The organism is Roseateles albus, assembly GCF_028595345.1.
Classification (GTDB): Bacteria; Pseudomonadota; Gammaproteobacteria; order Burkholderiales; family Burkholderiaceae_C; genus Paucibacter_A; species Paucibacter_A albus.
In genome coordinates, this window is sequence record NZ_JAQQXT010000007.1 from 1 (window position 1) to 56,409 (window position 56,409).

Below are 56,409 nucleotides of genomic sequence, written 5' to 3' on the forward strand. Positions count from 1 at the left end.
ACATGCCCACGTTAATCACTCCTGATTCCCCGCTCAGCCTTGAGCAGGACAGTGTCGATACATGGGTCAGTTTTGCGCGATCGCGGCCCTTGCAGGTGGGTCAGTTTTCAGTGATCGCCAACAGAGCTGAGTCTTTGATGAGCCCGCCAAACCTAGTTGGTTTGCTCCCGGGTGAAACCATTTATGGCTGGTGCGCGGCCCAACACGTTTCCTCAACCAGCAGGTCAGCCGAACGGACCTCGCTGCAATTGTTCGGGTCGCCACACGCCGCAAAACAACAGGACCTTCCGGCGGCGATTGCAAAGTTGCCGCTTGTCGATGGACGCGACCCTAAAGGATCGGTACAAACATTACTCACCCAGCACACGGTAGCTGCCTTTTACTGGCCCTTTCTTGGGCCGGTCGCGCGGGAAAAAGTGCTAACAGCCATTTTGATGGGTGGCGAGAATTTTTGGCGCCGCACGCTTTGCGCAAGCTCTCGCAGCCGTCCCGTTGACCACCCCCTGAAATGGTGCGCCGATTGTGCTTGTGCCGACGAGGAAGGCGAAGGGCGAGCCTATTGGCATGTGCAACATCAGTTCCCCTGCAGCAATGCATGTTTGCTTCATGGCCGACGACTTCAGGTATCGGAACATCGGCCAAAGTCATGGTGCCTTCCCGGCGATCGAAGTGCGCCTGTAGCCGAGTCTTTAACACCGAGTTCCACGGAGTGCATTGCGGCGGCGGTCGGACTAATTGCGTCTGAACAGCGGGCCATCGACTTTCAGGGTCTTCGGAATGCAGCGCTTCTGCGCTTGCGAGAAATGGGCATCATCGTGTCCATCGACGGCGCCAAGCACGACCGCCTACTTCAATGGTTTGAGCGATCCGATACTGCTCGGTGGTGCCGTTCGAATGGGTCCAGCTTGCAAGCCCTCGTGAATGGCCATTGGCTGCCCAGCATGCTTTGGCGACACCGCCGCAACCATCCGGTTCAATGGGTGGTGCTTTGGTCTGCCCTGCAATGGCGCAGTTGCCAGGAGGCGGCCGCCAACTTCGAAAGCGCTGCTCGGGGCGACGTTCCTGGCGCCGATGGTCAATTGGCGCTTTTCCCTTTGGACAAGGCACTCATCACTCGCGCACCGCAGCATGTGTGGCTGGCGTTTCTCTCCAGCCAGAGCTACGCAGAGGTCATGGAGGCGCTAAAGGTGTCAAGATCTGACATCGTCCGGTGGCTTGAGTCCGACCCTGAATTGAGACAGGAGTGGCGTGCGCAACTTCGCGCAACCAAGCAACGCGAATGTGAGGCCCGGCTGCGCTCGATGGTCGATTCAGCAACCGAAACATCGCGACGCGACTTGGAACTGAATCGCAGCGCCGAGCTTAAATGGATGAGGGAGTACGCCCCTCAAAAACTTGCCGAAATGTTGCGCTCGCTGCCAGCCCGTTTGGCAGCGCAGTCAACCCTGTTCGACAAGCCTCGATCCGAAGCTATCGGCTGCTCCAAAAAAGCAAAAAATCCAACCAATCCCACCCAAAACCCCAAAGTCGAATCCATGGATAAAAGATGCCTCAACTGAAATCCGGAATCCAATCTTTGCATAGGCAATTGCCCTTGAACGTTCCGACGCTCTTACCTGACGAATGCGGCAAGGGCTTCATCGGAAGAGTCTTTGGTTGGAATGGCGCCGTTGATCATCTCTCGATGGACATTTGGCGTAAAAGCGGCTGGGGAAGGCATTACTCGCCTTTTGAGTTTCTGATTGAAGTCACCGGATTACCTCGCTCGACCCTCATCTGCGAGCACACGCACCTCCCCTACTTCCGCTTCGTAAACAAGACCTTCGCCGGCAGCAGCTATGACTGCGCAAGCACCGACGTTGCCAGCTGCAGTCGCCTACATACGTTGAACACCCCGCGAGGCAATGCTCGGCTGTGTGAGAAGTGCGTTCTGAAGGACCTAAGCGAGGAAGGAGTTTCTTATTGGCGGCGGACGCATCAACTTCACGGTATCAGTCATTGCGCTGAGCATGGCCACCCCTTGCTGACTGCAGAGTGCAACCATGCCTTGCTTTCACCACCTAGCCAATTCCTTGACAGTGGGGAGACGCGGCCAATTGCCCCTTCGATTTTGCAGGCTGCGGCAGGGCCTTTCATCAAACGATTCGTAGCGCTTTCTGCTATGACGCTGACAATGAAAGCACCTCGTCATCCAGCTCAGCTGTCTCGAAGTCTCGAGATTCGTGCCCGACACCACGGCATCCGCGTCTCGCCTCAAGGCCGTGTCTCAAACTTGAGTGACCGAATAATTGAAATGGCGGCGGGCCCATGGCTTGATGAGAATTTCCCAATATTGAAGAACAAGCGCCCCGCCGAGTTTGTCAGCGCCATTGACGGCACCTGCATCAGTCGCCATGTTGCCCATCACACCGTGTCGTACCTGCTCGCCATGGCTGCGCTCTGGGATACCACAGATGAGGCCATGACGGCTTGCTTTGTCACTGAAGCTCCCGGCGTCGCCGGCCATGACGCACAAGAAGAACTGCGCCAACAAGAAGCAGCCTTCCGCTTGTTTCTGAAAGATGTAGGCGTCCTCCGAGCCATCAAGGCGCATAACCTATCCAAGGAAAACCTAAGCGCCAGCATGCAGCACTATTTGCGCCGCGCGGCATTGGAGAGCAAGTGAACGCCCTGGCCTGCCTTTCGCCTGAATGCAATGCGGATACGCTGGAGCGGGCCACCCACCGCCCTGATCTTGCCCGAAAACGTGACCTGTCGCGATGCGCCGGTCCCCCGCACGAAAGGGGCTCCTACGAGCGCATTGAGTGTGCCGATTGGCGCTGACCACCCCGCCAATTTTGAATCGCCAATCTTCGTGCCCAAGCGGCCGGCCTATAGCTGCATGGCGGAGTCTTCCGCCTTACGAAAGAAAGAGCCGCCGTTCAGATGTGCAGAGTGAGCGACTCCAACGTGCCCAAAGCCGCCGCAGGGCATTGTCATTCGCATGGACTGACGCTCACGCTGTTTGGCCCCACCTGATCTGCTCTACCCACACCATGCCGAGTAGAGCCGATATGACGAGGGTCAGGTCTTGACTGGAAATTCGAGACTAGGCTCCGATCTTGTGCAGGCCAATTGCTACTTGGCGTTTCAGGCGGTCGACCGGCCAACCTGCCATTCTTCAGGGCGCCGTCAGCTCGAAGCTAAATTCTTCAAGTTTCTTGCTGAAGCTCATATAGCTGCCCAGGCTGCTGTCGGCATTCAGCTGGTGGCATTGGCGACCGGTGCGCATGAAGCCTGTGGCTATGACTTTGGTATTGCGTTCCAGACAAAGTAGTACCCGCGCTCCTTCTTGCTTGACGACCCAGGTATCCAAATAACTGACCTCTGCGCTACTGTTTGTGTTGCAGGTTAGGGGCCCGGTCGCAAGGCTGCTGGAACCCGTGTCTCCAACCTTGGCCGTCTTGGAAAAACTCCCCTTATTCAAAGATGCGTCACACATGTCGCCTACTGTGGTCGCAATGTTCCACATGGGCGCTAGCCTTTCGAATTGAATATTGCTAGGGTCAAAGACAGACTCGTCACCTACGCTTTCCGAAAAGCCGGGGAAGCTCAGTGTCATGGCATGGGTCATGTGGCTGATTTGTTTGCCCGTTTCCGAAAAGGTACCCGCAACCGACTTCGGAGCGATCGTCAGTACCATCGATGCAGCTGTGCCAGTCGGCACGCGAGCGCCCGAAACGGTGCCGCTGAGGGTCCAAGAATTTGCCTTGGTGAAGTACTGCGTCATGGCCAACTGCAGATCGTAGCTGACTGCTTTGGGCGGTTCAGGCGCGGGGTCGCCACCGCCACCGCAAGCTTGCAGGGAAATAAGGACTGCAGCCAGGGCGGCGGTAGCCACGAGTCGTGCAGTCGATATCAGTTGTTCGGACACGGGGTTTCCTCGGGAAATCTAACTATTTGTTGTTGACTGACTGCAGTCTCAAGTGGGGAAGACAGGGCTCTGGATGGTGGCCCTCAGCTTTCACCTTTAACAAACTTTGCCTGAATCCGATCGCAAAGCAATCAGCACCAAATAAGTAGCGGGCAAGGCTACTTTGAGTAGCCAAAAATAGAACTAGGGCGCCTCCGCGATCAAGCCGAGGGTCAAGTCCCTATTCGTAAATCCCCTCCGGTTGCCGATGATGAAAATGTGCGGGGCAGGCTTTGATTATCGGTCTCCGATAGTGGCGGAGGTGCGAATGCTCTGGACACTTGCCGCCCCCCCAAACCTCGCGCCCTCAAGGCCCACGCAAATCTGACAGTTGCGCGATCAAGGTCGCCGGTGGGCCATAGGGTCAGGTCTTGCAATCAAGCAGATACCATCGCAACTCGACCAAGGCAAGAGCATCCGAGCGGATCCGCAGGGCCGGTACGGACTGCAGGGGATTGTCGACAGCTTCACACGCACCTGCGGGGATGGCCGGGTAGCAAATTCCGGCACACCCGGGTGCATAAGGCAGCACTTCAACGGCGCAGCTGGCACGCCAAGGCAGCCAAAGCCACAATGAACGGCCCTTCTTTAAGAGCGTGGCCACGTGCATCTCTATTCTGCCGATTCCAAGGAACAACTATGAACTCATGCAGCGCCGTGCAGGTTTTTAGGCGCAGCTCAGTCGCCCTGATTTCCATGCTGGCCATGCTGGCACTTGGTGCCTGCTCCACGACGGGCCCCACCGTCATCGAGAGTTCCAGCACGACCATGAGCAGACAAGCCGACCTCTACGACAGCCAAGCCGGTGATCTGCAACGAAGCGGTGCCGGCCGGGCCGGCTCAGAGCTGCGCCGCCTGGCAGACAAACAACGCTTGGATGCCAAAAACAGTGAGCCCAAAGGCTTCACTGAGGGTGCCGTTGATCTGCTGATCAACAGCCTCTTTCAGTCTTGGCTGGCATCATCGCCCAAAGGCCTGCAGAAATAGCTCGGGGCCGTCGCGGCCAAGCAGCGAGTCAAACGGCGAGTCAAGCCACGTTCTCGCGCACCTGAAAGACATTGCCCGATGGGTCGTGAGCATCGCAGGCCCGAAAGCCTCGGGCCTGCCACTCCTTGCTTTTTGGCCCCCACCTGGCCACCCAGTGCGGCGGCCGCTGTTCGCGCCTGCTCAATCGACGTAACGGGCAGGCAAATCTTGATCGGCGTGGCCTCGCGCAGCTGCGGCGGCACGGCAATTTGAATTTGCGCCGCGATCTTCTTGGGGATGCGTGAATTACCAGCTGAAAGCCAACGGGTCAAATCGGTGTCTGGGGGAAGTCGGCTTTGGGCACACTGCTGCCGCAGATGACGAGGGAGCGAGCGGCTCCTATAGGGTCGACCCCGCCTATTCGACGGGTCAAGCAGCAGCCATTCGGCTTCGGTTGACCGACGATTTCGTGAACGGCTCCTCTGGATGACCGCAGCACATTCGAGACCGGACATCTGCGCCGCAAACTCTGCTCCGGTCAGTGACTGCTGGGTTGCCGGCACCGTGAGTCCGGCGCTCGACCTCCAATAACTGCAGTCGCTGCAGTGACGCCATCCGGCCTGGGGCTTGAACTTCGGCTCCGGGCATGGTCATTTGAATTCGGCTTGTTTACATTTTCAGCCAGCATTTTGGACGGTCAAAATAGTGGCGAAGCTGCTTGTGGAGGATGCCCTGCCGACTTTTCCGAACTCTATTCCGGGCCTTGCCACCTTCTCAAGGGCTTCGGGGCGTGCTTTTCCGAACTATCTTGTCGAAAGTTCGAGTTGATCAAAAAATCAAGTTCATAGGAAAAAGCGCCTCTTTCCTTTTCCGAACTCTATTCCGTCGGACCAGCTCGTGGTACGACGGAATAGAGTTCGGAAACATGGCATAGAGTTCGGGAAAATTGACCCTATTCTGAACTACCCAAAAGAATAGAGATCGGGAAAGCTATTGCGGGCTTAAGCACCGCCAACCCCAATTGCCCCTATAGGAGCCGCTCGCACTCCTTCACGACTGTCGCGCTTTTCGGGCGCAGCATGCACAATCCGCGCCACGCCCATGCTTTCAAACACCGCCATGCCGATCCATGATTGACGAGACGCGTCTGCAGGCGCTAGTCCGAATGGATGTGGCGCAGCGCCTGCGCAGCAATGACCTGAGCCTGACCGTGGGCAATTTCGTGTTGGCGCTGCTGGTTGCCGCCAGCCTGCACAAGGCAGCGCCGCCGGCCTGGGTGGCCAGCTGGCTGGGCTTGCAGTTGGTCAACCTGGCCTTTCATCTCTGGCTGGGCATGCGCTGGTTGCGCAGCCCGCTGACGACAGCCAACGCGCCGCTCTGGCTGCGCCGGGTGACACGCACCTCAGCGATCAACGGCGTGCTGTGGCTGCTGGCGATTCATCTCTTTTGGCCCGGCGGCAGCGATGCGCAGCGCATGTTGCTATTGGCTTGGATGATAGGCATCAGTTCCGCCGCACTGCATTCCCTGCATGCCTATTTGCCGGCCTATTTCGCCATGGTGGGGCCTGTCCTGCTGGGGCTGTTGCTGACCGTGATGGTGCATGGCGCGATTGACTCTTGGGCCATCCTGGCCGTGCTGCTATTGGGCTCCACGCTCTACATTCACTTTGCTGTTTCCCTGCGGCGCCTGCTGTGGGACTCGCTGCGCCAAGCCCATCAGCTCGCTCATCTGACCGAAAGCTTGAAGCTGGAGAAGGACCTGGCCGTCAAGCTGAGCCAGTCGCGCAGCCGCTTCCTGGCCGCCGCCAGCCATGATTTGCGCCAGCCCGTGCATGCGCTGTCGCTGTTTGTCGGCGCGCTCAAGCAAAACCCCAGCCCGGCGCAGTCAGCGCAGATATTGCAGCATGTGAGCAGCGCCGTCGACGCCATGGGGGCGATGTTCAATGCTTTGCTGGACATCTCCAAGCTGGACGCCGAGCAGTTGCAGCCGCAGTGGCAGACGGTCGATCTGCGCGCGCTGCTGAGCCGCATAGCGGCCGACCACAGCCTGCAGGCGCAGGCCAAGGGTCTGCGCTTTGTTTGCGATCTGCCGCCCGTTGAAGGCACACAGGCCGAGCTGATGGTGCGCAGCGACCCTGCCTTGCTGGAGCGGGTGCTGCGCAATTTGCTCTCCAATGCGCTGCGCTACACGCGCCAAGGCGGCGTGATGCTGCGGGCCCGCCGCCGCCATGCCCGCATCGAGCTGCTGGTGGCCGACAGCGGGGTGGGCATTGCCCGGGCGCGCCGCGCCGAGGTTTTTGATGAGTTCGTGCAACTGCAGGGCTCGAGCCAAGGCCTTGGCCTGGGTCTGGCGATTGTTCAGCGCTTGTCCGGCCTGCTGCGCCTGGGGCTGCGGCTGCGCTCACGGCCGGGTCGGGGCAGCTTATTCACGCTCATGCTGGAGCCGCTGGAAGAAAGCAATGGCCTAGGCGGAGCCGCAGCACCCGCACCCGCCGCTCAGCCCCAATTGCAGGGCGAGATGGTCATCGTGCTGGATGAGAGCGCCGAGATAAGGCAGGCCATGAGCACCCTGCTGTCGGCCTGGGGCCTTGGCGTCGTCAGCGCCGCCAGTGTGGCCGAGCTGATGCCGCAGCTGATGAGCGTTAGCGCCTCACCGCGTCTGCTGCTGTGCGACTACCACTTGGTCGGTGGCGAAACCGGTAGCGAAGCGATTGCCCGGCTTCGCGAGCTGTTCAACAGTGACATTCCGGCCCTGCTGCTCAGCGGCGATACCGGCCCCGAGCGCGGGCGCGAAGCGCTGGACCAGGGCCTGACCCTACTGCACAAGCCGGTCTCGCAAGCGCAGCTGCGCGCTGCGGTTGGCCAAGCCTTGCTGCCCCTCAATACGACATCGTCTGGCTGACCAATCCGGCCGCCCGGGCCGCCTCGACGGCCTGCAGGCGGTGCACCACGCCTAAGGCTTTGAAGATGGCGGAGACATGACCCTTGACGGTCTTCTCCTCCATACCCAACTCGCGCGCAATTTCCTTGTTGGACTTGCTATTGCACAGCTCCTGCAGCACCTCGCGCTGGCGCGGCGTCAGGCCACTCAAACTCGGCTCGGCCGGGCTGGCCTCGGGCGCCATGGCCATCAGCGGCGGCACATAGATTTCACCGCCAAGAACAAGCGTTAGCGCCGCCAACAGCGTAGCCGGACTGGCGGACTTGGGGCAATAGCCACGCGCGCCGGCCTTGAGCACGCGGCGCACATCGGCGGGGTCTTCCGACGATGACAGCACCAGGCTGGGCAGCAGCGGGTAGTGCCGCTTGAGCTGCTCCAACAAAGCCATGCCGGCCATACCGGCCATGCGCAGATCCATCAGGACGGCGTCCACATCGGGGTGCTGAGCCAGGCAGTCCATGGCGGCGATGCCGTCACTAGCCTCCAGGATCAGTTCGGGCGCCCCTAGGCTTTGCAGCGCGGCGACGACACCGGCGCGCACCAGGGGGTGGTCATCGACTAACAACAGTTTCATGCAGCGCACTCTAGCAGCCGGCGCCGAGGCCGGGTAGGTCCCGAGACCAGGTCTTGGGTCCAAGGTCCGATTGTGCATGCAGTTGCGAGATTAGAAACTCGCACTCGTTGAAACCGAGCTTTAGGCCCAGCGCATTCGACGCAGCGCACGAGCACGGGCACGCAGGCCGCCAACCACACAGTTTTTTTAACCAGGGAGTCGATATGAACAAGCCAACATTGCACCTTCGTCATTCATCCAGGGCCGCCGGCATGCCGCGCCCACTACCGCTGTGCCTGGCCATCGCCGTGCTGTGCAGCGCGGGCCTCGCCGATGCGGCCGATCTGACCTGGAAGGGCGGCAAGACCAACGGAATCGACAGCCTCACCGGACGCATGAGCGTCGGCAAGAACTGGACCCCCGTCGCCCAGCCTGTGTCGGGGGATACCCTGCGCTTCGGCAGTTCGAGCTACACGACGGTCGTCAATGATCTGGCCAACCGCACCTACAACCAGATTTCTTTCGATACCGGTGCGAGTGCCTACACGCTGCAGGGCGTGGGCAACAACATCTGGCTCACCAATGGCATTGTCAATCGCAGCAGCAATGTGCAGGTGTTTGACTGGTCCAATACGGCGGGCTTCATCATTACGGCGAACCAGACCTGGGACGGCGGCACGGCCGGTATGACCATCACCGGTGGCATGGACCAGCAACGTGATCTGACCCTGTCCAACAAGGTCGTCTACAAGAATCTCGACTCCACCTCGATCAGCGACGACCCCAATTCGACCGTCAGCCTGACGATCAATTCCGCCAGCAGCTACAGCACCGGGGGCTCCCTCACCCTCGGCGGCGGCTTCCCGACCAGCAACGGCACCATCAATGTGCGCGGCAAGGACAGCAGCTTTATCGTCGGCACAGACCTGTTGCTGGGCTCCGCCGGCACCGGCACCTTGCTCATCGACTCCGGCGCCAGCGCCTCCAGCAACGGTCTGATCATGGGCATGGGCACAAGCGGCACCGCCAAGCTGACGGTGGACGGCGGCAAATCGAGCTTCAGCACTGGCAACGCGTCGTACAACAACAGCGATTTGATCGTCTCGGGCGGTGGCACCTTCACCGCCACCGGCAATATGGGCGCCTTCATCCTCGATTCGAGCAACAGCGTCACGGTGAAGGACACGGGCACGCTGTTCAAGGTAGGCCAAGGCTTTGGTCTGGGCACCCGAGGCAACGGACTGATGCAGGTCAGCAATGGCGCCACGGCCGACATCAACATTCTTGAAATGGGGTCCAGCATCTATGGCGGCTTTGGCGTGCTGGAAGCGACAGGACATGGGTCAATCGTGAAAGCCCAGACCGTCAGCGGCAGCGCAGGCCTCTTGAACGTCTCCAAAGGGGCCAAATTTCAGGTGACGGATTGGATGAAGATCGGGCAGGCAGGGGACGCCAGCTTCGTGGCAGCCGTGGGTGACGGTCTATTGAGCGTTAGCAACACCCTCACCGTGGGCTCCGGCGGCGCCGGCCGGCTCGATATTTTGGGCGCCGGCCTGGTCGACGCCGGGCAACTGGTGATCGGCAATCTGGGCGTCGTCAATCTGCAAGGTGGCACGCTGAAGATGGGCAGCTTATCTATGGGCGGGGCACTGAACTGGGAGTCCGGCACGCTTAACTTCGGCGGCAACATCAAGTCCAGCGATATCGCCTTCCTGGGCGGCGCGCCGCTGCTCACGGCCGGCAAGACGCTCAAGGGTGACGGTGAAATTCGCGTCAGCCCCGGCTACAGCTTAGGGCTGAGCGGCGGCAATCTGCAGGCCTTGAGTTTTGTCATCGACGCGCAGGGCGCCGCCACGGTGAGCAGCTTCAGCAAATTGAGCGCTGCAAACATCAGCAACCAAGGCAGCCTGACCCTAGCCGGCGGCCGCATCGAAGGCGCGCTGCTCAATAACGCGGAGATGTTGGGCTCGGGCACGATCGCGGGGACTGGCGGCTTTAGGAATAACGGCTATTTCGAGCAGACCGGCTTCCTGGAACTCAGCAATAGTGGCTCGAACGAGAACACCGGCTCCTGGAATCTGCAAAAAGGCAAAACACTGACCCTGTGGGACTCCACGCTGAGCAACGGCGGCACGATGAACTTCGACGCGGCCAAGGTCGAGGCGGCCGGCGCTAAGGGTGGCAGCTTCGTCAATGCGGCAGGCGGCACCATCACCGGCAATGGCTCGATCAGCGCGCCGTTTCAAAACGACGGTCGTTTGATCGTGCAGGGCGGCAGCTTTGCACTGGCCTATACGCTTAAAAATAACGGTCAAATCCTGCTGAACTCGATTGACGCCAGCGTCACCGGCAACACTATCACCAACTCTGGCCGCATTGAGGGTCTGGGGCAGATCAGCAACAGCATCAACAATCTCGGCACCATCAATGCCAAGGGCGGCACGCTGACCTTGAGCAGCACGCTGAGCAATTCAAGCGGCGGCATCGTCTCGGCCAGCCGTGATGCGACGATCTTTGCCGCCAAGGGCATGACGCCCAACGCCGGCAAGATCCAGCTCTCTGGCGGCACGCTGGACAACGGCGGCTTTGCGCTCACCAATGCCTCAGGCGGCACCATCAGTGGCTATGGCGATCTCCGCAGCGGACTGCTCAGCAACAACGGCAAGATCTTGCTGAGCGGTGGCAACTCGACGATCTACGCCGACATACTCAGTACCGCTGCCAGTCAGATCATTCTTTCGGGCAATAGCAACAGCACCTTCTACGGCAATGTGGATGTGCAAAGCGGCGCCGAATTGCGCGTTTCAACCGGCTCGGTCGCGACCTTCTTCGGCACCGTTCAGCAGCGCACCGGCGCCAAGTTCAGCGGGGCGGGTGCCAAGCGTTTCGAAGGCACGCTGACGGTGGGCGCATCGCCGGGTCTGGGCAGCGATGAGGGCGATGTGGAGTTCGGCGACAGCAGCACCTACCTGGCCGAGATTGGCGGCATTACCGCCTGCACCTTGCGTTGCGGCAGCGATGAGGCGTTCAAGAACAGCAGCTTCGACAAGTACATCGTGGCCGGCAATCTGAGCTTGAACGGCACGCTCAAGCTGACGTCCTGGAACGGTTTCGTGGCGCAAAAGGGCCAGAGCTTCGACCTGCTGGACTGGGGCACGCTGACCGGCACTTTCGCCGACATCGATGCCACCGGCTTCAAGCTCGCGGCGGGGACGCAGCTGGACTACAGCCAGCTCTACACGAGCGGCGAAATCCGGGTGATGGCCGCCCCGGTGCCCGAGCCCGAGACCTATGCCTTGCTGTTGGCTGGGCTGGGGCTGCTGGCTTGGCGCCGCCGCAAGTTCGGCTGAAGCTCAGTCGAAGTTCAGGGCCGGCCGCCGGCCCTTCCATCCCAGACAACCCTTGCCAGCCAGGAGCTGCCATGCTTTCACTTTCAATGAGCCCTGCCGCGCGCAGGCTGAGCGCGCCCTTGCTGGCGGCGCTGAGCTTGGCGCTGCCGGGCGGCGCGGCCATCGCGCAGACCGGCGAGACAGCCAAGTTAGCCCCGCCTGCCCCATCATCTCAGGCCATCGAGCAAGTCGTCATCAAGCTGCTCAAGAGTCGTCCCGAGCTGGTGCGCGAGGCGCTGGACGAGCTGCAGCGCCGCGAGCTGGCTGGCAATGCCCAGCAGGAACGCAAGGCCCTCGCAGCTGCTGCCAAAACTCTTCACGACGAAGCGGACGCAACGGTCTTGGGCAACCCTGCAGGCGATGTGACCCTGGTCGAGTTCATCGACTACCACTGCGGCTACTGCAAGAAGCTGGCACCCAGCATCGAGGCGCTGATCCAGCGCGACGGCCAGCTGCGCGTGCTGGTCAAGCACCTGCCCATCCTGGGGCCGGAGTCGATTGCGGCGGCGCAGCTGGCCTTGTCGGCGGGCAAGGGCGCCACGGCCCAGCAGGTGCACAAGGCCTTGCTGAGCGCCGAGTCCATCGACGCGGCCAGCCTGCAGGCCATCAGCCGCCAGTTCGGCCTCAAACCGGTGGACGTGGTGGCAGTGAACCGCCAGCTCGGTGAGGTACGCGTGCTGTCCGAGCGGCTGGGCATCCAGGGCACGCCGGCCATCGTCGTCGGCGATGTGATGTTCCGTGGGGCCGTAGGCACCGAGCAACTCGCCGCAGCGATCGACGCGGCGCGGCGTGCCCAGTCGGCCAAGGCAGCCAAGGCGGGAAGCAAGCCGGAGGCTGAAATCCGCCGCGTGCCGCGCCCCGCTTGATCTGCGCCTGTACGCAACCTCACCCTATTGCACTCACCGGAGTCATCACCATGAATTGGTTTTCTCGCTTCTTCTCGACGCTGCTGGCAAGCAGCGCCTTGGCGTCGGCGCACGCCGCTGATACCTCTTACAACCTCGTTGCCAGCAATGGCCAATGCCTGGACAGCAGCGGCGCCCTCAGCTCCTGCGGCGGGGCCGAGCAGCGCTTCGCCTTCGGTGCTGACGGCACGGTCTATCTGGCCGGCGGCGAGGGCAAGCGCTATTTGCAGGGCAATCTGTTTGCGAGCAAGACGGTCAGTTTCAGCGGAGCGCTTTCCACCGGCAACGCCAGCACCTACTGGAGCCGACCCGGCGGCAATCAACTGCAACTCAGCCAATCCCGGGCGATGTCGGCCATGTGCTTGTCATGGCAGTTGGTGAACACGGTCAAGCCAGGCCTCAGCAGCGGGAATCCGGGCGTGTTGAGCGCCGAACTCGCGCTGTGCTCGGCCACCGCAGCCAACCAGAAATGGACCTTGGCCAACCCCCTGCCCGTCGACTTGGCCGACTCCAGCAAGACGCAGGTCAGGAGCAGCACGCGGGGCTGCTTGCAGCAGACTGATTTCACATCCCCGCTGTCAGCCAGCAAGTTGACAGTGTCGGCCTGTGCCGGGGCGGCAAAGAGTGAGTACTTTCGCTTCACCAACCAGGGCTCTATCGTGTTGAACGGCTATTGCCTGACGGCATCGGGAGGTGCTGGCACGGCGGTCGGCTTAAGCAGCTGCGGCGAGACGGGTGTGCCGCCGGCGGCCAATCAAAAGTGGAAGCGTGGCAGCAACTCCAGCATCGTGTCACCCAGTGGCCTGTGCCTGAGTCAAAAAGGGGCCGGTGTTGAGCTCGCGGCCTGCGATGCCGGCAATGTGTTCCAGTACTGGAGTACCAGCAGCATCGTGGCAAGCACCTGGCCGCAGGGCGTGCCCGTGGCCGACAAGCCCACAACCTATGTGCCGGGCCAGACCTTGAGCAATGGTCAGGTCAATACGATCGTCAACTGGATTCAGCGCGAAACCTCGATCAGCACCACCCCTTTCTGCTACAAGACTGCGGCCTACGACCGTGGCGCCGGCATTGCGCCCGGTTGCGCCGACGGCCAGTACAAAGACGGCGCCTTGTGCTACAGCAACTGCCGCAGCGGCTACCATCCCGTCGGCCCGGTGTGCTGGAGCGACCAGTCTCTGTCGTACTCGTCGCCCGGCTTGTCTGGTTGCCGGGACGGCTACACCAAGGTGCTCGGCGTTTGCTGGCTCAAAAAGGCCTCCTACGGCAATGGCGCGGGCCAGGCCGCGAACTCCTGCAATTCCAATCGTGTGATGCAGGCCGGCCTGTGCTACGTCAAGCCACGCGATGGTTACCAGTGCAATGTCACCAACTGCAACCAGCGCTGCGCCGCGGGCATTGCCGATTGTGGTGCCGCGGCCTGCGCCAGCAATGCCAACCAGTGCGTCAACACCATCAGCAATATGGTGGTCAGCTCGGCCATGATGATCGGCTCCTTCGCCACGGCGGGCGCGCTCGGCGAAGCCAAGATAGGGGTGATGGCCGCCAAGGAAGTCTACCGGGCAGCCAAGACGGCCGAAGAACTGGCGACGGCCCTGCTGCTGCTTTCGAATGACATCAATAACTTCCTGAACCTGGCCGAGAAAGATCTGGCGTCCATTTCCAGCGCCGACATCGAAGCCCAGATCATCCGCCAATACCCTAAAGGCAAGGCCGACTACAAGCACATTGCGCGGGAATGGGCGGCACGGCAACTGCTGTTCTACATCGCCGACCTGATCAAGGACCTCGACATGATCATCATCACGGCGATCGACCCGACCGGTATTGTCAGCGTCATCGACGCCTTCGCCAAGCCGCCCTGCATGGATCACAAGCCGATGCCTTGATGATGGGGTAACCCTGCGGCGACCGGTGCGGCCTCTATTTCGGGCCGCACCAACTTCACCGGGGCTTCTGGACATGCTTTTCCGAACGCACTTGGCGAGAGTTCGACTTGATCAAAAAATCCAATTCATAGGCAAAACTAACTCTTTCCTTTTCCGGACTCTCTGCCGTCGAACCAGTTCGTGGTTCAAGTCAATAGAGTTCACAAAATGGAAAGAGAGTAGGCAAATTCCGCCCATGAAAACGCGATCCGCGATTGATCGAGATTAAAAAAAGTATCGCCGCTCGTGGAAGGCGGTCATGCCTCGACATGGCGGCGCCGGCCAAGCACCCAGGCCAGCGCGGCGGCGCCGGCCAGCATCAAAGCACTGCTGGACGGCTCGGGCACAGGCGGCGTGAAGCCGCCGCCGTTGTTGCCGAAGTCCCAGTTGGTGTTGAGGGCGTCCGCCGTGGCCGATTGGGTGACCTTGCCGTAGAGCGCCGATGCCGAGCCCAGGCCCGCCTGCTCCGCACCGGACTCCAGCGTCGCGCCATAGGGCAGTTCGATCGAGCTGATGTAGCCGGTGTCGAAGAAATTGGCAGCAGCATTGTTGCCGGCGGTGGACCACTGGTTCAGGCTGATGGCGAAAGCCGTGCCGTACTGGAACAGCAGCTTCTTGTAGGCGGTCCTGCTGCCGGTCCAGCCTGGGTCGCCCGCATAGGTCGACAAGGTGAAGCTGCTTTGGTAGCTGACGCCTGCGCTGTCGGTGAACGAAGTGCTGGCTTGGTCCTGTGTTTGGGCGGCGTAGTTCGGCGTGCCGACCGGAAAGCCACCTTCGAGCGTCAGCCCGACGAGGATCGCGCCGTAGCTGCCGGTCGGCCGATTTGCCGTGGCGGCGATGAAGAATTGCTGGTTCCACTGGGCCGAGGCATAAGCCTGGAGCGAACTATTGGGCGAGATGGACGGGCCGCCTACATCCACCGTCGAAGCCGCGATCTGCGAGCGCATCTTGACTCCCGCCACCTCGGCCTTGCCGCTGTACGAATAGCCGTACTGGCCGCTGTTGGTGATGATGTCGTAGAGCGGGTCGAAGCCAGGCGCGGCACCGGGATCGATGGCGAACGTCGTGGCCGCAACGCCGGTGGTCTTGGCGCCCCCGAAGCCGTTGTTATAGGTGTTGACCTGAGTCCCGGCGAGGCTGAACTGCACGTCACCTAGCAAGGGGCTGTTGTAGTAGGTCTGGATATAGCCGTAGACGTTGGCGTAGGCATTGAAGGGCAGCGGCACCGCGCTGGCGGGTGATGCCGCGGCCAGCGTGAGCAGCGCGGCCACAAGGACACGCGCGCTGAGGTTCAAGGCTGGGGCGGGTACAAAGAATGAGGGCGAGAGTTTCATGATTTGCCTTTCTGGGCGGATGAAGATGGGGTTCGTAAGCCGGCCGTGATGGCGGCTATGTGCGCTTGTGTCTCAACCCAGGCGGCGCTGCCTGCGGCGGTTTGCCAGCCAGCCGATGCAGCCAAGCCCAAGGCTCAGCATCAGCCAGGCCGACGGCTCGGGCACGGCGACGGTGACGTCCCCGAAAGTCGAGTAGCCCATCTCCGGCGCGTTGGGCCCGTGGAAGACCAAGCCGCTGATGGCGTCGCCAGCCGATGCCACCGTGCTGCTGAAGCTGCTGCCCCCGCCGCTAACCGTGATATTGATCGTGCTGGCGGCGCGGTTCCAGACCATCGTGGTGGTGTACGTGGCGCCGGGCACATAGTCGCCGGACTCGGTGGCTGCACGCCCACCGTCGCCGATCAGAATCATGGTGTCGCTGGGCTTGAAGACTTCGTTGTAATGCTTGGCCATGTCGAAGATCACATTGCCTTCCATGCCGCAGGGCGAGCACGCCCGGGTCACGTAGAACCAGCCGGGCGAGATGAAGCCGGGATCAAACCGGCCCGGCGTATAGGCCGAAGGCACGAAGGTGACGCTGATCGACAGCGGCTGGTCGGCCGTCACCAGGAACGGGTAGAACAACAAGTTGCCCGGGTCATTGGCCCCGGCGACGAGTTGCAGGGCGCCCCAGTCAGAGGGCGCGACAACGGTGGTGCCGGCAACGGCGATGCCGCCGCAGGTCAGTGCCGCAGCGAGCGCCAAGTGGCGCACAAAAGTGCGGGGGGTCAGGGTCGAGAAGGACATATGAAGCTCCTGTGGTTTTTGAAGTGGCGGGGTCTGCGGTCGCGGGCGACGCGCCGGTCAGCGACGGCTGCTTGCCGCTGCGCTCTGCGCGTTCTGCGGCTTTGGGCACTCGCTGGAATCGATGCTATGCAGCCGCAATTGGCCGTTCTGTGCGATGCCGCACGCAGGGCGGCGACTGAATTTGCGCTGGGTCAAACAGGACGCTAATGGCGCAGGCACTGGCACAGGCATGCCGGGCGGGGCTGGGCTGGGCTGGGCTGGGATGGGATGGGCGGCAAGGCTGCATGCATGCGCCGGCCGCAGATGGAATCGCCCATGTTCGCAAACGCACAGACCACTTCAACTGCTGTATCGAGCATCACGGTGAGCTTTGGTCATCAACAAGAGGACCGAATTCCTGGCTCGAGGATCAATTTAGATATTGGGGAAGAACATGACTTTCAGCATCAAAAAATTGAGTTTTGACGGCAAGCGATTTATTCAGAAGCCGCCGCCCTTGAAGCGTTCAAGGAAGTGTTTTGTGGCGGCTTGCGCAGCAATGGCGCTGGGCATGGCTTGCAATGCGCAGGCGAATGTATGGATCACACCAAGCCCGGTGGACACCATCACCACGCTGGTCATCAATTGGGGCTGGGACAGCGCGGGCGGGACTGAAACCTATTTTGGCAAGAGCTGGAACGCGACCATCACCACCACTGAAGTCGGCTCGACTTGGACGGTGAATACCTGGTATCAGCATCTCGACGGCCCGCACGGTGAGGCCCACGAACCCATGCATTCGCACTCGATCTCTTTCCTGGAACCCGATGGCGGCGGGTCTGGGCGTCTTTGTGGCCGGCCGACGCAAGCTGCTCGGCTAAGGACTAGCTTCAGTGGCTGGCATCCCGGCAAAGCTGGTTTGCACTGCCACTTCCCAATGTCCGCAAGGACAAGTTGAAGGAGAACCTCATGAACTTATCGACACGAAGCCCACTCTTGTGCCTGAGCACCCTCACCGCCTGTTTGATGCTCCAGGGTGCTGCCTGGGCGGCCAACAGCGTGACGCTGAACGCACCCTTGGCTGGCGATGCCGTCTATGCCTGGAATTCGAAGTTCGGCCCCTATGGCTACACCGTAGGCGGCACCGAACTTGGTGTGGGCCTGCAAATGGCCCCGCCCTATGGCAATGACTACACCGTAGGCATCATCGAGATCCCGATCACCGCGCTGCAAGGCGGCGACTTACTCGGCGCACAGTTGCAACTCAACACCGTCGGCAATTTCGGCACCGGGTATTACTACGGCTCGGTGGCCATCTCTTGGCTGGACACCGGCGCCCGCAGCCTGACCGGCGATGTGGTCGCCGATGGGCTTGGCGCCATCGTCAGCGGGGGTTCGGGAGGCTGGTCGGTGTGGAGCAGCTACACCCCCGAGGGCGCGATGCTCAAGCAATTCGACGTGGCGAGCGCGGTGCAGGCCGATTTGCACGCCGGTCGTAGCTTCAGCACCTTTGTGCTGAACGGCTCGCGCGATACCTACGGCAGCATCTATGCCGCCGAAAGCGGCTTGTCCCTAGGCCCGCGCTTGCTGGCGGACACCACGGCAGCGGTGCCTGAACCCGGTAGCGGGCTGCTGCTGCTCGGCGGCGTGGCGATTCTGGCCAGCCTGCTTCACCGCCGCCGCAGCAGTACACGCTGAAGCGACGCATGCGCCGGGGCTCTGGGCCTGCATTGAGACGTGAAGTCGAATTGCGCGCGGCCCGGCGCTACGCTGCACCTGGCTCTTAACGCGACTTGCCTTGCGCAATCGCCTGGTTCGAGTAGCGGTCGGGGAACTGCTCCTTGAGCTTTTGACCCGACACGCCGTTGCCGACGATGTCGCCCTTACGGATCGCTTCGTCAAGTTCGGCCCGCACCTGCTCACGTGTCTTGACTGCAGCGGCGGGCTGCTTCGGGTAGCGGTTTGGGTACAGCTCGTTGAGCTTCTGGCCGGTCAAGCCGTTGCCGACGATGTCGCCGGTGCGGATGGCTTCGGCCAACTCGGCGCGCACTTGCTCGCGGGTACGCGGGCCGTTGTTCTCGGCCACATCGTCAGCCGCAAACACGGCGCCAGTGGTGAGGGTAGCGAGGGCAAGTGCGATGGCGCTGAGGAAACTACGGTTCATGACGGGGTCCTTCTTCAACAGGTGGTGAATGAAGCTGCTGCTCACTCGACAACATTTGTCTTGTGTGCCGCTTCGATGGACTGAACTTTAAAATTTCTACCAGCGAAGAAAAATAGCCTGGGCAGACATGTATCGTTGCTAAAACTGCAACAATCAAGCCTTGCAATGACGCAATGGAAGGGGCGATTCATGGACCGGCTGCTGTCGATGCGGGTGTTTCAGCGTGTGGTTGACGAAGGTGGTTTTGCGGCCGCAGCGCGGCTGCTGGACCTGTCGGCATCCGTGGTCACGCGGCTGGTGGCCGATCTGGAGGCCCACCTGGGGACGCGGCTGCTGCAGCGCAGCACCCGGCGCCTTGCCTTGACCGAAGCCGGTCAGGTCTACCTGAGTCGCGTCCGCCACATCTTGCAAGACATCGACGAGGCCGACACCGCAGCCAGCCTGCAAACGCAGCAACTGGAGGGCGTCTTGCGCGTGCACGCAGCACCGACGCTGGCCAGCCATATCGTGGCGCCCCTGATGCCGGGCTTTCGGCAGCTCTATCCCAAGATCGCCGTGGATCTGCTGGTGGACGGCTCCCCCAACCCACCGATCGAGGATTTCGACATCACCTTGCTGGCCACCCAAGTGCCGTTTGATGCCCATGTGATTGCGCGCAAGGTGATGGAGTCGGAGGCGATCTTCGTCGCCTCGCCGGAGTACTTGCTGCAGAGGGGCAGCCCCATGGCGCCGCAGGAACTGATGGCACACGAGACCATGCGGCTGCGCTTTGCCGAAGAGCGTTCACGCACCTGGCGCCTGTGGCAGCAGGGCGACGAAAGCACGGCCGTGGAGGTGGCCGTGCAGCCCATGCTGTGGGTCAACCACAGCGACACCTTGCTGCGCGCCGCACTGGACGGCGCCGGCATCATCTCGGTGGCACTGGCCCTGGTCGCGCCGCACCTGATGCGGGGAGAGTTGGTGCATGTGCTCAAGGGCTGGGTGTCCGGCCAGATGACGGTGTATGCGGCCATGCCCAGCCGCAAATTCCTGCCGCAACGCACGCGTGTGTTTCTGGACTATTTGGTGCAACGCAGCCGCGTCGCGGGGGTCATGTAGCCGGGGATCAAGGCCGAGGCGCAGCTTGCTGTGTGCGCCCTGATAGCTCTTAATCTTTGAGCACTACCCCGAGCTCATCCAGCTTCTTTGCATACGCATCCCTGCGCTTCGCAGCCTTTGCCGCGGTTTCTACGGCCGCCTGAATGGCCTTGGGGCCTTTATTGGACAAGGCTTTGATCAATCCGAACTTATGGGCCGCGTCTGCCTCTGCCCGTCGGAAGGTGGCGATGAGTTCGGCATGAGCAGCGAATTGATTCACAGAAACCTCGTTGTTGATTCCGCTATTTTCGGCGCTTTCTTGCACTCAAAGCCCTTGAGGCCAAGGGCAAGCCACAAATCGAGGAAGACTGGCTCGCCGTAAGAGGCAACCATTCCGGCATTTCCGAACTCTATGCTGTCGAACCAGCTCGTCAGCAGCATTCGCCGCCGGCACAGCGCAATCCAACTAACTCTCAATGGGCTTGCACTTTTCCTCAGCTCGGCCGCCTCAAACCAGCATGCCGCGCCTCTCGATGAAGTCCACCACCTCGGCCACGCCGGCCTGCGTCTTCAGGTTCGTCATCACATAGGGCTTGCCTGCGCGCATGCGCTGGGTGTCGGCCTCCATCACGTCCAGATTGGCGCCTACATAGGGCGCCAGATCGGTCTTGTTGATGACGAACAGATCGCTCTTGGTGATGCCGGGGCCGCCCTTGCGCGGAATCTTTTCACCGGCGGCGACGTCGATCACATAAATCGTTAGATCACTCAGCTCGGGGCTGAAGGTGGCGGCCAGGTTGTCGCCGCCGGATTCGATGAAGACCACATCGGCATCTGGGAACTCGGCCAGCATGCGATCAATCGCTTCGAGGTTGATCGAGCAGTCTTCGCGGATGGCCGTATGCGGGCAGCCGCCGGTCTCCACGCCCAGGATGCGCTCGGCCGGCAGCGCGCCGCTGACGGTCAGCAGGCGTTGGTCTTCCTTGGTGTAGATGTCGTTGGTGATGGCGATCAGGTCCCAGCGCTCGCGCATGGCCTTGCAAAGCATCTCCAGCAAGGTGGTCTTGCCCGAGCCGACCGGGCCGCCGATGCCGACCCGCAGCGGCGGCAGATTCTTGGTGCGAAGGGGGATTTGGTGCAGTGCAGTGTTCATGAGCGGAATAGCCGTGAGTATTGGGTTTCATGCCGCGCCGACAAGATCGCGAGCATCGGAGAAAAAGCCTGGCGCTGATCACGCTCGGCCAAGGCCATCGCCTGCGCCACGGCGGCGGGGATCTCGGCCGCCAAGCGGGCCAGCATGCGCTGACCGGCGCTCTGGCCCAGCGGCACCGACTTGATCGCAGCACCCACCATGTTCTCGGCCCAGCCAAAGGCATAGGCCAGCAAACCATCGGCCAGCGCCGCGCCGCTGCCAGCGAGCGCCAAGGCCATCACCAGCGGATAGGTCGGCTGACCCAGGGCCTGGCATTGCGCGATCTGCGCGGGGCTGGCGGTGTGGTGATTGCGCAGCCAGTCCAAGAGTGAGCGCCCCATTTGCTCGGTCTGCAGGCGCATTTCGGCCGTCTCGCGGGTCTGCAGCACCCAGTCATTCAGTACCTTCAAGGCGGGCAGATCGCCTTCGCGCCAGGCCGGCAGCGCGCGCGCAGCCAGGGCCAAGTCGCCGCGCGTTTGCGTCAGCGCCAATTGCTGCGACAGCCATTCGGCGGCCGAAGCTTCGTCGCGCACCAGGCCATGCTCGATCGCCGACTCCAGGCCCTCGGAATAAGAAAAACCACCAATCGGCAGCGCGGGCGAGGCCAGCCAGATCAATTGCAGCAGCGCGCTCATGTGTGGCTATGGCCGTGGCCGTGGGCATGCGAGTGCCCATGCCCGGCCCCATGTCCAGCTCCATAAGCCCCACCTTCAGGCTCGAAGGGCGCGTCCACTTCGGTGACCGTCAGATGCTGGGCGCGCAACATGGCGGCCAGCACGTGGTCGGGTTCGATCTGCAAATAGTCGGGCCGCAGCTCAATCGGCACATGACGATTGCCCAGATGGTAGGCCGCGCGGGTCAGATCGAAAGGCGAGCCATGGCTGCTGCAGGCGCTGATGCGCAAGAGCGCTTGCGGCGCCGCAAGCACGCGAATGAGGCTGCCGTCTTCGGCCACCAGCACATCACCGCCGCGCAGCTGCGTACCGCGTGGCAAAAAGATACCCAGCTCACGCCCCGAGCTGTCCGTCGCCTGGATGCGACTTTTCTGGCGCGCATCCCAGTCCAGCACCAGCTCGGCGGCGCGCTTGAGCAGCACGGGCGCCAAGCCCTGGCCCTGCGGCAGCAACTTTGAGACTTGCAGCATCGCGGCGCTCACAACTCAATGCTCATGAAGAAGCTGTAAGGATCTTCACCATAACTGCCAAACGGTGCGCAGGGCAGAAAGCCCTCGCGCTGATACAGGCCACGCGCCGGCGCAAAAAAGTCCTGCGTACCGGTCTCCAGGCTCAGGCGGCTGAAACCTTGCAGGCGCGCTTGGCTCAGCACATGAGCGAGCATGGCACGCGCCAGCCCACGGCCGCGCAGGGCAGCGGCGGTGCGCATGGACTTCAGCTCGGCATGATTGTCATTCAGCCGCTTCAACGCCGCCGTGCCGACCAGGGTCTCAGCACCTGACTCGTCCAAAAACCAAGCCGACCAGAAGCTGATGCCGGGCTTGCGCAGCGCCGCCAAGTCGAGCGCATGCACGCTTTCCGGCGGCGAGGCCGCACGCATATCCTGCATATGTTCTTCAAGAAAAGCGGCGATGCGCGGATCGCTCAAATCGTCGAGACGGATCAAAAGTTCGGGAGCAAGGATAGACATAGGAAAAAAAGAAGAAACAGTCACTGAGGTCAGAACAGAAAATAACGCTGCGCCATCGGCAAGGAGGTCGCCGGCTCGCAGGTCAAGAGCAGGCCATCGGCGCGCACCGCGTAGGTTTGCGCATCGACTTCCATGCGCGGCAGATAGTCGTTATGAATCATGTCGCGCTTGCCGATGCCGCGAATTTTTTTCACCGCCGCCAGCGTCTTGTTCAAGCCATAGCGCTGACCCACCCCGGCAGCCAGCGCGGCCTGCGACACAAAAGTCAAAGAGCCACGAGCCAGAGCCCCGCCATAGGCGCCAAACATCGGCCGGTAGTGCACCGGCTGCGGCGTCGGGATCGACGCGCTGGGGTCACCCATCGCCGCCATCGCGATGCTGCCGCCCTTCAGGATGAAGCTGGGCTTGACGCCGAAAAAGGCCGGTTTCCAAATCACCAGATCGGCCCATTTGCCGACCTCGATGCTGCCGACCTCATGGCTGATGCCATGCGCGATGGCCGGATTGATCGCCAGCTTGGCGACATAACGTTTCACTCGCGCGTTATCGTTTTGCGGCCCATCCCCGGGCAAAGCGCCGCGCTGCTGCTTCATCTTGTGCGCCGTCTGCCAGCAGCGGATGATGACCTCGCCGACCCGGCCCATCGCCTGCGAATCGGAGCTGAACATGCTGATCGCACCCAGGTCATGCAAGATGTCTTCGGCCGCAATCGTTTCGCGGCGGATGCGGCTCTCGGCAAAGGCCAGGTCTTCGGCAATCGAGGGGTCGAGGTGATGGCAGACCATCAACATATCGACATGCTCGTCCAGCGTGTTGATCGTGTAGGGCCTTGTCGGGTTGGTCGAGGACGGCAGCACATTCGCTTCGCCCACCACCTTCAGAATATCCGGCGCATGGCCACCACCGGCCCCCTCGGTGTGGAAGGTGTGGATGGTGCGGCCCTTGAACGCCGCCACCGTGTCTTCGACAAAGCCGCTCTCATTGAGCGTGTCGGTGTGGATGGCGACTTGCGTGTCGGTGGCCTCGGCCACGTTCAAGCAGTTGTCGATCGCCGCCGGCGTCGTGCCCCAGTCTTCATGCAGCTTGAGGCCAATGGCGCCGGCCTCAATTTGCTCATGCAGGGCCAGCGGCAGACTGGCATTGCCCTTGCCCATAAAGCCCAAGTTCATTGGAAACGCATCGGCCGCCTGCAGCATGCGCTCGATATGCCAGGCGCCCGGCGTGCAGGTGGTGGCAAAAGTGCCGGTGGCCGGCCCTGTGCCGCCGCCCAACATGGTGGTGACGCCGCTGGCCAGCGCTTCCTCGATCTGCTGCGGGCAGATGAAGTGGATATGCGTGTCGACGGCGCCGGCGGTGACGATCATGCCCTCGCAGGCAATGATCTCGGTGCCTGGGCCGATGATGATGTCCACGCCCGGTTGGGTGTCGGGGTTGCCGGCCTTGCCGATGGCTGCGATGCGGCCGTTTTTGAGGCCGATGTCGGCCTTGACGATGCCCCAGTGATCGAGGATCAGCGCGTTCGTCATCACCGTGTCGACAGCACCTTGGTCGCGGCCGCGCTGCGACTGCGCCATGCCGTCGCGTATGGTCTTGCCGCCGCCGAACTTAACTTCCTCTCCATAGCCGCCCGCGCGCAGGGTCAGGTCTTGCTCGACCTCGATGATCAGGTCGGTGTCGGCCAGGCGCAGCCGATCACCGACGGTCGGGCCATACATTTCGGCATAAGCACGCCGTCCAATCGTCGCCATCACAAAGCTCCCTGGATCAGGCCGCGAAAGCCATAGACGATGCGCTCGCCGGCCAGATCGACCAGCTCGACCGTGCGCTGCTGGCCCGGCTCGAAGCGCACGGCCAGGCCGGAGGCGATGTTCAAACGCATGCCGCGCGCGGCGGCGCGGTCGAAGCTCAGCGCCGCATTGGTCTCGGCAAAGTGATAGTGCGAGCCGACCTGGATGGGCCGGTCGCCGGCGTTTTGCACCACCAGGCTGAGCGTGCGCCGGCCGGGGTTGAGCTGATGTTCACCGGGAGGGGTGAACAGCTCGCCCGGCGTCATGCGCGCCTCGCGCGAATCCAGCGCCGCAAGCCCAAGCCTAGCGCCAAGCCAAAGCACAGCAAGACCAGCCAATGATCCAGGTTGCTCAGTGCCTGCAGCAAGTCGCTGAAGAGCTGCCCGAAGTGCAGGCCTAAGTGTCCATGGCTGTGCGGAACGTCGACGCTGTGCGCCTGCGCCAAGAGCGGGGCCGCGAGCATGAGGATGGGCATGAAGATGAGGGTGAGCAGATGTTTCATATGAGCTTGCCTGGGTCGAATCTAGTTACACGATCGGTTGATGCACGGTCACCAGCTTGGTGCCATCGGGAAAGGTCGCCTCGACCTGGATATCGGCAATCATCTCGGCGATGCCGTCCATCACATCGGCGCGAGTGAGCACATTGCGGCCCTCGCTCATCAGCTGGGCGACGGTTTTGCCGTCGCGGGCGCCCTCCATCACTGCAGCGCTGATGAAGGCCACGCTTTCCGGATAGTTGAGCTTGAGCCCACGCGCCAGGCGGCGCTCGGCCAGCAAGGCGGCGGTGAAGATCAGGAGCTTGTCCTTCTCCCTGGGTGTGAGTTCCATGATCAGCCTAGTCTGTGCGATACCGCTTTCTAAGCAAGGCCCGTGCCGCCCTGCTCAGGCACGGAAACTGCACGGCTATGCCTCAATGCATAGCCAGCCCACCATCCCCTCCAACGCCAGCACCGCCAACGCCGCAAGCCTCAGACTTGCGGCCGCCCCGCAGCGCGTGATCAAGGTGCGGCGCGACTACAACGCCTGGGTGGCGAGCGAAACGCTGGAGGACTATGCGCTGCGCTACACGCCGCAGCGCTTTCGGCGCTGGTCCAACTTCCGCGTCGCCAACACCGCTTTTGGCGCCGCCGCTTTTCTGATTCTGGAAGCGGTGGGGGCCACTTTGCTGGTGCAGTACGGCTGGGCCAATGCCTTCTGGGCCATCCTGGCCACAGGCCTGATCATCTTCCTGGCAGGCCTGCCCATCAGCATCTATGCGGCCCGCTACGGCGTCGATATGGACCTCTTGACCCGAGGGGCCGGCTTTGGCTATATCGGCTCCACCTTCACCTCGCTGATCTACGCGTCCTTCACCTTCATCTTCTTCGCGCTCGAAGCCGCCGTGATGGCCTATGCGCTGGACCTGGCGCTGGACATCCCGCCGCGCTGGGGCTATCTGATCTGCGCGCTGGTGGTGATCCCCCTGGTCACGCATGGCGTGTCGGCCATCAGCCGCCTGCAATTGATCACCCAGCCGCTGTGGCTGTTCATGCTGCTGCTGCCCTTCGCGGTGGTGCTGATCAAGGACCCTGCTGCGTTTGCGGGCGTTGTGCACCATGCTGGCTCGCAATCGCACGATTCCGGGTTTGGCTTGGTCCACTTTGGTGCTGCGCTGACGGTGGGCATCGCCTTGATCACGCAAATGGGCGAGCAAGCCGACTATCTGCGCTTTATGCCGGCTTTGCCTGACAAGGCCAGCCCCGCCGACAAGCGCCGCTGGTGGGCCGCCGTGCTGATAGGTGGGCCGGGCTGGGTGCTGCTGGGTGTCGCCAAGATGCTGGGTGGCGCGCTCCTGGCCTGGCTAGCGCTGCAGCATATGGTGCCGCCCGAGCGCGCAGTCGACCCGAATCAGATGTATCTGGCCGCTTATGAATATGTGTTCCCGCGCTACGGCTGGGCGGTCGCGGCCACCGCGCTGTTCGTGGTGATCTCGCAGCTGAAGATCAATGTCACCAATGCCTATGCCGGCTCGCTCGCCTGGAGTAACTTTTTTTCCCGACTGACTCACAGCCACCCCGGCCGCGTGGTCTGGGTGGTGTTCAACACCTTGATCGCCTTCATGTTGATGGAGATGAATGTGTTCGAGGCGCTGGGCCAAGTGCTGGGTCTGTATGCCAATGTGGCGATTGCCTGGATCATGGCCGTGGTGGCCGATCTGGTGATCAACAAGCCGCTGGGCCTGTCGCCGCCGGGCATCGAGTTCAAGCGGGCGCATCTGTATGACATCAACCCGGTCGGCGTCGGCGCGATGGCGCTGGCTTCGCTGCTCTCGGTGGGCGCGCATCTGGGCCTGATGGGCGAGCTGGCACAAGCCTTCTCGGCCGTGATCGCGATGGCCACAGCCTTTGTCAGCGCGCCCTTGATTGCCTGGGCCACCGGCGGGCGCTATTACCTGGCGCGCCGGCCTGATCATCAAGAGCAGGGCAAATACGGGCGCCTGGAAACCCGCTGCTGCGTCATCTGCGAGCGCCACTATGAAGGCCCCGACATGGCCCATTGCCCCGCCTACCAAGGCCCGATCTGCTCACTCTGCTGCACGCTGGACGCGCGCTGCGGTGACCTTTGCAAGCCGCAGGCCAAGCTCTCCGCGCAATGGCGGGCGGCGCTACACAAGATCTTGCCGCGCAAGACCTGGCCCTGGCTGGACACGGGCCTGGGCCACTTTCTGCTCTTGATGGCGGTGCTGATGCCCTTGCTGGCCGCGCTGTTCGGCCTGCTCTATCACCAGGAGCTGCGAGGTTTGATGGGGGCCGCGCCAGAAGCCGCGCAAAGCCTGCGCAACGGCTTTGTAAAAGCCTATCTGCTGCTGGGCCTTGGCGTCGGCATCGCGGCCTGGTGGCTGGTGCTGGCGCACCAGAGCCGCGAAGTCGCGCAAGAGGAGTCGAATCGCCAGACCCAGGCGCTGATGCTGGAGATTGCCTCGCACGCCCGCACCGACGAAGCCTTGCAAAGGGCAAAGCAAGCGGCCGAGCAGGCGCAGCTGAGCGCCGAGCAAGCCAACCAGGCCAAGAGCCGCTATGTCAGCGCCATCAGCCACGAGTTGCGCACGCCGCTGAACAGCATCCTCGGCTATGCGCAGCTGATGGCCGAAGACGCCGAGTTGCCGCCGCGCCGCCGCCAAGCGGTGCAGGTGATCAAGCGCAGCGGTGAGCACCTGCTGCAGCTGATTGACGGCACGCTGGATCTGGCCCGCATCGAGGCCGGCAAGTTGTCGCTGGAACCGGCCGCGATGCAGTTCGAGGACGCCATGCATGAGCTGGCCGAAATGTTCGAGCTGCAAGCCGCCTCCAAAGGTCTCATCTTTCGCTTCGAGGTGATCGGCGAGCTGCCCAGCAGCGTGCGAGCGGATGAAAAGCGCCTGCGCCAAATCCTGATCAATCTGCTCGGCAATGCCTTGAAGTTCACGCCCGAGGGTCAGGTCGTGCTGCGGGTGCGCCATGCGCGCGAGATCGCCTTGTTCGAGATCGAGGACAGCGGCCCCGGTCTCAGCAGCGAGGCCTTGGGCCGCATTTTTGAGCCCTTCACGCGCGGCAGCACGCGCGCCACCGACGCCGCACCTGGCGCTGGTTTGGGCCTGACCATCGCCAAGATGCTGACCGAGTTGATGGGTGGCGAGTTGAGCGCCAGCAGCGAAGTCGGCCAGGGCTCGGTGTTCAGGGTCAAGCTGTTCTTGCCCGCTTTGGCGCCTCCCCATCAGTTAGAGCGGCTCAGAACTGCAGCGCCACGGCGCGGCTATGCCGGGCCACGCCGGCTGATCCTGATCGTCGACAACGAAGCGGCCGACCGCCAATTGCTGAGCGAGCTCTTGCAGCCGCTGGGCTTTGATTTGCGCAGCGCCGCCAGCGGCCATGATGCGCTGGACTTGGTCGCTAGCGGCGGCTTGCGGCCCGACGCGGTCTTGATGGATCTGGCCATGCCCGGCATAGACGGCTGGGAAACGATTCGCCGCCTGCGCTTGCTCACGCCCGCCGAGCTCCATATCGCCGTCGTCTCCGCCAATGCGTTTGAGAAAGGCCAGGACAACGCGGCTTTTGGCATCACGCCCGGAGACTTCATCACCAAGCCGGTGCGCCACGCCGAGCTGCTGGACTGGCTGGGGCGCAGGCTTCAGTTGCAGTGGCTGGACACGAGGGCGGAGACTGAGGAGGCGCCGCCAGCGCGGGCGCGTATCAACACCAGCCAGCTGCCCTTGGAACTTGACCCCGAGCTGCTGACGCCGCTGCGCGAAGCCTTGACCCTGGGCTACTACCGCGGCGTGCAGGCACAGCTGGACCTGATCGCCGGCGCCTTGCCCGCAAGTGCCGCCAGCGCCGCCTGGGTGGAGAGCTTGCGCGGCCTGGCGCGCCAATACCAATTCGAAGCGATCACAGCCATCTTGGGGCCGGAGATCCCTGCATGAACAACAACACCACCTTCATCATCACCCCCAAGCAAAGCATGGCACCTGCCAATATCAGCAAGGCGCCCGACTGGCTGGAACGTCAGCGTGGCGACCTGGTGCTGATCGTCGACGACGTGCCGGACAACGTCGCCATGCTGCATGACGCCTTGGACGAAAGCGGCTACACCGTGCTGGTCGCCACCAATGGCGAGTCCGCGCTGCAACGCGCCACCCAGGCCTTGCCCGACATCATCTTGCTGGACGCGATGATGCCCGGCATGGACGGCTTCGAAGTGGCGCGGCGCCTGAAGGCCGCCACCGCCACGGCGCATATCCCGATCGTCTTCATGACCGGCTTGACCGAGACCGAGCATCTGGTCGCAGCGCTGGACGCCGGCGGCGTCGACTACGTGACCAAGCCGATCAAGCCCAAGGAAGTGCTGGCGCGCATGCAGGTGCATTTGCGCGGCGCGCGCCAGGCGCAGGGCGCCGTGCAGACCCGCCGAGCGCTCGACGCTTTTGGCTACGCCAGCATCACGGTGCGCGTCAGCGACGGCCGGCTGATGTGGCAGACGCCGCTGGCGCGGGAGCTGCTCGCCGCCTATTTCGGCGCGAGTGGCCAGTTCTCTCCGGTGTTTGCGCCTGCGCCGGTGCTGGACTGGCTGCGTCGCCATGTGCCGGCGGCACGCGAACAGCAGATCGAGCCGCCGCGCTTTTATGCCGAACTGGGTGCGCGCCGCCTGAGTTTTGCGCTGCATCAGCAGATTGGCGCCGCTGAGCCGGAAGACCTCGGCGACGGCGAAAGCAGCGATTGGCTGATCGTGATGCGCGAGGTGTCGGACCTGGCAATCATTGAATCGATGGGCCTGAACTTCAAGCTCACCGCCCGCGAGGCCGAGGTGCTGTACTGGGTCGTCAAGGGCAAGATCAACCGCGATATCGCCGACATCCTGGGCGCCAGCCCGGCGACCGTCAAGAAGCACCTGGAGCGGGTGTTTTCGAAGTTAGGAGTCGAGACGCGGACTTCGGCTGCCGCGATGGCTTTGAATCGGATTCGGGCCTTGCATCCACATTGGGAGCTGTAGCCCGGCAGACTCTTTATTTAGCGTCTGCGCAACTGGGCCAAGGTCCAGGCTGGCAATAGTTCCAAATAGCCGGGCGAAAAGGCCTCCTCGGCTTGCCACAGATAGCGCGCGCTCATGCCCCAGGTCCACTCCTGCGGCAGCTGCGCCGCATAGTGGGCCGGGTTCAAGAGCTTGTGATCGCCGCCTTCAAACACCTTGACAGCATGGTGTTGCGCCTCGATCAAGTGCAGCGCTTGGTCGATCGGGCCGGCGTTGAGCAGCTCCGCATAACGCCGCGCGCTGGCGGCAGCATCGACATTCAAGTCCTCTTTGCCCCAGACCGCCAAGAATGGCGACTGCGTCTGCAACAGCCCCGAACTCACATCCGCGCTTCGATTCAGCGCCACAAATCGGTAGCGCTGTGCCGAAAGGGGCTCAGCGCTCGCCCCTCGTGGCGCGGGGGATGCTCTCGCATAGGACTGCAGCGCGCGCACATAGTCGGCGTGGCTGATTGCCACATCAGGCTGAGGGGCAGCGCCTTGCCAGCTGATGACACGCTGCACCGCCTGTGCCTCGTCTACACCTGCGCGCTGCAGCCGCATGCGGGTGAAGTACTCGCCCTGGCTGGGCCAATCCAGCGCGCCGCCGACCGTGATCAAGAAGGCGGGCTCAGCATCCATTTTGGCGCCCTGTGCAAATTCGGCCAAGACCCAAGCACCTTGCGAGAAGGCAATCAAGCCCGAGCCCTTGGCGTCCAGCTCCGGCCGCTGCGCCAGCATCGCCATCGCGGCAGCGGCCTCGTCGGCGCGGTCCCGCATGGTCTGCTCAAGCCAACTGCTTTGATGCGGGCCTACTGACTGCCCCGTACCCAGCTTGTCCCAGCTATAGCAGGCGATGCCCGCCTTGAGAAAAGCATTCATCACCAGGGCGTACTGGTCCAGCCCGCGCGTCTGCGCTCCGTCGCCATGCACAAAGGACACGACCGGATGCGGGCCCGGTCCGCTCGGCAGCAGCAGCGTGCCAGTCAAGGTGTTGGCGCCATGCTTGAAGCTCAGCTCAAGCGCCTGCTCGGCCTTGAGTTCATGCGGTTCCAACACCAGCAAGATCATGCCGACCAGCCCGATCAGGCCGACAGCCAGCGCTGCCAGGCTCAGCCACAAATTGCGACGAATAGTTCGAGTCATCGAGAAAGAAAGGTTCAGCTTGGTAAGCGTTCAGTGGACCGAAGAGGGACAAGGGCAAACTCGGGCCTGATGTTCAAATCTAAAGCCCCCGAGCCTCGATTTCACCGCGCCAGTATGCGAATCAATTGCTCACCGACTTCAATGGTTGAAGGCTCGCCCGAATCGTTATTGCTCAGCACACAGACAAAAAGAGATTTGTCCAAGGTGCGTGCGCTGTAGGCACTGAAACCGCTGATGCCGCCGTCGTGATCGACCACGGCCAGACCATCGATGCTGCGAGTCTCAAAGCCATAGCCGTAACCCGAACTTGCTCCGCCCGGCAGCGGGCTAGGCTGCCACATGCGTTGCCAGCTCTCGACGGACAGAACACCTGCTCGGCCGACCTGCTGCTCCCATCGAAACAAATCGTCCACTGTCGAGACCAGGGCACCTGCTGCGAACGGGGTGGCCATGCTGATGGGCGGCGCGGCTTGAAGATCGGGGTCCTCGGTGTAACCCTGTATGGGCCAAATGCCAGCATGGCCCTCGAGTGCCGTGGCGTGCATACCAAGAGGCGCAAAGAACTCCTCTTGGAAAAAATGGGCCAATGCGCGACCGGAGACTTTTTCAATCACGAGCCCCAACAGAAAGTAGCCCGAGTTGCTGTATGAAAATTGGGCTCCGGGCGCAAACATCAGTGCTTCATGCTGAAACAGATCCAAGACTTGCCGCTGGGACAGATCGCTCGCTTCAAGTTGATCGAAACCGGCACTGTCGGTGAAACAGCGTATGCCCGACGTGTGCTGGAGCAAATGCTCCAAACAGATGTTCTGACCATGCGCAGGGTAGGCAGGCAAGTAGTGATGCAAGCGCTCTCGCACATCAAGCAGCTTGCGCTCGTGCAAGCACATGATTGCGGCGGCCGTGAACTGTTTGGTCAATGAGCCAATCCGAAACATGTCCTTGACCGCAAGTGGCGACTGTGCGGCCATGTCTGCCGAACCGTAAGCCGCGCGGTGAATGATGCGGCCGTTTTGCGCAAGCAGGACGGCGGCGCCAGGGCGGTGGCTGGGATAGCTGCGATCTAGATAATCGTCTATTTGCACTGAGACAGGTGAATGAACTTGCATAGAGGCCGAGGAGGTGGCTGGCTATTTATTCGTCGTGATGCATCCTATGCCTTTGCAAATGCCTTTGAGCCAACTCAGGGATGCAAACTCTGGCTTGCGCCAAGCCATGACCCTACGTCATTCCGCGCCAAGGCCCGTGCCTTGGGCAACGCAGCCACAGCCACAGCCGCAGCCGCGGCTCGGGTATTGCCGAATACATCGCCAGCGAGGGGCCGGCGATACTTGCTTGCCCCTTGTCCACGGGTCATCAATTTACGTTCATTGAACCGTGGAGATCATGACTTATGCGCTTCGTTCGACTTATTCTGACAGGGCTCTTCTGCGCCGTGCTAACGGCCTGCGGTGGCGGCTCGCAAGAGCCTGGCAGCGCCACGCAAGAGCCAGCCACCTCAACGCCAGTTCCTCAAGCGAGCTACCCGGACCTGACGGTCAACCGCCTGCTGACCGACGCCGAGCTGCTGCCACCGCCTCCGCCGGCATCGGTGCAAGCGCCCAGCGCAGAGGAGGCGAAGTGGTTGCAAGCGACCCGGCGCCCTTTGCGCTCGCTGGTGGTGGATACCGACTTCTCCGATCTGGCATTTTTGAGCGCCGAATTGGCCAATCGACGCATCGTCCAATTGGGCGAAAGTTCGCACGGCGCGCGCGAGTTCAACTTGATGAAGGTGAGGCTGATCAAGTTCATGCACGAACAACTGGGCTATGACGTCTTGGCCTTCGAATCGTCCCTGCTGGCCTGCCATCTGTTCAACGCCGATATGGCCACGTCAATCAAGACGCCCGCACAGATGACACGAGGCTGCCTGTTCGGGATCTGGGACACCGAGGAGCTGAACGAGCTGTTTCGTTACATCAAATCGACCCACAGCAGTGCGCGGCCATTACAGCTTGCTGGCTTTGACATCCAAAGCTCCAGCGCCTTGGATCGCGAAAACGTCATGCTGCCTTGGTTCACGGGATTGACGGACGAGGTGGACGCCAACTCCCACGGCCTGGTGCTCGAGGCCTTGAAGAAGATCCTGGCCGATCTGGCCGCCAATAGCGGGCGCAAGGACTCGATCACGGGGCATGCGGCTCCGATTGTGGACTTGCTGCAGCGCGGGTCCGCCAAGGCCAGTGCCAAGCGCCGGGTCGATTTTGAGATGGCCATCCTGGCGCTCAAGGCCATGCAGGATCGCTACAACTACGATTTCGAGAGCGGCAAAAGCCCTGGCAACCAAGCGAGTCGTGAAAGAGGCATGGCCGATGCGTTGACGGGACTGGCCGAGCGCGCATATCCAAACGCCAAGATCATGGTCTGGGCCCATAACGCGCACATCGCCACCCACACCGACTATTACCCCTCCATTGCCCCGATGGGAGCGCAGCTGAAACAACGCTGGGGCGAACAGCTCTTCACGATTGGGCTCTTCATGCTGCGCGGCCAAAACGTGACGGACGTCCGCAGCAAGCAAGCGGTGCAGGTGAACGAACCGGGACGCGGCTCCCTGGAAGAGCTGGCCTACAGCCTGAACTTGGCGGCAGCCTATTTGCCTATCGAGGCCAGCAATCAGGCATCCAGCGGCGACGACTGGCAACATCGCCCGATTCAATTCAGATCCTGGGGCACCATCAATCATGTGGATGTCTTGGCGGCCAACTACAACGCAGTGATCATCATTGATCACACCAGCATCCCGCGCTACAACCCCTGAGCTCAAGACACCTGCTTGTGGTGTCTTGCTTGGGGCCGGCTGAGAGCGGCAGCAGTTCCGGTGTCGGCTCTAGGGATATCGCACAGACCCTCGCTCATCTATGCTGCGTTGCAGCATTTGCTTGGGGGGGATCTTCATGCGCATCGTCATCAACAACTTGGCCCGGACTGGGCTCAGCGTCGGCGTCCTCACGCTGTTGGCCGGCCTGCATTCGGCCTGGGCGGCCGACAGCCTGCCGGCGGTACAGGCTGCGGCCGACCGCACCTCAATCTCGGGTTTGTCCTCCGGGGCCTTCATGGCGGTGCAGTACAGCACCGCTTATTCGGCCAGCGTGATGGGCGTCGGGGTCGTCGCCGGTGGGCCTTACAACTGTGCCTATGTGAACTTGGGCGGGATTCTGACTTGCATGAGCGGGGCGCCGTCGGGCGGGCTCTCATGGGAGGCCGCCCAGGACTTTGCCTCATTCGGGCAGATTGACCCGGTCGCTGCCATCAGCAAGTTCAAGGTCTATGTCTACGGGGGCAAGCATGACACCGTGGTGCACCCCAGCGTGGTGAAGGCCACCAAAGACTTCTACACCGCCGGCGGCGTCGCCAAGAAGAATCTGACGTTTGTCAGCACTTTGCCCTCGGGCCATGCTTTCATTTCGCCGGATTTCGGCAACGCCTGCAAGGTCACCGAGTCGCCCTACATCGCCCAATGCAAGGTGAAGGGCTCGCCCTATGACCAGGCCAAGGCCATCCTCAGTCAAATCTATGGGCCGCTCAAGCCGGCCGTGTTGACGCTGTCGTCCACGGTGCGGCCGTTTGATCAGCGTGAGTTCGCTGCGGCCGACACGGGGCTGGACAAGGTGGGCTTTTATTACCTGCCCAAAGCCTGTGCTGCCGACAAATCCAGCCATTGCGCGGTGCATGTGGTGTTTCATGGCTGTGAGCAGGGTGCGGCGGCGGTCGGCAGCGATGTCTACAGCAAGGTCGGCTACAACCGCTGGGCCGATGCCAATCAGGTCATCGTGCTCTATCCGCAGGTGGTGGCCACGGAGTTGCCGCTGAACCCCAAGGGGTGTTGGGATTGGTGGGGCTACTCGGGGTTGAATTTTCAGGTGCGGGGTGGGGCGCAGTTGCATGCGGTGAAGAGCATGGTGGATCGATTGATCTCGGCGCCTTGACGCTGTGGGGCTTAAGTTTGAAGGCCATATTCAAGACCTCAGCTATCTGGCAGAAAGAATGCGCGGCCTTCGGCTCAATTGCTGGCCCCGCACGATGCCGGGAGTTCGTCCCGGCGGCCGACCTCCTTCTCTTGTCTCGCCAAGAGAAGGAGGCAAGAGAAGGCGACCCTGCCGCATGGCCCTGCGGGTCCGCTCGGTGCTCAAATTTGCCGGGCCGCGCCCAACTCACTGCGCTACGCTCCGTTCAGACAAGGGGCGCGAAGCCAGTTCTTGAGGTCGCTGCGCGACGCCCGACAAATTCTGCGCGCCTCGCCCATGCAGAAGGGGAATTCACAAGAACTCGGCTCGCTGCGCGTCGCCTCGATGGGTGCTGCGCTGCGCGCACGCACCGCGCAAGCGATGGCTTGAGGGTCAGGTCTTGCCTTCTGATTCAAGACCTGACCCCGGCCTTTTGTTAAATAGCCATACTTCGCCAGTTGAACGCAAACTTTGGCAACTCACATGAGCACTCCCGACGTTAATCTCCTTGCTTTGTTGGCCTACAGAATGGGAGCAATTTCCATAGGACATATGGCACTACGGCATCAAATGTCGTGGGATGTCGCGCCTTCAATGGAGGTGTACTTCAATGGCAAACTGGTCATCGATGGCAGGGCCACTGGCTTCACAAACCCAGCAATAGAGTCAGCCATTATTCATTGCCGAGCAATTCTTGAATTCCTGGGTCTTAAGTCTTCAAAGGCATCTTCCACAGGTATAGCTGAGCGCTCAAGGCGCACTAACCAGGATGACTGTGGCGTCGAGAACTTTGCCGGCCTATCGATGCTCACAAAAACAAAAGCCCTTGCCGCCTATCCCGGCGAACAGCTTGAGGCAGAAGCAGCGTTAGCACTAATTTTCCATTCAGCAAACAAAGGACTTGCACACACTACCGCATCCTTCGAACGCCACAGCGGAGAGGCCCGCCTGCTCGCGATAGCTTTTCGCGGGGTGCCAACACTACTTGTAAATGGCTTCTACCTTCCGCTCAATATTGCTCCGCCAAACCATGAACTTACTTCTCGCCCAAGAGCCGAATAGCTTTATGGCCTTGCCTTTAGCTGCAAGGCCACATATCTAAAGCGCTGGGTTCGAGGTCGGCCTTCAAAATTAGTGTCAAGACCTGACCCTCAAGCTATCGACTTGTGAGGTGCCGGCGCGCAGCGCAGCACCCTTCGAGGCGACGCGCAGCGAGCCGTGTTCTTTGGAATTCCCCTTCTGCATGGGCGAGGAGCGCAGAATTTGGCGGGCGTCGCGCAGCGACTTCAAGGACTGACTTCGCGCCCCCTGTCTGAACGGAGCGTAGCGCAGTGAGTTGGGCGCGGCCCGGCAAATTTGAGCACTGAGCGGACCCGCAGGGCCATGCGGCAGGGGCGCTTTCTTTGCCCTCTTTCTTGTGCGCACAAGAAAGAGGGTCGCCCGCCGGGGCGAACACCCGGCATCGTGCTGAATGAGCAATACACACGAAGCCAGCCCCGAAAACCGAGCCTGGCTGGACCGGAGCATCAGTTCTCCGCAATCTTCCCGCCCTTAAGCACCACGTCGCCACTAGCCTTGACATCCACGGCCTCACTGGCCTCGAAGCTGAGCCTGCGCCCCTTGATGACGATGCTGCCGTCCTTCTTCATCACCAAGCTCGCCTTTCCAACAACCAGTTCCAGCGAATCGCCCGCCTCAATGCGCAGCTTCTTGCCGACCTGAATACTCAAGTCCTTGCCCACCGTCAAACGATCTTGTCCGTCGATCACGACAAGGCGATCAAGGGGCGGCGGCAGCGCGGCAGCTTTCTCTTTCGGCATGACAAGTCTCCTCGTATGTAGATAGCTAGCTAGTTAGCAAGCTGGGGCTGGCGAAGGATAGCGGACGGACCGCAGCCCGTGTACGCCATTCGCCGTATATCCCGTTCAGGCAGCGCTGCCTACATTGAGGACGTCCGCAATGCGATCGATTGCGGCAAGCCTGCCCCCCCAACACCGACCAGACCCCCTTCCCAGGAGCACATCGACCATGATGCAACGCCGCAACTTCTCCCTCAAGACCTTGGCCGTCGCCAGCGCCGTCGCCGGCCTGAGCTTCACTGGCCTCAACGCCCAGGCCGCCGACACCATCAAGGTGGGCGTGCTGCACAGCCTGTCCGGCACGATGGCGATCTCGGAGACTGTCCTCAAGGACACCGTCTTGATGGCCATCGACGAGATCAACGCCAAGGGCGGCGTGCTGGGCAAAAAGCTCGAGCCTGTGGTCGTGGACCCGGCCTCCAACTGGCCGCTGTTTGCCGAGAAGACCAAGCAGCTGCTGACCCAAGATAAGGTGGCCGTGATCTTCGGCTGCTGGACTTCCGTCTCGCGCAAATCGGCCTTGCCGGTCTTGGAAGAACTCAACGGCCTGCTGTTCTACCCGGTGCAGTACGAGGGCGAAGAGCTGAGCAAGAACGTGTTCTACACCGGCGCCGCGCCGAACCAGCAGGCCATCCCTGCGGTGGACTACCTGATGAGCAAGGACGGCGGCGCGGCAAAGCGCTGGGTGCTGCTGGGCACCGACTATGTCTACCCCCGCACGACCAACAAGATCCTGCGCGCCTACCTGAACAGCAAGGGCGTGAAGGATTCCGACATCGACGAGAAATACACCCCGTTTGGCCATAGCGACTACCAAACCATCGTCGCCGACATCAAGAAGTTCTCGGCCGGCGGCAAGACCGCCGTGGTGTCCACCATCAATGGCGACTCCAACGTGCCCTTCTACAAAGAGCTGGGCAATGCCGGCCTGAAGGCCAAGGATGTGCCGGTGGTGGCCTTCTCGGTCGGCGAAGAAGAGCTGCGCGGCGTGGACACGAAGCCGCTGGTCGGCCACCTGGCCGCCTGGAACTATTTCATGTCGCTGAAGAACCCGGCCAATGCTGACTTCATCAGTAAGTGGACCGCCTACGCCAAGGCCAAGAACCTGCCCGGCCACAAGGACCGGCCGCTGACCAATGACCCGATGGAAGCGACCTACATCGGCATCAATATGTGGAAGCAGGCGGTTGAAAAAGCCAAGAGCACCGATGTGGACAAGGTCATCGCCGCCATGGCCGGCCAGACCTTCACCGCACCCAGCGGCATCACTTCCAAGATGGACGAGAAGAACCACCATCTGCACAAGTCGGTGTTCATCGGCGAAATCAAGTCCGACGGTCAGTTCAATGTGGTCTGGAAGACACCTGCCCCGGTCAAGGCCAAGCCATGGAGCCCCTTCATCGCCGGCAATGACGTCAAGCCCGATGAGCCGGTGAAGAAGTAAGTAAGTCATTGAGAGAAGAGCTAGCCGTATGAAGCGCCTGCTGAATTCATTGTTATGTGGTCTGCTCTTGTGGCCTTGCGTCACACAGGCCTTGATGACGCCCCAGCAGGCGCTCGCGCTGGCCACCGGCGACGGCGACGAGCGCAGCGCTGTGCTGCAAGCGATCGTCGCGGCGCCGGACGAACGCAGCACAAGGCTGCTGTTGGCCATGAAGGCCGAGCAAGTGAAGCTGGACCCCGCCCGCCAACTTTTGCTCATCGTTGACGAGAAGGGCCAGATGCAGGACGCGCTGACCGGCCAAGTGCTGGCCCAGCCGCCAGCCGCGCTGGACGACGTGATGCTGAACAACCGCCTGCGTGGCGAGCTGGATCAAGCGCTGGCCGTTTTGCAGCTGTTCGCGCCGGCGACTACGGCTGAGCGTCTGGCCGCCGCACGCTCGCTGCAGCAGGACGCCAAGATTGACTATCTGCCCATGCTGGACATGGCGCTGTCAAAAGAAGGCGACGCCGCAGTCCGTAGCGAATTGACGCTGGCAAGAGCCGCTGCGCTGTCCTTCAGCCCGGTCGTGGAGCAGCGTCTGCTAGCGGCCAAACTGCTCGGAGCCTCGCGCAGCCCGGCCACCCAATTGCTGTTGAACCAACGCCTGGCGGAAGAAACCGACCCCGACGTCAAGAGCGCCTTGAAGAATTCGCTGCGCAGCCTGGAGTCCACGCTGGCCCTGGGCGAACGCCTGGGCGCCTTGTTTACCGGCCTGAGCCTGGGCAGCATCTTGCTGCTGGTGGCGCTGGGCCTGGCCATCACCTACGGGCTGATGGGCGTGATCAATATGGCGCATGGCGAGCTGATGATGATTGGCGCCTACGCCACCTATCTGGTGCACCTGGCTTTTCGCCAATGGCTGCCGCCGAGCTGGTTTGACTATTACCTGGTGCTGGCATTGCCGGCCGCATTCCTCGCTGCTGCTGCCGTGGGCGCGCTGATGGAGCGGCTGGTGCTGCGCTGGCTCTACGGGCGGCCGCTGGAGTCGCTGCTGGCGACCTGGGGCTTGAGCCTGATGCTGATGCAGACGGTGCGCAGCCTGTTCGGCGCGCAAAACGTCGGCGTCGAAAACCCGGCCTGGATGAGCGGCGGCTGGCAGGTTTTGCCGAACTTGAGCCTGCCCTATAACCGGCTGATGATCATCCTCTTTGCCGGCCTGGTGCTGGGCGGTATGACGCTGTTGATCAAGCGCACGCGCTTGGGCCTGTTCGTGCGCGGCGTGACGCAAAACCGGCCCATGGCCTCTTGCATGGGCGTCAACACCGCCCGCGTCGACACCTATGCCTTTGCGCTGGGCTCCGGCATCGCCGGCCTGGCCGGCTGCGCGCTGAGCCAGGTCGGCAATGTCGGGCCGGACCTGGGCCAGAGCTATATCGTTGACGCCTTCATGGTGGTGGTGCTGGGCGGCGTCGGGCAATTGGCCGGCACCGTCTACGCGGCGCTGGGCTTGGGGATGCTGAACAAGCTGCTGGAGGGTTATGTCGGCGCCGTGCTGGCCAAGATCGCTGTGCTGGTTTTCATCATCATCTTCATCCAGAAGCGCCCGCAAGGCATTTTCGCGGTGAAGGGGCGGGCGGTGGAGGCATGACTGAGAGGCTGAGAACTTTTTACTGCGCGACCGCCATGCGTCGTTGGCCGGATGCTCGAAATCCTCACATACAGGGAGTACGTTCCGGTTTCTGTGCTCCGTCCGCCTAGCCTGACGGCCGCTCGCTACAAAAGTTCTCAGCCTCTGACGCGTCGCACCCAAGTCCATCTGTCCAAGCAATCGACATGACACCGAATCCCCACACACAACTGCTCAGCCCCAAAGGCTGGCTCAGCTTCGCCACGGCGCTGCTGATCATCTGCCTGCTGGCACCCATCCTCAACCTCTGGGTGCCCGAGGGTCAGGTCTTGCATCTGAGCGACTATGCAGTGGGCCTGCTCGGCAAGTTCATGTGCTACGCGATCTGCGCGCTGGCGATGGATCTGATCTGGGGCTTTGCCGGCATCCTGAGCCTGGGCCACGGCTTGTTCTTCGCGCTCGGCGGCTATGTGATGGGTATGTATCTGATGCGCCAGATCGGCAGCGACGGGCAGTACCAAAGCCCGCTGCCCGACTTCATGGTGTTTCTGGACTGGAAGACGCTGCCCTGGCATTGGGCTTTGAGCGACAGCTTCGCGGCCACCCTTATCTTGATCGTGCTGGTGCCCGGGCTGGTGGCTTTTGTGTTCGGCTTCTTTGCTTTTCGCTCGCGCATCAAGGGCGTCTACTTCTCCATCATCACGCAAGCGCTGACCTATGCGGCGATGCTGCTGTTCTTCCGCAACGAGACCGGCTTCGGCGGCAACAACGGTTTCACCGATTTCAAACGCATTGCCGGCCTGACGATTGCGACACCGCAGATGCGCATGGTCTTGTTCGTCATGAGCGGCCTGGCCCTGCTGGGCTGCTATTTGCTGGCGCGCTGGCTGACGCGCAGCAAGTTCGGCCGCGTGCTGCAAGCGGTGCGTGACGCCGAATCCCGGCTGATGTTCTGCGGCTACTCGCCGTTCGCCTACAAGCTCGCCATCTGGACGCTGTCTGCCGTGATGTGCGGCGTGGCCGGTGCGCTCTATGTGCCGCAGGTCGGCATCATCAACCCGAGCGAGATGAGCGTGGCCAATTCGATCGAGATCGCGGTGTGGGCGGCGGTCGGCGGGCGCGGCACGCTACTGGGCCCTATCGTCGGCGCCTTCCTGGTCAACGGCGCCAAGAGCTGGTTGACGGTCAGCGCGCCGGAGATCTGGCTCTATTTTCTGGGCGCGCTGTTCATTGCGGTCACGCTGTTCCTGCCGCATGGCTTGGCGGGCCTGGTCGGGCAAATCAAATCCAAAGGCAAGACATCATGACCCCCGACCTGATGGAGCAAGGCAGCGAGCGGCTGCAGCGCAAAAAGGAAGTGCAAGAACAGGGCAGCTCGGGCGGCCGCAACGCTGGCTATTCGCGTGTGCATGAGCCCGGCGCCTTGGATCTGGCGCATGGCCGCATCCTCTACCTGGAAGACGTCAGTGTGTCCTTCGATGGCTTTCGCGCCATCAACAAGCTGTCGCTGGACATTGCCCCCGGCGAGCTGCGCTGCATCATCGGTCCCAACGGCGCCGGCAAGACCACGATGATGGACATCATCACCGGCAAGACCCGCCCTGACGCCGGCCAAGTTTTCTTCGGCAGCACCATAGACCTCTTGCGCCACAGCGAGGCCGAGATCGCCGGCCTGGGCATAGGCCGCAAGTTCCAAAAGCCGACCGTGTTCGAGGCGTTGACCGTGTTCGAGAACCTGGAGCTGGCGCTCAAGTCGCCACGCGGTGTGGCCTCCGCCCTATGGCACCGGCTCAGCGGCGTGCAGCGCGACCGGCTCGGCGAGGTGCTGACCCTGATCCAACTGACCGATCAATGGCAGCGCCCGGCCGGCCTGCTCAGCCATGGCCAGAAGCAATGGCTGGAGATCGGCATGCTCTTGATGCAAGAGCCCAAGCTGCTGCTGCTGGACGAGCCGGTGGCAGGGATGACGGACCAGGAAACCGAACGCACGGCGGAGCTGTTCTTGTCGCTCAAAGGCAAACACTCCTTGATCGTGGTCGAGCATGACATGAGCTTCATCGCGCGCATCTCGGAGATCGTCACGGTGCTGTGTGAGGGCGCGGTGCTGGCCCAGGGCACGCTGGCCCAAGTGCAGGCGGACGAGCGGGTGATCGAGGTCTACCTCGGGAGATAAGTGAGAAGCATCATGCTGCAAGCCAAAAACATTCATCAGTATTACAGCGGCTCGCACATCTTGCGCGATGTCAGCGTCAGCGCCAGCGCTGGCCGCATCACCGTGCTCTTGGGCCGCAACGGCGTGGGCAAGACTTCGCTGCTGAAGTCCTTGATGGGCTTGGTGCCGATCAAGAGCGGCGAAGTGCTGTTCGACGGGCGCAACATCACCAAGCTGGCACCCTACGAGCGTGCTCGCGCCGGCATCGGCTATGTGCCGCAGGGCCGCGAGATTTTTGCCCGCCTGACGGTGGAAGAGAACCTGCGCATGGGCCTGGCCACCCTGCCCGGTGGCACGCCGATTCCGCCGCATTTGTTCGAGCTGTTCCCGGTACTCAAGCAAATGCTGCAACGGCGCGGCGGCGATCTGTCGGGCGGCCAGCAGCAGCAGCTCGCGATTGCGCGCGCGCTGGCGGCCGGGCCGAAGTTGCTGATCCTGGATGAGCCGACCGAAGGCATACAGCCCAATATCATCAAAGACATCGGCCGCATCATTCGCCAGCTGGCCGACCATGGCTTGAACGGTCAGCGCATGGCGGTGTTGCTGTGCGAGCAGTATTACGACTTTGCCGAAGAGCTCGCCGATGACTACCTGGTGCTGGAGCGCGGCGCGGTGATCTCACAGGGCACGCGCAGCGAAATGGTCAGCAAAGGCGTGCGGCAGATCGTGTCGATTTAGTTTCTTGTCTACATCGCCATTCACATGGACCACAGGCGCGGCGGCGCGGACGGCATGCCCCAGAGCTCGTGCCGCCACAGGGCCCATGCCTGGCGCAGCAGATCCAGGCTCGGTTCCGTCAGCTCGCTCAAGGCACGCAAGACCAGCACCTGCCCATGTGGCGCGGTGACGCCGGCAAACTCACGCAAAGAATGGGTCTCGATCAGCGCACGCACGGCATCAAGCGCCCGCTCCTGACGAGTACGGCTGATGCCTGAGCCGGCCGCGAACACCAAGGTGGCCAGGCAACGCCGCCCCGCCAGACCGAGCAGGCCATTCATCAGCAAAGCGTCATCGGCCGCGATCACCCCTTGCTCCAGCCAAACGCCTTCGACCTCCAGATGTTGAGCGAAGCGCCCGCGATCGAAAGGCTGGCCGGCTGCGGGCAGGCCTAAAGCGGTGATGTCCCAACACATCATCTCGGCCCCCGGCGCCAGCGCAAAACGCGCTTCGTTGCGCGCCTCGCAGCCGGGATAGGCCAAGGCCTCCAGCGGCAGCCACTCGAGCCGCGCGCCCGCAGCCAGCGTGGCGCGCACCGCCTGAGTGGCGACGGCACCCGCTTCGCTGCGATAAAAGCGCGTGGCGCCTGGCGTGGTGACGAGGCCATGCGCGCCCTCGCCCACTTGCAAAGAAACCGCCAGGGTGTCGCCGCCGACCAAACCACCAGGCGGATGAACCAAGACGTTATGGCAGACCGCATCGCCTTCGGGGTAGAGGCTTTTGAGAATGCGCAGCGGCCCGCTGTGCTCATAGCGCGCCACGCTGCGGCCATGCTCGCAGGCATAAGCAATCGACAAGTCGGCGCGCCAGTTAGAGCCGGCGGGCGAACTTGTCGGGGGGCAAGGGGTCAAACTATTCATGGAATGCTTATATGCAAGATCCGCGCCCGGCCACCGGCAGAAAAATCAAGGGCCAGCGCGGCCTTGCGCCATTGTCGCTGGCGCTGCTCTACCGACGATCCCAGGCAATATGCAGCGTGTCGCATGTGGCTGGTGTCGATCGAGCCAGGCGCTCAGCATGGGGGCTTTCACGAGAACGAGGTTTTCGCCATCTGGCCTTAAGCCGCTCGTTCGCCAGATCAAAACCCAGGAGTTGGACATGCTGAGCTTTCTTGCTGCGGCGCTCGTCGTTGCTGCCACCGCAGCCCTTGCACCGCTGGACGCCATGCCGCAAACCCGGCTCGATGCCGAACTGCGCTGCCTCTTGGGTGTCTACACCCTGCCGGCGGGCAGGTCGGTGACGATCACCGGCTTCGGGGGCCAGCCTCGCGGCCTGCAATACACCCTCTCGAACGGCCAATTCGGGAACCTGCAGGAGGCAGAGGACGGCACGTTCGGCACTGCAAGTTTGCAGATCAAGTTCGAGCCTTGCAGCGCCGGCAAGATGACCTTGGCGACGATGCAAGGCCAGCTTGCCGAGCAGGCACTTCGTTTGCCCCTGCTCGAGAAAGAAACGAGCTTCTACAGCGACGGCGTCAAGCTGCATGGCAAGCTGGTCCTGCCGCCGGGTGGCCGTGCTCAGTCGCTGGCCGTGTGGGTCGAGGGTTCCAACAACGACCCTTCCACCGATGACAGCGTCTGGCAGTACGAGCTCGCCCGCCGGGGTATTGCCGTCTTTGTGTATGACAAGCGAGGGACGGGTGCGTCCGCTGGCGCAGCGCTGTCCGACTTCCAGGCCCGCGCACGCGACACTGCTGCCGCAGTCCGGGCGGCCCGGCGCCTGGCGCCGGACATCCGCTCGGTCGGCGTGATTGGCGCGAGCCAAGGCGGCTGGGTGGCGCCACTGACCGCGACGCTGGTCAATCTGGATTTCATCATTGCTGCCTTCGCCATGGCCGAGGGCCCGATCGCCCAGGACCAGGCGCTGGTGGAGCAGCAAGTCCGGGAGGCGGGCTTCGATGCCGCCGTGCTGGCCGAGGCCAAGGCGCTGACAGCAATCACCGAAAACATCGTGCGCTCCAATATGCGCGAAGGCTTTGCGGAGCTGGACGCATTCAAAGCCAAACATGCCGGCGCGCCCTGGCTGGAGGCCATACAGCCACGCTCCTACACCGGCATCTTTTTGAAATTCAGCTCCGAGGACATCAAGACCAAGGGCCCCGCCATGGCGCAAGGCTTGAGCTTCGACTATGAGCCCCGCCCCGTGATCGAGGCGGTCAAATCGCGCCAGCTTTGGCTGCTGGGCGGCAGCGATCGCCAGGCGCCTAACGCCGGCACTCAAGCGATCCTGCGCCAGATTCAGCTGCAACGACCAAACATCGCCGTGGTGCTCTTCCCGCAAGCCGACCATGGTTTGATCGAGCCGATCCAAACCGCCGACGGTGTGGCAATGGCCTATTCCGCGAAGCTGTTCGACCTAGCTGCCGACTGGATCAAAGGGCAGAAGCTTCCGGCAGCAGGAATGTTTATCGAGATGCCGGCTGGGGGAAATCGAGGACCTTGAGGCGGGGGCTTCCCACCCGCTCACCTACTGGGCTCGGCGCGCTCGCAGCGGCTTTCAATGAGCAATAGCCGCTGCGCTGCAGGGCTTGAGGTCCGGGTGATGCCGTGAGGCAATCTGCGCCGCCAGAATATGCTGGCTCAAGCCCTCGGCCCAGAGCGCATAGCCGGCCGCGCTGGGGTGGAAACCATCGGCGGCCATGCCGGCCGTGGTCGTCGTGCTGGGATGCCAATGCATGCTGCGCCCCACTTTTTCGATCAGCAGCGCGGCCAAGCTGAGGTTCATCTGTTGCGCCCAGCGGCCCATGAACCAGCGCAGCGGCTGCGGCAGCGCCAAGCAGGCGTGCATGGGCGGCACGGCGCTGTGCATCAACAGCGCAGGCGCGAAGCGCAAGGCGATGAGATCGGCCAGCCGGCTCTGCCAGCACGCCCATTGCAAGGGCGCGCACAGGGCGGTCGCGTCATTGGCGCCCATGGACAGCACAACCACATCGAAGGCCGCCTCAGGCGTGTCCAGCAGCAGTTGGTGCAGGCCCGGCGAGTCCAGCCCATTGACCGCCAGCACGCACCACTCGACCCTGTGATGCCGGCTCAGGCGTCGCACCAGTTGGCCACACAGCGCCTGCTCCTGCGTCGGCGCGCCGACGCCCGCAGCGCCTGAGTCACCCGCCACCAAAAGCCGGATCAGTGACCCCTGGCCGGCGCTGCCGGCGCGCTGCCCCGGCGGCTCGGGCATGCGCGGCGTGATGCGACGCACATGCCGAGCCTGCAGCCACAGCAGCGGCCCCAGCAGCCAGAGCAACAGCAGGCGCTGCCAAGGGCCTAGATTTGCGGGCGGGCGGGTCTTGCGGTGTGCGTGCATGGATGCGCCTCGTGCGTGAAGCTCGCTGACAAGGTGGAAGCTGGAGCCTGAGCCCGCCGCGCGGCCGGGTCTGTGCGTTCTCGAACGGATGGCAGCGGCCGGGCGGGCCGAGCGGGCCGGGCTGCAAACAGGGGAGATGCGACACTGCGCGCTCTGGCGCATGCGCGTCAGCGCTCGGACCTCCCGAACCTCCCACTTACCCATGCCCCACGCCGTCTCACTTTTGCGCGCCGCTCGCTTGGCGCGCAGCAGCAAACCTTTTCTCGCCCGTGGTGGCTTCAAGCGCGATCGCTGCGCCGACTGCCGGCTGAGCGTCACGCATTGCATGTGCGCACTGCGCCCTTCGGTGCCGACGCGTGCCGGCATGTGCCTCTTGATGGCCGACGTCGAGCCGCTCAAACCCAGCAATACCGGCTGGCTGATTGCCGATATGGTGGCCGATACCTTCGCTTTCGGCTGGGCGCGCACCGAGACCGACCCGGCCTTGCTGACGCTGTTGAAGGACCCGCAGTGGCAGCCTTTTGTGGTGTTCCCGGGCGAGTTTGTCGAGCCTGAGCGGGTGGTGCACAGCGTCAACTTGGACCATGCGGGCGACGCTCAGCCGCCCAAACGCCCGCTCTTCATCTTGCTGGACGGCACCTGGAGCGAGGCCCGCAAGATGTTCCGCAAGAGCCCCTATCTGGACGCCTTGCCGGTGCTCAGCCTGGAGCTGGCGCAGATCTCGCAGTACAAGCTGCGACGCTCGCGCCGGGATGATCATTTCTGCACCAGCGAGGTCGCCTCGCTATGCCTGAGCTTGGCCGGCGAGGAGCTTGCCGCGCAGACGCTGGAGGTGTATCTGGACGTCTTCAGCCACCATTATTTGCAAGCCAAGAACCAGCAGCCTATCGACTGGGACGACGCTGCGCACCAGCGCCTGCGTGAGTTGGCAGGGCAGCCGCCGGCGCCCGTGCTGGCCTGAACCACGGCATCAGCTTCGATCCGCGAGCTGCGGCCCCGCTTCGGTCGATTCCTGCTGTGCAAGTACCGAGTCTCGGGACTTTCACGCAGCAGCGCCGGCACCAGAATCGGCTACGCTTGCCGCCGCTGCCACCACCCAACTCTCTGCTGCCCCGTTGACATGTCCCCTCTCGCCGCGCCCCAACTCAGTCGTCATCTGGTCGACAACCCCAATCTCGGTGCCTGGTTGGAGGAATGCGCCGAAGTGTCCTTGGTGCTGGCGATTGCACCGGCCGGCTTCGGCAAAACCACCGCCATGCTGTGCCTGCATGAGCGCCTGCGGGCCAAGGGCTTTGCCACCGCCTGGCTGCAGCTGAGCGCAGACGACAACCATGTCGAGCGCCTGTGTGCGCTCTTGCAATCTGCGCTGCCCAGCAGCAGCGCTGCCGACGGCCGACCGGGCGAGCCGGCGCCGAATTTGATGGATGCGCGCTACACCGGCTCGCGCCTGGGTCAAGACGTGCTCGACGCGATTGCGGCGATCCAGCAGCCGACCGCTATTTTTCTGGACGACTTTGACCATTTGCGCGAGGCGCGTGCGGTTGACCTGATGCAGCGTTTGATAGAGCGCCTGCCCGCCCATTGCAAGCTATTCATCACCGCCCGCAACGCGCCGCTGCTGCGCCTGTACAAGCTCAAGGCGCAAGGGCGGCTGCTGCAGATCGGCATGGCCGAGCTGAGTTTCGATCTCGAGCAGGCCGAGCTGTTTTTGAACCAACGCCATCAGCTGCAGCTCGACGCGCCCAGCGTGCGCCGCCTGCTGCACGCCACCGAGGGCTGGCCGGCCGGCCTGCAGCTGGCCGCACTGGCGCTCAAAGGGCGTGGCGACAAACCCGGCTTCATCGAGAATTTCTGCGAGCAGACCGCCGACATTGGCCGTTACCTCTACGAAGAGGTGTTCTGGGATCAGTCCGAAGAGATCAAGACCTTTTTGCTGCGCACCAGCTTCGTCAAGCAGCTCGGGCCCGGCATCTGCAATGCCGTGGGCCAGATTGCCAATGCGGCCACGCTCTTGCGCCAGCTGGAGGCGCAGAGTCTGTTCGTGCTGCGCATGGGCGCGGCCGGCACCGAGTTCCGCTACCACCCGCTGTTTGCCGAGTTCTTGCAGCGCAAGCTGCGCGAGGACTACCCCGAATGGCTGGCCGATCTGCACCAGCGCGCGGCCGACTGGTTTTTGCAAACCGGCGACGCCGACGCCGCGATCGAACATGCGCTGAATGCGGGCAACCACAGCCAGGCCTGCGACATCTTGACCGGCTACATCTGGCAGGCCTTGGCACGCGGCCACATCAGCAGCTGCAGGCATTGGCTGGGCCAGATACCCCAGGCCGTGCTGCAAGCTCATCCGAACCTGCAGGTCGCGCTGTGCTGGATTTATATCTTCAGCTACCAGTACAGCCAGGCCGGCCAATTGGCCGAGCAGTTGCGGCAAGTGCCTGCCGTGCAGAGCATGGCCGAGTACCGGATGCTGGGGCCACTGTCCCTGGTCCTGATGGACCGGCTGGGTGAATGCGAGCAGGCGCTCAAGCAGTATCAAGACCTGACCCTGAGCGGCCTCAGCGAGGCGACGTTTCGCAGCATCCACGCCTATGTCGACCTCTGCTCGCACCGCTTCGACGCGGCCTTGGAGAGTTCCGGCCGGGGCCTGGCGCTGTTCAAGCGCATAGGCAGCGTCTACGGCACCACTTTCAGCTACGGCATCAGCACCTACACCTTGCTGGCCCAGGGCCGCGCGCTGGAAGTGGTGGCCCAGCTGGAGCCGGCGCTGGCCGAGCTGAGCCGCCTCAGCGGCCGCCACAGCGCCAGCACCGCTTACGTGGGCGTTTACCTGGCCGGTGCGCTGTATGAGCTGGGCGAATTTGAGCGGGCAGAAAGTTTGGCGCGCGAATACCTGGACCTCTCGGCCGAGCTGGTGTTTCTGGACGCCATCGTCATCACGCACCGGATCTTGTCGCGCGCGCTGTGCCGGGCCGGCCAATATGCCGAAGCCGCGGCGCTGATCCATGCCGGCATCGAGTTGGGCCGCTCGCTTGGCCTGACGCGCATCGTGGCACCGATGCGGCTGGAGCAGCAGTACCAGGTGCTGCATCAGTTCGACCATGGCCACCCGATGGCGCCCGAACGCCTGAGCCTGCTGCCGGCGGCCTGGGACTTTGCCGCCGACCGCATGACGCCCATCAATGATGTGGAGGACCAGGCCTTGGCCGGCCTGCGCCTGGGCCTGCGCGAGGGCCGCGCCGAGCAGGTGCTGGAGGCTTGCTCGGTCAAACGCTTGAAGGCCAGAAGCCTGGGCCGGCGCCGGCGCCAGATCAAACTCGGGCTTTTGCAGGCTCAGGCCTTGCAGCGCCTAGGCCGCGACAGCGAGGCCCTGGCCCTGCTCAGCGAGCTGCTCTTGAGCGAGGCCGAGTTGGGCCTGCGCGCCAGCTATCTGGAGGAAGGGCCGCAGTTGGTGAGCATGTTGGAGGCGCTGCGCATCGGCGCCGCGCCGCGTTTGCTGGCGGTGCTGGAGCGGGTGCTTGGGAAGAATTTGCTGCAGGAGCTGAGCATGGCGGAAGCGCCCGCCGCCGAGCCTCTGATAGCCCTGGCCCAAATTCATACCGCCATGGTCACGGCGACGACAACGCCAACAGCGCCGATAGCTCCGCGAAGCGAATGCGCTTTGTCGCCGCGTGAACTGCAAATCCTGCAATGTCTGTCGGCCGGCATGCCCAATAAGCAGATAGCCAACAGCTTGCAGATTTCCGAGCCGACGGTGAAGTTCCATCTGCGCAACGTCAACCACAAGCTGGATGCGCGCAACCGCACGCATGCCGTGTTCATCGCGCGCGAGCGCGGCTGGGTCAGCTAAGCGGCTGAAAACTCTCTACTGCGCGGCCGCCAGCCGTCGTTGGCCGGCGTAATTACAAAGCTGCAGCCAGGTCCGCAAACAGGGGCCGCGCGGCCGCATCGGCCTGCACGCAAGCCGCTTGCAGCCGATGCAGATCGGGCGCCGCATCCGGGCAGCGAGTCAACCACTCCTCGAGCAGGTGGCCAAAAGCCAAGACCTCCAGCCGCTCAAAGCGCTGGCGCTCGGCCCCGCTGAGATGTTCGGGCAGCAAGCTGGCGGCGCCAAAGTCACCGAGGTGGACCCCACCCCGGCCGTCCCAGAGCAGATTGTGGGCATAGAGGTCGCCATGCGAGATGCCGCGCCCATGCAAGTGGCGGGCCGCATCGACGACACCGCGTGCCATCTGCCGCAGGACTTCTTCGCCCATCTGCAGCGAAGCCGGGCAAACATCGCGGGTACATGAGCTCAGGCTGGGCGGGCCGGCCAGGGTAATGAACTCGGGGCCGATGCGCGGCATCACCAAGCCCTCGGCACCTTGCGGATGGCTAAGCAAGCGCGCGCTGGCTGCTATCAGATGCGGGTGCAGGCCGGCGGCCAGACTGGCCGCCCATTCGCTGTGTGGCCAGCCGTCGCTGGTGACCTCGCCCTTGAAGACCTTGACGGCCAATTCACGTTCATGTGCCGGCCCGGCCGGCCAATGCGCCGCATGAATCACGCCGGACGCGCCCTGGCCCAGCAGCGCCCCCATTTGCAGCGCCGCCCAGTCGAGATCGGGCAGTGTTGACTGCTCAAGCACATGAGACTCGCGTTGCGAGCCCCAAGGGTTGCCGCCCACCGCCAACCAGGCCAAATTGGGCAAGTCCAGCAGCCAGGGCGGGATGTGCTCGAAGCGATTGGCCGACATCCGCAAGAGGCCCAAGGCGCGGCATTGCGCCATCGACTCGGGCAAGTGACTCAGTTGATTGCCCGCCAGCGCCAGTTTTTGCAGTTGCCCCCGCTCGCCCAGCTCGGCCGGGAGTTCGCTCAGATGGTTGTCGGTCAAGATCAACCAGCGCAGCTGCGCCGGCAGAGAAGCCGCGGGCAGGCGGGTCAGCTGATTGGACTTGAAGCCGACCATGCTCAAGGCCGCGCAGGCGCCCAGCACCTCGGGCACCTCGGTGAAGCGGTTCTCCGCGCAGAAGATCACCTTGAGCTTGTGCAGGCGGGGCAGATCGTCTGGCAGGCTGCTGAGCGCGTTGCCACTTAGATTGAGCACCTCCAGGCTGTCGGCCAGGGCGAAGACTTCGGGCGGCAGTTCGGTCAGGCCGCAAGACAAATCAAGTCGGGTGATGCCCGCGAGTTCGCCGTTGCGTAATTGGGCCAGGGTGTGCATGGGTGGGCGAGCAAGAAAAGCGTGGAAGGGCCGGATTGTCGCGCCTGACCCGGCCCTTGAATCCGCCGCGAACCCATCCCTTCGGATAGCTAGCACTATCCCTTGGGCTAGCCCCTACCTAGACGGATGGACGGCGACAAGGGGCAGGCCGCCGCCTAGAGTGCGGGCTCCGCCCTATGGAGCCCCATGCCGCCATGCACAACGCCAGTCCCCTCGCCTCCTTGCTGCAGCGCCAAGATGCGGCCGCAGCCACGCCGCGAGCGCCCGAGCCCAAGCCGGCAGGCGCGGCAGGGCTGACGAACAGCTGGCACAAGGCGATGGCGCAGGCCTTTGCCGGGCGGGGTCTGTGCTTGCAGAGCCTGCTCGACCAACAAGGCCTGGACCCCGCCGAGCCTGACCCCAGGGTCTTGTCAGACGCCTACAGCGGCGCCTGGGAATTGGCGGCCGCGCGCACCGGCGACGCCGCGATTGGCCTGAGCGTGCCGGCTCATCCGCTGGTGGCGCTGGGCCTGCTGTCGCACTTGGTGCTGGCCGCGCATGACCTGGGCGAAGCGCTGCAATACATCTTGCGGTTTTCGGCGCTCTTATCGCCGGCGGTCTGCATGGAGCTGGACCAAGCAGCTGGCCAAGCCCGGCTGCGCGTAGACATACTCAAGGGGCTGCGGCCCACGCCGCTACAGCGCTATGACTTCATCGCCAATGTGGTCTTGCAGTCGCTGAACTGGGCGACCGCCCGGCGAGTGCGCCCGCTCAGCATCAGCTACCCCTTTGCAGCACCGCCGGATCTGGGGCGCTGGATCGAGGTCTTCGGCTGCGAACTTGAGTTCAATGCCGAACACTTCTGCATCGTCTTTGACAGCGCCGATCTGAGCACCCCCATCCCCACGGCCAATGCCAGCGTTGCGGCGCTGTGCGAGCGCAGCGCAGCCCAAGCCATGATGCAGCGCGGCGGCAGCATACAGGTGCGCGTGCGGCAACTGCTGACGCAGGAACTGCCCAAGGGCGACCCCAAACGCGAGGCCATTGCCACCTTGCTGCACATGAGCGAGCGCACGCTGCAGCGCCGACTGCTGGAGGAGAGCACCAGCTTCAACAAGCTGTTGGACGAAACCCGGCGCGAGCTGGCTGCGCGCTATTTAAGTCGCGGCAGCATCACCGCCACCGAGATGAGCTTCGCCCTGGGCTTTGCCGACCCGAGCAATTTCTACCGCGCCTGCAAGCGCTGGTTTGGGCAGTCGCCCAGCCATCTTCGCAGCCTGGCCTGAGCCGTGGCCATAACTTTCTATCAGGACAGCATAGAAACCCTGTCATGGTTCCTACTCCCCACCGAACGGAGGGCGCGCAAGGCCAAGAGCTTGGCTCGCAAAGTCACTGGTTTTTGCCAACTAATCCGCATCATTCGTCCACGCCGCTGACAACTCGGCGCAGCCAGGGAGCCCACAAGCACCCGCGCTGCAAAGGGCCAAACCCGTGACTGAAGACTGCGGGCGGCGCGTGCAAGAGACTGTTTCAAATAGCTTTATTTATTCAATCAACTAGTCAATTCTGGAGATATTCAAATGAACGCATTCAAACTTTCCGCCGTCGCAGCCCTGCTCGCCGCCTCCCTGTCGGCTTCCGCCATGACCGCTATTGACGACGGCGCGCTGGCGCAAGTCAGCGGCCAGGACGGTGTGTCTATCGCCGGTGACCTGAACATCAATATCGGTTCGTTCAAATACACCGACACCGACACAAACGGTTCGGTCTCCTTCAACAACATCGGCATCAAGGGCATGTTCGTGATGACGCTGGACATCCTGAACAAGAGCGCCTTCGTCAGCAATGTGGCTGACTCCATTGCTACCCACATGGGCTTCAACCAAGCCGATGCCGACAGCGGCAAGTCATTGGCAGCCGGCGTTCCTCCAGGTGCAGGCACCACCGCAGGTGGCGTTGCAGTCGCTGGCCAATTGGGCAAGCTGACTTCGGCAACTTTTGACACTTTCGGCGCAGCCACCGGCGCGGCCATCTATGACGGCGCCAGCGACATCGTTCAGTTCGCCTTCCCTAACGCCAAGCTGGATTCCAAGCTGAGCCCAAGCGTCACCGTCGCCGGCATCACCCTGGGCAATAGCGTGGGCAACAAGTCCTTCGGCAGCATCGCCATCAACAACATGGACCTGCAAGGTTCCAAGTTCTGGATCTGGGCACATTGAGCCAAGGTTTGATTTGAACCCTTGAGCGCAAGTCTCGGCCCGGCGTCCTTTGCCGGGCCGATTTCTTCTGCGCCACCAGCTTCTTGCTAACAACTCATTCACATGCAACGTCTCTATCTGCTGATGCTCGCCGCATTCGCCCTGCTCTTGTTGAGCAGCGCGGCGCGAGCCATGAGCAGCATGGACGATGCAGACCTGGCCGATGTGCATGGCCGCGACGGCGTCACGCTGGCGGCCGACCTGGACATCAGAATAGGCTCCTTCAGCTACAGCAACAAAAGTGCCGGCAACCCCGACGGCGGCAGCATCTCCTTCAACAACATCACCCTGCGCGGCATGTTCGTGATGACGGTGGACCTGTTGAACTCGGCCAGCTTCACCGCGACCATGAGCAACGCAATGGCCGCCTACGGCGCCGATGGCACGGCCGGCATCAGCCGCCTGCTGAGCAGCGGCACCTACGACGGCCACAGCGATGTGATCCAGTTCGCGCTGCCGAACGCCGGGCTGGACCACAGACTGAGCCCCAGCCTGGCCATTGCGTCGGTGACCATGGGCAATAGCAGCGCCTCCTTCGGCAGCTTTGCCTTCACCAATATCGATCTGCAAGGCTCGAAAATCTGGATGTGGGCGCGATGATGAAGAGCATCCGGACCGCTAGCTTTCGAAGTTTGCTGCTCTGCCTGACGTTGCTCGGCAGCGCCGCCGTGCAAGCCCAACAAAGCCAGATGGCGCCGCTGCCGGACGCCGAGCTGGCCCGCGTCTGGGGTCAGGCAATGGTCGCGATCAGCAACACCAGCTTGAACGGCCTGGACTTCTCGCGCCTGACACTGAATGCCGACCTGAAGCTGAGCGCCAATTTTTCCAATCTGCGCTTGGGCGAATACAACTATGCCGCGCGCAATGGCAGCGGCGCTGATATCGACATCAGCCGGCTGCAGTTTGGCCGCAGCGATCTGTTTGAAGCGCAGCGCACCGTCGCCCTGAGCAACCCTTTCTTCGAGTTGGTCTACCGTCCAGCCAGCGGCGCCGGCGAGCGCGAGATTGTCGGCATGCGCCTCGGATTTGAGGGCGTCAGCGGTGCCTTCGGTCTGGTGGCCAAAAACATCAGCGGCTCGCTCGCGATTGCCGACAGCCAAAGCGCAAACGTCCTCGACTCTCGCCAAGACCCCTTGGGCGGCAAGCGCTGGGACGGCGGCAATTGCGGCGCCGCCGCCTGCCCCTTCAGCCTGGCCCAGATCGGCAGCCTGCAGGCGGGAGATGCGGCCGGGCCGAGCCGAGATCTGTTTCTGGCGGTGCTGAAAAGCGCGGTGCAGTTCCCGGCGGCCGTGGCCGGCATGGCCGCGCCCGATCCGGCGCAGGCAGGCATCTGGATGAATTGGCGCGACAAGCTCAGCGCCGGCAATCTGAACGCGGTCCTGCCGCCTAACTTGCCACCCGTCCTTCCACCGCTAATGACCAAGCCCGGCGGCGGCTGAAGACCATGCTGCGCCCCAACTGTCTTAAAAACATCAGAGCCTTGCAGGCTCTGTTGGCGCTTGTGGGCTGCACCTTGAGTTGGGCCGCATTGGCGCTAACGCCGATTTCCGATGAAGACTTGGCCCGCGTCCAAGGCCGCGACGGCTTTGCCTTCAATCTGCGCGGCTTTGCACTGCAAGGCCCGCTGACGCTGCGACTGGGCGCGGCGGATGGATCCGGCCTGGCGCTGTCCAACTTTGCGCTGTCACGCTCGGACGATCTCGCCGCCACCTTCTCCGACCCCTATCAGCTGAGCCTGATCAAGGGCCCAAGCGGCATGCCAGACCGCGTGATCTTGAGCGAGCCGCTCAATCTCAACAGCGCATTGCGCTGGCAGTTTGCCGCCGACCTGAGCTTGATCGACAAGAGCAGCAGCGCGGCGCCAAGCAGCTTCAACGCCGGCGCGCTCGTACTGCAAGACCTGCGCAGCTTTGGCGGCACGCTGAGCCTGGCGCCCAGCGCCGACCCGAATGAGCAGGGCATTGCCTTCGGCCTGGGTCTGCGACTGGATGTGGGCGCCCTGCTGCTGCGCCCGCGTGGGCGCGCCGACACGGCATTGTTTGACAGCCCCGGCGCAGCCGAGCAATTCAGCCTGCGCGGCATTCATCTGGCTGCCGCGACAGCCGACGGGCAGCTCGGCAACAGCCTCTGGCGCCTGGCCGATCTGGACCGCCAGCCGCTGCTGCTGAACGCAGTCAGCAGCCCCGAGGGTGGCGGCTTTCTGCATCTGAACCTGGCCTGGCCGAGCCAGGGTCAGGCGCCGGCCGGCAGCTTGGCTATCGACAACATCGCCTTCAAAAGCGATGTCGGGCCTAGCCTTGATCTGGGCAGCAGTCGCATCGGCAGCATGCAGATCCAGTACCTCGATGTGCGCTTGAAGACGGGGCCCTGATCCATGCATCGCAGTCGCACCATGGCCCCCGCCTTGCTGGCCATTTTCTTGTTGTTGCCCTCAGCGGCGCAGGCTGCCAATGCCCTGTCCGACGAAGAACTGGGCAGTGTGGCGGGGCGCGGCGGCATTGTCTTGAACGCGCATCTGGAGCTCAACACAGCGGCCACGTCCGACAACCGCGTCAGCCTCGGCTTTCGGGTCGCCGGCAACACCAG

Annotated in this window: 48 protein-coding genes and 1 pseudogene (1 of these 49 only partly in view); 29 read left to right on the forward strand and 20 right to left on the reverse strand. The window is 62.7% G+C overall.

Annotated features, from left to right (window positions below; translation table 11 throughout):
- Together PRZ03_RS12250 and PRZ03_RS12255 are read left to right on the forward strand one after the other, a co-directional pair.
- Positions 1-1,559 (forward strand): TniQ family protein (locus tag PRZ03_RS12250; protein WP_273600556.1); only part of this gene is annotated, 1,559 nt, incomplete at its 5' end.
- Positions 1,547-2,665: a TniQ family protein gene (locus tag PRZ03_RS12255; RefSeq protein WP_273600557.1), complete on the forward strand. Its 1,119-nt coding sequence runs from the start codon at positions 1,547-1,549 to the stop codon at positions 2,663-2,665. The genes PRZ03_RS12250 and PRZ03_RS12255, both read left to right, overlap by 13 nt.
- Before the next feature lie 495 nt (positions 2,666-3,160).
- Here PRZ03_RS12255 and PRZ03_RS12260 read toward each other — a convergent pair whose 3' ends face one another.
- Positions 3,161-3,913 (reverse strand): hypothetical protein, encoded by a 753-nt coding sequence (locus PRZ03_RS12260; RefSeq protein ID WP_273600558.1) that lies wholly within the window; start codon positions 3,911-3,913, stop codon positions 3,161-3,163.
- Positions 3,914-4,591: 678 nt separating this feature from the next.
- Between PRZ03_RS12260 and PRZ03_RS12265 the strand changes: the two genes are divergently transcribed.
- Both PRZ03_RS12265 and PRZ03_RS12270 read left to right on the forward strand, forming a co-directional pair.
- Positions 4,592-4,939 carry a hypothetical protein gene (locus tag PRZ03_RS12265; RefSeq protein ID WP_273600559.1) on the forward strand — a complete coding sequence of 116 codons (348 nt, stop codon included), beginning with the start codon at positions 4,592-4,594 and terminating at the stop codon, positions 4,937-4,939.
- Positions 4,940-6,047: 1,108 nt separating this feature from the next.
- Positions 6,048-7,820, forward strand: a complete 1,773-nt coding sequence (locus tag PRZ03_RS12270; protein ID WP_273600560.1) for a hybrid sensor histidine kinase/response regulator — start codon at positions 6,048-6,050, stop codon at positions 7,818-7,820.
- Here PRZ03_RS12270 and PRZ03_RS12275 read toward each other — a convergent pair.
- Positions 7,798-8,433 (reverse strand): response regulator transcription factor, encoded by a 636-nt coding sequence (locus tag PRZ03_RS12275; RefSeq protein WP_273600561.1) that lies wholly within the window; start codon positions 8,431-8,433, stop codon positions 7,798-7,800. The genes PRZ03_RS12270 and PRZ03_RS12275 overlap by 23 nt on opposite strands.
- A 203-nt stretch (positions 8,434-8,636) precedes the next feature.
- Between PRZ03_RS12275 and PRZ03_RS12280 the strand changes: the two genes are divergently transcribed.
- The 3 genes from PRZ03_RS12280 to PRZ03_RS12290 all read left to right on the forward strand — a co-directional run bounded on the left by PRZ03_RS12280 (position 8,637) and on the right by PRZ03_RS12290 (position 14,592).
- Positions 8,637-11,762, forward strand: a complete 3,126-nt coding sequence (locus tag PRZ03_RS12280) for a beta strand repeat-containing protein (protein ID WP_273600562.1) — start codon at positions 8,637-8,639, stop codon at positions 11,760-11,762.
- A 71-nt stretch (positions 11,763-11,833) separates the two neighbouring features.
- Positions 11,834-12,667 (forward strand): thioredoxin domain-containing protein, encoded by an 834-nt coding sequence (locus PRZ03_RS12285; RefSeq protein WP_273600563.1) that lies wholly within the window; start codon positions 11,834-11,836, stop codon positions 12,665-12,667.
- 50 nt (positions 12,668-12,717) lie between these two features.
- A complete protein-coding gene (locus tag PRZ03_RS12290; protein WP_273600564.1) occupies positions 12,718-14,592 on the forward strand; it encodes an RICIN domain-containing protein in 1,875 nt (624 codons plus the stop codon).
- A gap of 296 nt (positions 14,593-14,888) precedes the next feature.
- On the opposite strand, the gene PRZ03_RS12295 is transcribed toward PRZ03_RS12290, so the two are convergent.
- Together PRZ03_RS12295 and PRZ03_RS12300 are read right to left on the reverse strand one after the other, a co-directional pair.
- Entirely contained in the window at positions 14,889-15,965 is a 1,077-nt protein-coding gene (locus tag PRZ03_RS12295) for a PEP-CTERM sorting domain-containing protein (protein WP_273600565.1), read from the reverse strand.
- A gap of 72 nt (positions 15,966-16,037) precedes the next feature.
- On the reverse strand, positions 16,038-16,751 hold the full coding sequence (locus tag PRZ03_RS12300; protein ID WP_273600567.1) for a PEP-CTERM sorting domain-containing protein: 714 nt from the start codon (positions 16,749-16,751) through the stop codon (positions 16,038-16,040).
- A 433-nt stretch (positions 16,752-17,184) separates the two neighbouring features.
- On the opposite strand from PRZ03_RS12300, the gene PRZ03_RS12305 reads away from it, so the two are divergent.
- Positions 17,185-17,688 (forward strand): hypothetical protein, encoded by a 504-nt coding sequence (locus PRZ03_RS12305; protein ID WP_273600568.1) that lies wholly within the window; start codon positions 17,185-17,187, stop codon positions 17,686-17,688.
- Positions 17,689-17,699: 11 nt separating this feature from the next.
- Positions 17,700-18,428, forward strand: coding sequence for a PEP-CTERM sorting domain-containing protein (locus PRZ03_RS12310; RefSeq protein WP_273600569.1), 729 nt, complete (start codon positions 17,700-17,702; stop codon positions 18,426-18,428).
- A gap of 85 nt (positions 18,429-18,513) precedes the next feature.
- On the opposite strand, the gene PRZ03_RS12315 is transcribed toward PRZ03_RS12310, so the two are convergent.
- Complete coding sequence (locus tag PRZ03_RS12315) at positions 18,514-18,894, reverse strand: DUF4148 domain-containing protein (protein ID WP_273600570.1); 381 nt, start codon at positions 18,892-18,894, stop codon at positions 18,514-18,516.
- 165 nt (positions 18,895-19,059) lie between these two features.
- Between PRZ03_RS12315 and PRZ03_RS12320 the strand changes: the two genes are divergently transcribed.
- On the forward strand, positions 19,060-19,992 hold the full coding sequence (locus PRZ03_RS12320; RefSeq protein WP_338109608.1) for a LysR family transcriptional regulator: 933 nt from the start codon (positions 19,060-19,062) through the stop codon (positions 19,990-19,992).
- A 49-nt stretch (positions 19,993-20,041) separates the two neighbouring features.
- Here the strand turns inward: PRZ03_RS12320 and PRZ03_RS12325 are convergent, their stop codons facing one another.
- The 9 genes and pseudogenes from PRZ03_RS12325 to PRZ03_RS12365 form a co-directional block, all read right to left on the reverse strand.
- Entirely contained in the window at positions 20,042-20,296 is a 255-nt protein-coding gene (locus tag PRZ03_RS12325) for a hypothetical protein (protein WP_338109609.1), read from the reverse strand.
- A gap of 183 nt (positions 20,297-20,479) precedes the next feature.
- The gene (gene ureG, locus PRZ03_RS12330) at positions 20,480-21,124 is read right to left on the reverse strand and encodes an urease accessory protein UreG (protein ID WP_273600571.1); all 645 of its coding nucleotides are present in this window, start codon (positions 21,122-21,124) and stop codon (positions 20,480-20,482) included.
- Entirely contained in the window at positions 21,121-21,798 is a 678-nt protein-coding gene (locus PRZ03_RS12335; RefSeq protein ID WP_263532319.1) for an urease accessory protein UreF, read from the reverse strand. The genes ureG and PRZ03_RS12335 overlap by 4 nt, the downstream gene beginning before the upstream one ends.
- Before the next feature lie 2 nt (positions 21,799-21,800).
- A pseudogene (gene ureE / locus PRZ03_RS12340) lies at positions 21,801-22,307 on the reverse strand (urease accessory protein UreE); the annotation flags it as partial.
- 8 nt (positions 22,308-22,315) lie between these two features.
- Positions 22,316-22,807 (reverse strand): GNAT family N-acetyltransferase, encoded by a 492-nt coding sequence (locus tag PRZ03_RS12345; RefSeq protein WP_273600572.1) that lies wholly within the window; start codon positions 22,805-22,807, stop codon positions 22,316-22,318.
- A gap of 29 nt (positions 22,808-22,836) precedes the next feature.
- Entirely contained in the window at positions 22,837-24,555 is a 1,719-nt protein-coding gene (gene ureC / locus PRZ03_RS12350) for an urease subunit alpha (RefSeq protein ID WP_273600574.1), read from the reverse strand.
- On the reverse strand, positions 24,555-24,860 hold the full coding sequence (locus tag PRZ03_RS12355; RefSeq protein WP_263532943.1) for an urease subunit beta: 306 nt from the start codon (positions 24,858-24,860) through the stop codon (positions 24,555-24,557). The genes ureC and PRZ03_RS12355 overlap by 1 nt, the downstream gene beginning before the upstream one ends.
- Positions 24,857-25,096: a hypothetical protein gene (locus PRZ03_RS12360; RefSeq protein ID WP_273600576.1), complete on the reverse strand. Its 240-nt coding sequence runs from the start codon at positions 25,094-25,096 to the stop codon at positions 24,857-24,859. The genes PRZ03_RS12355 and PRZ03_RS12360 overlap by 4 nt, the downstream gene beginning before the upstream one ends.
- A 25-nt stretch (positions 25,097-25,121) precedes the next feature.
- A complete protein-coding gene (locus tag PRZ03_RS12365) occupies positions 25,122-25,424 on the reverse strand; it encodes an urease subunit gamma (RefSeq protein ID WP_263571969.1) in 303 nt (100 codons plus the stop codon).
- 85 nt (positions 25,425-25,509) lie between these two features.
- On the opposite strand from PRZ03_RS12365, the gene PRZ03_RS12370 reads away from it, so the two are divergent.
- Both PRZ03_RS12370 and PRZ03_RS12375 read left to right on the forward strand, forming a co-directional pair.
- Complete coding sequence (locus PRZ03_RS12370; RefSeq protein ID WP_273600578.1) at positions 25,510-29,034, forward strand: hybrid sensor histidine kinase/response regulator; 3,525 nt, start codon at positions 25,510-25,512, stop codon at positions 29,032-29,034.
- Between the two features lie 38 nt (positions 29,035-29,072).
- Complete coding sequence (locus PRZ03_RS12375) at positions 29,073-30,101, forward strand: response regulator transcription factor (protein ID WP_273600800.1); 1,029 nt, start codon at positions 29,073-29,075, stop codon at positions 30,099-30,101.
- A 17-nt stretch (positions 30,102-30,118) separates the two neighbouring features.
- Here PRZ03_RS12375 and PRZ03_RS12380 read toward each other — a convergent pair whose 3' ends face one another.
- A complete protein-coding gene (locus tag PRZ03_RS12380) occupies positions 30,119-31,264 on the reverse strand; it encodes an alpha/beta hydrolase family protein (RefSeq protein WP_273600579.1) in 1,146 nt (381 codons plus the stop codon).
- Between the two features lie 101 nt (positions 31,265-31,365).
- A complete protein-coding gene (locus PRZ03_RS12385; RefSeq protein ID WP_273600580.1) occupies positions 31,366-32,349 on the reverse strand; it encodes a serine hydrolase domain-containing protein in 984 nt (327 codons plus the stop codon).
- A gap of 308 nt (positions 32,350-32,657) precedes the next feature.
- On the opposite strand from PRZ03_RS12385, the gene PRZ03_RS12390 reads away from it, so the two are divergent.
- From PRZ03_RS12390 to PRZ03_RS12400, 3 genes are all read left to right on the forward strand, one after another.
- Positions 32,658-34,064: an erythromycin esterase family protein gene (locus PRZ03_RS12390; RefSeq protein WP_273600581.1), complete on the forward strand. Its 1,407-nt coding sequence runs from the start codon at positions 32,658-32,660 to the stop codon at positions 34,062-34,064.
- A 136-nt stretch (positions 34,065-34,200) separates the two neighbouring features.
- The gene (locus PRZ03_RS12395; protein ID WP_273600582.1) at positions 34,201-35,232 is read left to right on the forward strand and encodes an extracellular catalytic domain type 2 short-chain-length polyhydroxyalkanoate depolymerase; all 1,032 of its coding nucleotides are present in this window, start codon (positions 34,201-34,203) and stop codon (positions 35,230-35,232) included.
- A 501-nt stretch (positions 35,233-35,733) separates the two neighbouring features.
- Positions 35,734-36,312, forward strand: a complete 579-nt coding sequence (locus PRZ03_RS12400; RefSeq protein WP_273600583.1) for a hypothetical protein — start codon at positions 35,734-35,736, stop codon at positions 36,310-36,312.
- A 464-nt stretch (positions 36,313-36,776) separates the two neighbouring features.
- On the opposite strand, the gene PRZ03_RS12405 is transcribed toward PRZ03_RS12400, so the two are convergent.
- Entirely contained in the window at positions 36,777-37,070 is a 294-nt protein-coding gene (locus PRZ03_RS12405) for a hypothetical protein (protein WP_273600584.1), read from the reverse strand.
- Positions 37,071-37,281: 211 nt separating this feature from the next.
- On the opposite strand from PRZ03_RS12405, the gene urtA reads away from it, so the two are divergent.
- The 5 genes from urtA to urtE all read left to right on the forward strand — a co-directional run bounded on the left by urtA (position 37,282) and on the right by urtE (position 43,049).
- Positions 37,282-38,553 (forward strand): urea ABC transporter substrate-binding protein, encoded by a 1,272-nt coding sequence (urtA, locus tag PRZ03_RS12410; RefSeq protein ID WP_263532945.1) that lies wholly within the window; start codon positions 37,282-37,284, stop codon positions 38,551-38,553.
- Between the two features lie 28 nt (positions 38,554-38,581).
- Positions 38,582-40,180 carry an urea ABC transporter permease subunit UrtB gene (gene urtB, locus PRZ03_RS12415; RefSeq protein WP_409993958.1) on the forward strand — a complete coding sequence of 533 codons (1,599 nt, stop codon included), beginning with the start codon at positions 38,582-38,584 and terminating at the stop codon, positions 40,178-40,180.
- Between the two features lie 185 nt (positions 40,181-40,365).
- A complete protein-coding gene (gene urtC / locus PRZ03_RS12420) occupies positions 40,366-41,466 on the forward strand; it encodes an urea ABC transporter permease subunit UrtC (RefSeq protein WP_273600585.1) in 1,101 nt (366 codons plus the stop codon).
- Complete coding sequence (gene urtD / locus PRZ03_RS12425) at positions 41,463-42,332, forward strand: urea ABC transporter ATP-binding protein UrtD (RefSeq protein WP_273600586.1); 870 nt, start codon at positions 41,463-41,465, stop codon at positions 42,330-42,332. Before urtC ends, urtD begins: the two co-directional genes overlap by 4 nt.
- 12 nt (positions 42,333-42,344) lie before the next feature.
- Complete coding sequence (gene urtE, locus PRZ03_RS12430) at positions 42,345-43,049, forward strand: urea ABC transporter ATP-binding subunit UrtE (protein ID WP_273600587.1); 705 nt, start codon at positions 42,345-42,347, stop codon at positions 43,047-43,049.
- Positions 43,050-43,069: 20 nt separating this feature from the next.
- Here urtE and PRZ03_RS12435 read toward each other — a convergent pair whose 3' ends face one another.
- The gene (locus tag PRZ03_RS12435) at positions 43,070-43,948 is read right to left on the reverse strand and encodes an urease accessory protein UreD (protein WP_273600588.1); all 879 of its coding nucleotides are present in this window, start codon (positions 43,946-43,948) and stop codon (positions 43,070-43,072) included.
- Between the two features lie 238 nt (positions 43,949-44,186).
- Between PRZ03_RS12435 and PRZ03_RS12440 the strand changes: the two genes are divergently transcribed.
- Positions 44,187-45,530, forward strand: coding sequence for an alpha/beta hydrolase family protein (locus PRZ03_RS12440; RefSeq protein WP_273600589.1), 1,344 nt, complete (start codon positions 44,187-44,189; stop codon positions 45,528-45,530).
- A gap of 54 nt (positions 45,531-45,584) precedes the next feature.
- Here the strand turns inward: PRZ03_RS12440 and PRZ03_RS12445 are convergent, their stop codons facing one another.
- On the reverse strand, positions 45,585-46,388 hold the full coding sequence (locus tag PRZ03_RS12445; RefSeq protein WP_273600590.1) for an SGNH/GDSL hydrolase family protein: 804 nt from the start codon (positions 46,386-46,388) through the stop codon (positions 45,585-45,587).
- 202 nt (positions 46,389-46,590) lie between these two features.
- On the opposite strand from PRZ03_RS12445, the gene PRZ03_RS12450 reads away from it, so the two are divergent.
- Positions 46,591-47,349 carry a tRNA-uridine aminocarboxypropyltransferase gene (locus PRZ03_RS12450; protein ID WP_263532340.1) on the forward strand — a complete coding sequence of 253 codons (759 nt, stop codon included), beginning with the start codon at positions 46,591-46,593 and terminating at the stop codon, positions 47,347-47,349.
- Between the two features lie 159 nt (positions 47,350-47,508).
- Positions 47,509-50,235: a LuxR C-terminal-related transcriptional regulator gene (locus tag PRZ03_RS12455; RefSeq protein WP_273600591.1), complete on the forward strand. Its 2,727-nt coding sequence runs from the start codon at positions 47,509-47,511 to the stop codon at positions 50,233-50,235.
- Between the two features lie 52 nt (positions 50,236-50,287).
- On the opposite strand, the gene PRZ03_RS12460 is transcribed toward PRZ03_RS12455, so the two are convergent.
- A complete protein-coding gene (locus PRZ03_RS12460; RefSeq protein ID WP_273600592.1) occupies positions 50,288-51,586 on the reverse strand; it encodes a leucine-rich repeat-containing protein kinase family protein in 1,299 nt (432 codons plus the stop codon).
- Between the two features lie 194 nt (positions 51,587-51,780).
- Here PRZ03_RS12460 and PRZ03_RS12465 point away from each other — a divergent pair, with 194 nt between their 5' ends.
- The 6 genes from PRZ03_RS12465 to PRZ03_RS12490 all read left to right on the forward strand — a co-directional run.
- Complete coding sequence (locus tag PRZ03_RS12465; protein WP_263532343.1) at positions 51,781-52,851, forward strand: AraC family transcriptional regulator; 1,071 nt, start codon at positions 51,781-51,783, stop codon at positions 52,849-52,851.
- A 294-nt stretch (positions 52,852-53,145) separates the two neighbouring features.
- Positions 53,146-53,784, forward strand: coding sequence for a DUF6160 family protein (locus PRZ03_RS12470; protein ID WP_273600593.1), 639 nt, complete (start codon positions 53,146-53,148; stop codon positions 53,782-53,784).
- A 102-nt stretch (positions 53,785-53,886) separates the two neighbouring features.
- Complete coding sequence (locus PRZ03_RS12475) at positions 53,887-54,423, forward strand: DUF6160 family protein (protein WP_263532345.1); 537 nt, start codon at positions 53,887-53,889, stop codon at positions 54,421-54,423.
- Complete coding sequence (locus PRZ03_RS12480; RefSeq protein ID WP_273600594.1) at positions 54,420-55,262, forward strand: hypothetical protein; 843 nt, start codon at positions 54,420-54,422, stop codon at positions 55,260-55,262. The genes PRZ03_RS12475 and PRZ03_RS12480 overlap by 4 nt, the downstream gene beginning before the upstream one ends.
- Positions 55,263-55,267: 5 nt before the next feature.
- On the forward strand, positions 55,268-56,194 hold the full coding sequence (locus PRZ03_RS12485; RefSeq protein ID WP_273600595.1) for a hypothetical protein: 927 nt from the start codon (positions 55,268-55,270) through the stop codon (positions 56,192-56,194).
- 3 nt (positions 56,195-56,197) lie between these two features.
- Positions 56,198-56,409 carry the 5' portion of a hypothetical protein gene (locus tag PRZ03_RS12490; RefSeq protein WP_273600596.1) on the forward strand. It continues 253 nt past the right edge of the window, so 212 of the gene's 465 nt are visible here — the first part of the coding sequence; its start codon is at positions 56,198-56,200; the stop codon falls past the right edge of the window.

What these genes read in the sequence shown, in the direction of transcription:
- PRZ03_RS12280 (WP_273600562.1), top strand. Translation starts at nt 8,637, where the DNA reads ATGAACAAGCCAACATTGCACCTTCGTCATTCATCCAGGGCCGCCGGC.
- PRZ03_RS12370 (WP_273600578.1), top strand. Translation starts at nt 25,510, where the DNA reads ATGCATAGCCAGCCCACCATCCCCTCCAACGCCAGCACCGCCAACGCC.
- PRZ03_RS12315 (WP_273600570.1), bottom strand. Translation starts at nt 18,894, where the DNA reads ATGAACCGTAGTTTCCTCAGCGCCATCGCACTTGCCCTCGCTACCCTC.
- urtE (WP_273600587.1), top strand. Translation starts at nt 42,345, where the DNA reads ATGCTGCAAGCCAAAAACATTCATCAGTATTACAGCGGCTCGCACATC.
- PRZ03_RS12355 (WP_263532943.1), bottom strand. Translation starts at nt 24,860, where the DNA reads ATGACGCCGGGCGAGCTGTTCACCCCTCCCGGTGAACATCAGCTCAAC.
- PRZ03_RS12485 (WP_273600595.1), top strand. Translation starts at nt 55,268, where the DNA reads ATGCTGCGCCCCAACTGTCTTAAAAACATCAGAGCCTTGCAGGCTCTG.
- PRZ03_RS12270 (WP_273600560.1), top strand. Translation starts at nt 6,048, where the DNA reads ATGATTGACGAGACGCGTCTGCAGGCGCTAGTCCGAATGGATGTGGCG.
- PRZ03_RS12480 (WP_273600594.1), top strand. Translation starts at nt 54,420, where the DNA reads ATGATGAAGAGCATCCGGACCGCTAGCTTTCGAAGTTTGCTGCTCTGC.
- PRZ03_RS12445 (WP_273600590.1), bottom strand. Translation starts at nt 46,388, where the DNA reads ATGCACGCACACCGCAAGACCCGCCCGCCCGCAAATCTAGGCCCTTGG.
- PRZ03_RS12465 (WP_263532343.1), top strand. Translation starts at nt 51,781, where the DNA reads ATGCACAACGCCAGTCCCCTCGCCTCCTTGCTGCAGCGCCAAGATGCG.
- PRZ03_RS12275 (WP_273600561.1), bottom strand. Translation starts at nt 8,433, where the DNA reads ATGAAACTGTTGTTAGTCGATGACCACCCCCTGGTGCGCGCCGGTGTC.
- ureC (WP_273600574.1), bottom strand. Translation starts at nt 24,555, where the DNA reads ATGGCGACGATTGGACGGCGTGCTTATGCCGAAATGTATGGCCCGACC.
- PRZ03_RS12390 (WP_273600581.1), top strand. Translation starts at nt 32,658, where the DNA reads ATGCGCTTCGTTCGACTTATTCTGACAGGGCTCTTCTGCGCCGTGCTA.
- PRZ03_RS12300 (WP_273600567.1), bottom strand. Translation starts at nt 16,751, where the DNA reads ATGTCCTTCTCGACCCTGACCCCCCGCACTTTTGTGCGCCACTTGGCG.
- PRZ03_RS12365 (WP_263571969.1), bottom strand. Translation starts at nt 25,424, where the DNA reads ATGGAACTCACACCCAGGGAGAAGGACAAGCTCCTGATCTTCACCGCC.
- PRZ03_RS12305 (WP_273600568.1), top strand. Translation starts at nt 17,185, where the DNA reads ATGACTTTCAGCATCAAAAAATTGAGTTTTGACGGCAAGCGATTTATT.
- PRZ03_RS12405 (WP_273600584.1), bottom strand. Translation starts at nt 37,070, where the DNA reads ATGCCGAAAGAGAAAGCTGCCGCGCTGCCGCCGCCCCTTGATCGCCTT.
- PRZ03_RS12455 (WP_273600591.1), top strand. Translation starts at nt 47,509, where the DNA reads ATGTCCCCTCTCGCCGCGCCCCAACTCAGTCGTCATCTGGTCGACAAC.
- urtA (WP_263532945.1), top strand. Translation starts at nt 37,282, where the DNA reads ATGCAACGCCGCAACTTCTCCCTCAAGACCTTGGCCGTCGCCAGCGCC.
- PRZ03_RS12435 (WP_273600588.1), bottom strand. Translation starts at nt 43,948, where the DNA reads ATGAATAGTTTGACCCCTTGCCCCCCGACAAGTTCGCCCGCCGGCTCT.
- PRZ03_RS12395 (WP_273600582.1), top strand. Translation starts at nt 34,201, where the DNA reads ATGCGCATCGTCATCAACAACTTGGCCCGGACTGGGCTCAGCGTCGGC.
- PRZ03_RS12310 (WP_273600569.1), top strand. Translation starts at nt 17,700, where the DNA reads ATGAACTTATCGACACGAAGCCCACTCTTGTGCCTGAGCACCCTCACC.
- PRZ03_RS12400 (WP_273600583.1), top strand. Translation starts at nt 35,734, where the DNA reads ATGAGCACTCCCGACGTTAATCTCCTTGCTTTGTTGGCCTACAGAATG.
- PRZ03_RS12450 (WP_263532340.1), top strand. Translation starts at nt 46,591, where the DNA reads ATGCCCCACGCCGTCTCACTTTTGCGCGCCGCTCGCTTGGCGCGCAGC.
- PRZ03_RS12475 (WP_263532345.1), top strand. Translation starts at nt 53,887, where the DNA reads ATGCAACGTCTCTATCTGCTGATGCTCGCCGCATTCGCCCTGCTCTTG.
- PRZ03_RS12345 (WP_273600572.1), bottom strand. Translation starts at nt 22,807, where the DNA reads ATGTCTATCCTTGCTCCCGAACTTTTGATCCGTCTCGACGATTTGAGC.
- PRZ03_RS12320 (WP_338109608.1), top strand. Translation starts at nt 19,060, where the DNA reads ATGACGCAATGGAAGGGGCGATTCATGGACCGGCTGCTGTCGATGCGG.
- ureG (WP_273600571.1), bottom strand. Translation starts at nt 21,124, where the DNA reads ATGAACACTGCACTGCACCAAATCCCCCTTCGCACCAAGAATCTGCCG.
- PRZ03_RS12285 (WP_273600563.1), top strand. Translation starts at nt 11,834, where the DNA reads ATGCTTTCACTTTCAATGAGCCCTGCCGCGCGCAGGCTGAGCGCGCCC.
- PRZ03_RS12380 (WP_273600579.1), bottom strand. Translation starts at nt 31,264, where the DNA reads ATGACTCGAACTATTCGTCGCAATTTGTGGCTGAGCCTGGCAGCGCTG.
- PRZ03_RS12460 (WP_273600592.1), bottom strand. Translation starts at nt 51,586, where the DNA reads ATGCACACCCTGGCCCAATTACGCAACGGCGAACTCGCGGGCATCACC.
- urtD (WP_273600586.1), top strand. Translation starts at nt 41,463, where the DNA reads ATGACCCCCGACCTGATGGAGCAAGGCAGCGAGCGGCTGCAGCGCAAA.
- PRZ03_RS12360 (WP_273600576.1), bottom strand. Translation starts at nt 25,096, where the DNA reads ATGAAACATCTGCTCACCCTCATCTTCATGCCCATCCTCATGCTCGCG.
- PRZ03_RS12375 (WP_273600800.1), top strand. Translation starts at nt 29,073, where the DNA reads ATGGCACCTGCCAATATCAGCAAGGCGCCCGACTGGCTGGAACGTCAG.
- PRZ03_RS12335 (WP_263532319.1), bottom strand. Translation starts at nt 21,798, where the DNA reads ATGAGCGCGCTGCTGCAATTGATCTGGCTGGCCTCGCCCGCGCTGCCG.
- PRZ03_RS12470 (WP_273600593.1), top strand. Translation starts at nt 53,146, where the DNA reads ATGAACGCATTCAAACTTTCCGCCGTCGCAGCCCTGCTCGCCGCCTCC.
- PRZ03_RS12295 (WP_273600565.1), bottom strand. Translation starts at nt 15,965, where the DNA reads ATGAAACTCTCGCCCTCATTCTTTGTACCCGCCCCAGCCTTGAACCTC.
- PRZ03_RS12440 (WP_273600589.1), top strand. Translation starts at nt 44,187, where the DNA reads ATGCTGAGCTTTCTTGCTGCGGCGCTCGTCGTTGCTGCCACCGCAGCC.
- urtC (WP_273600585.1), top strand. Translation starts at nt 40,366, where the DNA reads ATGACACCGAATCCCCACACACAACTGCTCAGCCCCAAAGGCTGGCTC.
- PRZ03_RS12255 (WP_273600557.1), top strand. Translation starts at nt 1,547, where the DNA reads ATGCCTCAACTGAAATCCGGAATCCAATCTTTGCATAGGCAATTGCCC.
- PRZ03_RS12290 (WP_273600564.1), top strand. Translation starts at nt 12,718, where the DNA reads ATGAATTGGTTTTCTCGCTTCTTCTCGACGCTGCTGGCAAGCAGCGCC.
- urtB (WP_409993958.1), top strand. Translation starts at nt 38,582, where the DNA reads ATGAAGCGCCTGCTGAATTCATTGTTATGTGGTCTGCTCTTGTGGCCT.
- PRZ03_RS12265 (WP_273600559.1), top strand. Translation starts at nt 4,592, where the DNA reads ATGAACTCATGCAGCGCCGTGCAGGTTTTTAGGCGCAGCTCAGTCGCC.